This window comes from Nitrospirota bacterium (assembly GCA_037386965.1).
GTDB lineage: Bacteria > Nitrospirota > Thermodesulfovibrionia > Thermodesulfovibrionales > JdFR-86 > JARRLN01.
Map to the genome: position 1 here is coordinate 56,877 of JARRLN010000002.1, position 56,519 is coordinate 113,395.

The window sequence follows — 56,519 nt, forward strand, 5'->3', positions numbered from 1 at the left end:
GAAAGTCCCGAGAGCCCTCCGCCGGCAATCACGAGGTCGAAGGCCTCGCCGGTGTCCACCAGGTCGGCGGAGGAGGAAGGGGCCGCACCCTTGGTGATGGCCTCCAGCACCTGCATCACCTGCCGCGTGTTGCCGTGAGAGGTGGCATAATCCCCGAGGCCCCCACACCCCGTCCGGGGAAGCACGGCCGCCAGGAGCCTCCCCGGGGCCGGCAGGCGCAGAAGCGAGGCCCCCGTGCCCAGGAGGACCGCGTTCAGGAAATCCCGCCGGGTGATGCCCGCTTTCGCCTTGCGCGTCCGCTTCATCGCTCCTCCCATGATAGTACAAGGTTCGCTCTTTGTGAAGAGCCGAGGCGGGACGGGTTCGGGTGTCCGAGCGGCGGGTGTGAGAGGCCGGTCCGCGCAGTGCCCGAGGGGCCTCAATTGTCGGGCGAGTCCAGCCTTATGATGCCCTTCTGGATGGCGAACTTGATGAGCTCGGCGCGCGAGTGGGTGTTCAACTTCTCGGCGATGTGCGTGTGATGGGTGACCACGGTCTTCACGCTGATGTCCAGGAAGCTCGCTATCTCCTTGTAGCTCTTCCCCTCGGCGATGAGCTTGATGATCTCCCGCTCCCTCAGGGTTATCTTCTCCAGGGGGTCTTCCACCTTCGGAGGCCCCTTGCCCAGGTAGCCGTCCACCACCGCGGAGGCGATGGAAGGCGAAAGATAGAACCCGCCGTCCCTGACCCCGCGGATGGCGTTGATGAGCTCCCCGCCCACGGCCTTCTTCAGGATGTACCCCGAAACGCCGGCCTTGAGGAACCGCGAGACGTACTCCTTGTCGTCGTACTGGCTCAGGACCAGCACCCGCACCCCGGGGTGCTTCTTGAGTATCTCGGCCGTGGCCTCCAGGCCCCCGATGCCGGGCATGGCGATGTCCATGACCACCACGTCGGGGAAAAGCTCGTTGACCTTCTCGATGGCCTCCTTGCCGTCGGCGGCCTCGCCCACGACCTCCACGTCCTCGTACATGCTCAGGATGAGGGCGATGCCCTCCCGCACCATGGCATGGTCGTCAACGATGACTATCCGGGTCCGTCTGTCCATTGCCTCCCCGCAGAAACTCCAGCGGAATGTTCACCCGTATGCGCGTGCCCCGCCCTCCCTCGAGGTACCGGGAGCGCAGGCACATCCTGCCTCCCAGAAGCAGCACCCGCTCCTTCATGCCCAGAAGGCCGTAGCCCTCCGAACCGCCGGACCTGTAGACGAGCTCCTCGTCAAAGCCCACCCCGTCGTCCTCGACGTTGATGACCAGGTCGGCGTCCTCCCTGAAAAGGTCGACCTCCACCCGGGTGGCCCCGGCGTGCCTGTCTATGTTGATGATGGCCTCCTGCACGATGCGGAAGACCATGAGCTGGCTCCTCTCGTCCATGTCGAAGGCCCCGCTTTCGGCAAAGTCGCCGGAGGAGCGCAAGGTATAGGGAATGCCCTTTGTCCCGAGGCTCCTGTCCAGCATCCAGCGGATGGCGGACTCAAGCCCCAGGTCGTCCAGCACCGGCGGCCTCAGGTCCTTTATCACGCGCTTGATGCCGTCCAGGAGCTGCTCCACCCGGGTAATCTGGTGGCGGAGCATATCCGGGGTGAGCTTGCCTTCCTCCAGGGACAGCAGGGCCATCTCCAGAGACATCCCCAGGGCGGTGACCGTCTGGCTGGTCTCGTCGTGCAGCTCCCGGGCGATGCGCTTCCTCTCCTCCTCCTGTGTCACCATGGACTGCCTGAGGAGGCTGGCGAGCTGCTTCCTCCTCTTCATGAGCTCCCGGGTGCGCTCCTCCACGCGCCTTTCCAGCTCGTCGCTGTGTTGCCGGAGCCTGTCCAGGGAGTCCTTCAGCCGGAGCCGCATGCGCTCCACGCTGCCGGCCAGGGCGCCTATCTCGTCATCGCTTCTCACCTCAACCGGCTCATCCAGGTTGCCCCGTCCTATCCTGCGGGCCGCCCCGGTCAGCGCCTGGACCGGCCGCACGATGCTCCGGCTCAGGCCCACCGCCAGGAGCACGCCCGTAAACAGATAGACCACGCTCAGGATTCCCAGTATCCTGTGAAGCCTGCTCAGGTTGGCGTAGACCACCGACTGGGGCTCCCTGACCGATATGCCCCAGGGGGCCAGCCCCAGCGAGGCGAAGGCAAGGACGTCCTCGGTGCGCCCCTCGCTTTGGCCCTGGGCTCCCTCGTGGCAGCGGTGGCAGCGGGTCACCGTGGAGGCGCCTTTCTCGATGAGGTTTCTCAGGTAGAGGTTATGGTCCACGCCGGTCAGTATGCGCGTGGGGTCGTTGCTCGAGATGATCATGCCGTGGCTGTCTATGAGCTCGATGCAGGTGCCCTCGGTGGAGGGCGTGGAGCCGATGATACGGGTAAACATGTAGCTTGCGGGGTTTATCTCCCCGCCGGCCAGCCCGATGAGACTGCCGGAGTGGTCCTTGAGGGGGACCAGGCCGAAAATGACCTTCTTGCCCGTGGTCTGGAGGGTGTAGACGTCGGATATGAGCGGCCTCTGCTCCGCCATGGCCCTGTTGACGTACGGGATGCTCAGAAGGTTGGTGCCGGAAGCGAACCTGTGGGGGTAGGACAGGACGATGTTTCCCTGCAGGTCCAGGAGGAACACGCCGTCGGTGAAGATGGAGTACTCGTAGGCGCGCCTGAGGGCCCTTCTCTCGGGCGCCCAGTCGCCGTCGTCCAGGTCGACGCTCCCGCTCAGGGAAATGTCCTGAAGCCTCGTGAGGTTGCGCTCCAGGACGTACTCCACGTCCTTGCCCAGGATGGTGGTCAGCATGAGGCGGCTTTGCATGAAGGAGTGGATGATATTGTTCGCTATGAGGTGGCTTATGACCCCGAGGCTCACCTGTATGACGGCCAAGCTGACAAGGATGAAAAAAAGTATCCTCTTCTGCATCCCATGGCCGCCGGCCCTGATCGGCCGCCGGCCTGCACCTCCTGGATACTTTTATTATAAACCTATGTGTTTATAAAATCTATAAATTCCCGCTTGAGAGGATTATACGAACCCCTCCCCTTCCCCGGCCGGGACGTCCTCCTCCCGCCCTTGAAGGGCGTCGAGCTCCAGGGGATGCTCCCGCCGCATGCGCTCCCTTGAAATGTAGCCCGTAAAGATGCTCTTGTCCAGGGGGAAGACGTCGGGGCTGAAAATGGAGTTGTATCCGTGCCAGACCGCAACGAGGATGAAAATGAGCATGGCCGCGTTGCTGTGCAGGGCCTTGGCCACGGGTATGCCCTCTCCGGGCAGATAGTGGGTTGCCTGGATGGGGAACCAGAGCACAAATCCCGTCGCTATCATGACCACCGCCATGGTGACGATACCCCAGTACTCCAGCTTCTGCTGGTAGGTGTAGCGCCCGCAGCGGGCGGGCCTGTCCTCGGCGCCCACATAATATTTTATGTTCTGCACCGCGTCGCGGAAGTCCTTCCTGCTGATGAGCATGGTGGGCTCCCACCTGAAGAGCGAAAGCCCCAGGGCTGCCGCCAGCACATGCACCGCCATCAGGGCGGCGTAGGAGGCCCCCACGTACCTGTGGATGAGCCTCACGTAATCTATGCCTCCCAGGGATTCGACGACCCACCGCGAGGCCTCCACGTAGTAAAACCTCTGCGCAAGCCCTGTCACCACGAGCACGATGATGGCCACCATGTGCACCCAGTGCTCGCCCACCCGGTAGGGGCTGAACCTCCGCACCTTGTCTCCCCTGGTCTGCATGGGCACCTCCTTATCGGTTCGAGACCACCCGCCACAGGTGAAGCAGTATCTGCAAGACAAGGCCGACCACCAGGACGGGAAGGAATATCTTGAAGGCCAGGTTCACGAGATAGACCCCGGGCGCATGGGAGAGGCTCGGCACGTAATGCGAGAGCCAGGCATCGGGGAAATCGCTGGTCGCTCCGGAGTGGCACTGCCGGCAGCTTTTCACCAGCCGCTCCTTCAGGACATTGGCGTCCGGCCCCGTGGTGCTGGTTATGTCGTGGTAGCCATGGCAGTCGGTGCAGACGGCCACCGGCCGCGAGGGCCCCTTCTGCTCCCTGTAAAAGGACAGCGTGACCCCGTGGAAGTCCGAGAGATAGGTCTTCAGGACCTCCGTGGAAAGGCCGTATTTCTTCACCACCGCGGGGTCGGCGTGGCAGTTGCTGCACATGTCGGGGACCTTCTCGTGCTCGGGCTTGTTGACGCTGTGTATCTGGTGGCAGTCCATGCAGACCGGCACGTCGGTGTTCTGCTCGTTGAAAAGCGCCGCGCCGTGCACGCTCCGGGCATAGGTCTTAAAGGTCTTCGGGTGGCAGCCCCGGCATTTCCAGGCGCTGGACACCCTGTCCCGTGCCGCATGCCGCACCGCGTGGGAGCCGTGGCAGTCCACGCACACCGGGGACCCCAGCTTCCCTTCGCAGAGAGTGACGTAATGTATGCTCTTCAGGGTCTTCGCGTATTTGTCGAAGTGGCACCTCCGGCAGGTCTCGGAGTTCGCTATGGTGAAATCCCTCCCGGAGGTGAAGCTTCGCTCCGGGTGGCTTTCGGCCGAGAAGCCGAAATGGCAGTCCGAGCACGAGAGGTTGCCGTGCACGGAGCCGTGGATGTCCTCAAGGCTCACCTCGAGGGAGACCGTCTGGGCGCCCACGGCCAGGGACATGTCCTTGTCGTGGCAGCCCATGCAGTACTGCTCCTCGCTTTCGAATTTCCTCCCCTGGGCCACCACCGTGATGCCATGGGCCCCGTGGCAGTCGGAGCAGAGGACCGGCTCGCCCGCCTCCTTTTCCCGGGCGATGAGGAGAGCGTGGGCGGGACTCTTCCGCAGCTCTTCTGCGGGATGGCACCGCCGGCAGACGCGGAGCGTCCGCGTCCTGAAGAGCCGCTCGCTCCTGAAGCTCCTGCGAGGGTGCACGCCCGGCCCGAAACCCTCGTGGCAGCCGCTGCAGCCCAGCTCGCGGTGCACCGATTTCCGGAAATCCTCGGCGCTGACGTGGGCCTCGCGCCTCCCGCCGTCGCCGAAGGTCATGACTATGCCCCGTTTCCCGTGGCACTGGAGGCAGCCCGTGACTTCCCTGGAGAGGTCGGCTGCCCGGGCCTCCGGGGCGAGAAACCCCAGAAGGGCCCCCTCTAAGAAAAGAAAAAACCCTATCCATGCGAATGGCCCCATGGTCACCTTCCCCGGAATAACCCCCGGGGCCTCGGCGAGGCCCCGGGGGGCTTTCTCGTGGAGCCAGCAGGCCTCCCCCGGAGAAGCTTCGCGTGTCCTATCCTCCGGAGGAGCGGCATTCAGTGGGCCTCCTTGTACTCCGGCTCTTCCCGGACGACGGGCATCCGGTTGACTATCCAGCGGAATATCAGTATGTGCAGCGTCAGCAGCGCACCCACGATGGCGACCTCCGTCCAGGGGGGCACGATGTGCTCGATATGGTGGGGCAGGTTCCAGTTGAAGGCAACGATGGAGACATTCAGCCGGTTGACGAGGATGCCCATGACGGCCCAGAAGGCCCCGAACCGCACCGCCAGGGCGCTTGCGGCCTTTACGCCGTAGGTCAGCACCAGGGCCGGTGCGAGGACGAACCCCAGTATCTCCAGGAGATACCAGTAGCCGTACGGCGTCAAAAGCGCGCCCCAGAGGTCCGCATGGGCCACGGCCACCAGCTTCATGGCGAAGTAGACATACATGGCCGCGACGGCGCCCTTGCCGAGCCCCAGGGTCAGCCTGTCCAGGTTGCCCCGGTAGGTCTCGTCCGTCGCACCCCTCAGATACCTGGCCACCAGGGTGCTGACCGCGATGACCATCGCGAGGGCGGCGTAGACACTGGATATCAGGAACAGTTGCGGGATGTAGGAGCTGTACCACAGCGGGTGCAGCTTGCCCGGCGCAAGCAGGAACATCGCCCCCAGAGCCGACTGGTGCAGCGTGGAGAGGATGATGCCCGCGATGGTCATGGCTATGGTAATCCTGACCGCCCAGAGGCGGACCCTCCTGGCCCTGAGCCACTCAAGGATGGTGGTGCTGAACTCAAGGAACTGCACGGTCAGGTAGGTGGCGACATGCCAGGCCACCAGGAAAAGGACCGAGGCGGTGCCGAACTGCACCACCATGGGATAGTAGATGCGCCACGGCCTTCCCAGGTCCACCAGGAGGTACAGGACGGCGAACAGGTATCCCATGAACCCCGTCAGCACCCCCAGCCGCACCAGAGGCTTGTAGGCCTTGAACCCGAAAATGTAATACATGGTGGCCATGACGAAGCCCGTGGCCGAGAGGGGCACCCCTCCGAAGAGGCCCCATCCCAGCAGCAGCCCCCACGGGTACTCGTACGATGCGTGGGTCACGCTCTCCAGGCCGAAGAGGAACCGCACGGCGATGACCGGGAGGCCCACGGCCAGGACAGCGCCGGCCACGACGTTGAACGGCGTCACCAGGGAGCGCATGTACTCCGGCCAGGACATCCCCATGAGGAGCTTGCCCATGAACCAGGAGCGAAAGTCAGTCTTCTTCAGGGCGTATTCGGCCTCACCGTTCATTTTCTCACCTCCTCGCTGCCGGCCCCTTCCTTCTCCGTCTCGTGGTTCTCACGGTGGCGGACGGCGGCATACAGCATCCCGAAGAAGGCCGGCCATATCACGAAGACCGAGGGCACGGCCGCGAGGAACCCCTTGGCGTAGGAAATGGGAGGTTGCATCGGGACGTCCTTCGGAAATCCGACCTGTTCGAAGGGAACGGGGGACAGGTACAGCCAGTTCAGGCCGCCGGCCTCTTTTTCTCCGTATATGTGGTCGACGTACGTATCCGGGCTCCGGAGAATTCTCTGCCGGGCCAGCTTCAGAAGGTCGTCGCGCCTGCCGAAGGTCACCGCCCCCATGGGGCAGGCCGCCGCGCAGGCGGGCTTGAGCCCGTCCCTTATCCGGCCCAGGCACATTATGCACTTTTCCACCTTCGGCTCTAGGGCGCTCTCGTAATCATATGTGGGCACGTAGAAGGGGCAGGCGATCATGCAGTAGCGGCAGCCGAAGCAGAGGTCCTCGTTGTAGTGGACCGGACCCTCCGGGGTTTTGGTGTACGCATGAATGGGGCAGGCCGAGGCGCAGGCCGGCTCCATGCAGTGGTTGCACTGTATCTTTCTGTAAACAACCTTTCCCCCGGGCGTCTCGTAGCGGTTGACCACGGTATAGACCCCGGGGGTGGTCCTCCTCTCCTCGTCGAACACCGACGAGTCGGTGAAGGGCGTCTCGGGCTCCGGCAGGTCGTTGGCCTCGTTGCAGGCCTTCTCGCAGCTCCGGCAGCCCACGCAGAGGCTCAGGTCGGTGAGCATGCCGTAGCTTCCGGGGTAGCCGGTGAAGTTCTCCGAGCCCCCGGCCTTCTTCGGGTGTCCCAGAACGGCCGTTCCTCCGGCCAGGGCCATGGAGCCCAGGAAGGCCCGCCTGCTGAGGCCCCGGGAGCGGCCCTTTCCCTTGTCTTTCTTCATCCTTTTCTTTTCATCTGGTGTTTTTCCCATGAAACACCTCCGGCCTCCTCTACCGATGGGTACGGTTGTGGCACGTAAGGGCGCAGTTCTCGGGGGCTCCCAGCACGCCCATGTCCCGGTGACACGAGAAGCAAGCCCGGTGGTAGGCCACCTTCAGGGAAGGGACCTCCACCGACGCGCCCCCGGCCTTCCCGTGGCAGCTTCCACAGGGGAGGAAGGCCGCCTTGGCCGTCTGCCTGAACTGCTCCGGGGCAACGTCATGGCAGCCGTTGCAGGTGGATGCGGCCGTGGGGTGCGTGTGGTGGCACTTTGCGCACTCGCCGGCCAACATGACGTGCATGGGGTGGTCGAACCGCACCGCCTGATACCTGTCCACCAGGCTGTCCAGCACGATGGCCCCGGGGGGAGGTCCCCCCTGCCCGGCCCGGGCGAGCCAGGCGGGCAGGAGAACAACAGCCGCCAGAAACACTGTAGCCGTCATCTTCGCCATGGGACCCTCCTTAGCTCTCCCGTCCGCCCTTGCCCTCGCGGGCATTCTTCTTGCGGCCGGTGAAGTACGCCTCCACGGGGCTCCACCCGTAGGACGAGCCCGCGCCCAGGAGCCTGCCCAGGCCGTTGACGACCGCGATGGCGATGGCGGCGACGAAGGTCAGGGGCAGAAGGGTCACGTACAAAAGACCGATGAAGGGTGCGGACACCATCCGTCCGACGCTCCTCATGGTCTCCCGGTACCCGGTGGACCTGATGTACTGCGCATCCTCCCGGGTGGCCTGGGCCAGGCCCTGGAACGGACGCGGCTTGAGGAGTTCCCAGAGGAGAATAAACCCGGCTATTGCGCTGATGGCCAGGATATACTCCACCGCCTTGACGTGGGTGAGGAAATCAAACAGGGTGTTCATCGCTTCCTCCTTTCCCTTTGCTGGGGGACAGGACCTCCGGTAAGCACTCCCGCCTCGGCCGGAGCCCTGTCCCGGGTTTTTTCCCGCTGTTTATTCATCCTTCTTCGACTCCTTCTTCCTTTTCTTTTTCTTCCTGCCCGAAAGGTACGCCTCCGAGGTCCTCCAGTCGAAAGAGAAGCTCCTTCCCGCGAGGCCGGCCAAGCCCTTGACCGCATGCGCAGCGGCCAGGGATGCCACCGTTGCGATGGCCAGGAAGGGAAGGACAATCACGTACGCAAGCCCCACAATCGGCCCCACCAGAAGCAGCAGGACCGTGGGGACCCTGTAGTACGTGGTATCCTCGCCGCCGGGAAGCATGCCGTCCTCACGCAGGTCCTGCCAGCGGCCGTTGGAGAAATCCCAGTACGTGCCTTTCTTCACCTTATGGCCTCCTTTGTACCGGAGCATCGTCATCACCTCCTTTCCCTGATTCCATTTTCACCAATGCGGAGGGGCGATGTATATCGGAAGAAGTTCGTACAACGGAGGGAAAAAAATCCGAGAGAACAAGGAAAAAATCAGTAAATTCGAGGCAATGGAAGGAAAGGGCTCAGTCCACCATGCTCGAGGCCATCCGGATGAGCTCGAAGGGGGGTCCGGCCATGACCAGCCGAAAGGTGTAGCCCCCCTCCTTCCAGGAAAGGCTGCTGCAGGTGCCGCCGGAGGCGCAATCGCCCACCCTGAGCGTGGCCCTCCGGCCCTTGAGGTCGTAGGGGACCTCCTCGCGCACCCTCTGGAGCCTGATGGCCTCGACATCCAGGGGATGCCCGCCCTCGGCCACCTGGGTGAGGAGCAGGCCTATCTTGCCGGTGTCCGCCTCGGCGAACTCCATGGCCACCGCCACGAAGGGCTCGCCCTGGGCCAGGATGCGGGCGGGCGGCCAGCGGAAGCTCTCCGGGAAGTAGGAAGGCACGTGAAGGTCCTCCAGGTGAAGCGAGGTGCGCACGGCCTCCAGGCTCTCGTACCGCCGCAGGCTCTCCTCGTGCAGGAGCACGGGCAGCCAGTTCATGAGCCTCAGGAGCGCAACGACCAGGGCGACCAGCACGAGGAAGGCGAAAAACCCTGTCACGGCCTTTTTCATCGACCCTCCGCTTAAACGATAAAGTAGCACACGGCGCCCGCCGCCGCCAGCGTGAGCACCACCTGCGCCCAACTCCCTTCCCCGCGAGGATTGCCGGCCGCCTCCTCCCCCCGCAGGCGGGCAATCCGTTCCCTGAGGACCGCAGCGTGCGTCATGTGGCTCACGTTGGCCCCGATTGTGCCATCCTCGGACAGGGGCGTTTCCTCCTCCCGGAGGAACGCCTCCAGCGTGGAGGCCAGGGCGCCGGGGTTCCCGGTCATCCGGACGGCCTCGTCGTCGCAGACCTTCTCCTCGTCCTCCACCATTTTCCGGAACTCCAGGAGCACAACGGGATTGAAGAACATGAGGACCCGGAAAACGAAGGCCACAAGAAGCAGGGGCCGCCTGCTCCTTGCTATGTGGGCCGTCTCATGGGCGACGGCGGCCTGCAGCTCCTCCCTGGAGAGGCTCTCCACGAGGCCGGTGGATACAAAGACGGCGGGCTTTCTCCCCGTGGACGAGAAAAGCACGAGGTCCTCGTCATCGATGACTTCCATCTCCGGGGCCGGGAAGGGAAGACCCGCCAGGGCCGCCTCCAGGCCGGCGTCGTCCCCGGCCTCCTCGCCCGCCTCCCCTTCCCCGCCGCCCCGGCCCGTCTTGAGGGCGCCCCTCAGGACGGGCACAAGCTCCTGGAAGGCGAAGAGGGCGACGGTGCCCAAAAGAAGGAGGACGAAGAGGACGCCGAGGGGAAAAAGCCCCCAGGGCTCAAGGTCCAGCCACCGCCGGGTGTCCAGGAGCGCCCCCAGCCTGAACGAAAGGGAGCCCCGCGCCGGGTTCAGGAGCTGGTAAAGCGGGTAGGAGAAGACCGGAAACAGGATGGCCACCAGGCGCAGCCTCAGCTGCCAGGCCGGGCTCCTCGTCCCCCACGCCCCGATGGAGCTTTCCACCAGAAGCGCGGCCACAAGCGAGTGCACGAAAGCCTGCACAATGTAGGAGCCTATGGCGGTATCGAAAAAATAGGAAATATCCATTCCACGGGTCTCAACTGCGAGGGACGGGACCGCGCACCCCCCGGCCGGGACCGTTTAATAATAGCAGATAACCGGCGCGGGGAAGAAGAAAGGACGGCCGCGGGAAAGCGCAAAGCCCGATGCCGGCGTTATGGAGAAGCCCCCGGAACACCCCGGCCCGGGATGATACAATAAGACAAAGGGGGCCTTGAGAGTACCCGATGGCATATCGAGTGGCGAGGGAGAGGTTCGAAGCCCTGGTGGAGGAGGCCCTCCGGAGCCTCCCCGAAGAGTTCAAGCGGCATTTCGAAAACATCATCGTGGAGGTCAGCGATTACCCCACCCGGGAAGAAGCGCGGCGTGCGGGTGTCCCGCGGGAGGGGCTTCTGGGGCTTTTCGAGGGCGTTCCCCATCCCCACCGGGGAGGCTTCTTCGACCTGCCTCCCGTCCTCCCCGCCAGAGTGGTCCTCTATCAGAAGAACATCGAGGCGTTCTCCCAGAGCGAGGAGGAGCTTGTGCAGGAGGTCCGCTGGACCCTCATGCACGAGGTGGGACATTACTTCGGTCTCACCGAGGAGGAGGCTCATTGCGCGGTGCGCTTCTCGCTCGGCGTGGACAACGACGAGGGCAGGGGCTCGAGAGGGGGCACGCGGTGACCGCGTTCGTGCGGAATCCGGCCAGGCTCCGAATCGCGCACGACAACCTCTCCGTGGTCCAGGGAGATGTCCTCCATCCCGCCGAGGTCGAGGCGGCGGTGAAGGGCCGGGACGCGGTCCTCTCGGCACTGGGTTTAAGCAAGGGCTCTCCCAAGACCATCTGTGCCGACGGGACCGGGAACATAATCTCCGCCATGAAGAGGCACGGCGTGAAACGTCTCGTCGTTCAGTCCGCGTTCGGCGCCGGAGAGACGAGAAAGCGGGGGCTTTATGCGCGGCTCCTGTGGATTTTAATCGCCCCGAGGATGAAGGACAAGGAGGCGATGGAAGCAGCGGTAAGGGAGAGCGGACTGCAGTGGGTAATCGTTCGCCCGGTCAGGCTGACGGACGGTCCCGAAACGGGGTCGTACAGGACGGGAACGCGCCTGAAACCCGGCCCGTTTCCGAAGGTCTCCCGGGCCGATGTCGCCGATTTCATGCTGCGGCAGATGCAAAGCGACGAGTTTCTGCGCCAGGCGCCCACCATAACTGGTTAAACGCATCGTGCGGAACGGGGGCCACAATACAGACGAGCCTCGGACGCATGAGGCGGGGCGGGCGCCTGGCCCTGTTTGGAGAGTCGCGGGTTTCCCGCTCAGGGGCGCCGCTCCTGAGAGAGGGACAGGATGTAGTTGACGAGGTCCCAGAGGTCCCTCTCGTTTCCCTCGAAGAAGGCTTCATACGAAGGCATCGGGGAGCCGTTCATGCCCGTCACCAGGGTCCTGTAGATATCCTCCGGGCGGTCGCCGTTTTTGAACGAAGCCGGCCTGGTCAGGTCCGCCGGGGCTATGAGGAATCCCCAGTCGTCCCTGAGCGTGGGCGCCGAACCGCCGTCTCCCCGCCCCCCGCCGCCGTGGCACGCGAAGCACTGCAATTTCTGGTAGACCTGGTATCCCCTCTGGGCGCTGGCGGGCGTCATGGGCTTGGGATATCCCACAATCGGGACAGGTTGTGGATTCGCGTTTTCAAAGCCCGGGAAGAAACCTTTGACAAAGTAAATGATTTTCCAGCGGTCGGCCACGCCGAGCCCCGTGAAGGGAGGCATGAATCCCCGCACGCCAGCCGTCACCGTCCGAAACAGGTCTTCGTCCGTCGGGAGCTCTCCGCTCGGCGTGGACCGGAACTTGAACACCCCGTCGGCAAAGACGCGCGGGCGAGGGGCGAAATCCCGCGCGAGGTAGACCGCAGCCGGGCCGTCGCCCTCTCCCTTGACCCCGTGGCACAGGGCGCAGGACCTGTCATACATGGCCTTGCCTTGGGCGCGCGTGGTTTCGTTTACGGGCGGCCTCTTCGAATACTGCGCCACCGGAATCGGCAGCTCCTGGGCTGCCTCCGTGCGGCCCGGAACCGCCAACAGGACGGAAAGCCCCGCCAAGGCTGCCGTAAGAATGGAAATGAGCTTTGTCCGTATCATGGCCTGTCCTCCGTTAAAACGCCATGTCGACGCCGACGGACGCGATGTATTGGAGGTTCCTCGCCGGGCTCTCCGCACTCCCGAGCCCGGGCGGCAGCTTCTTGGAGCCCGCAAGGTTGAAATGAGACCGCGCGTAAAGTCCGATGTTGGGCACCGGGTAGAACTTGGCCAGCACGCCCAGGAACGAGGCGTCTTGGTTCACCTTCGGCCCCCCCTGCTGAAGCGCGGGCGGCAGCTCCGCGAGGCCGCCGGGGTCCATGAAATCGTACCGGGCGCCCAGGAGCCACTGGCGGTTCACCAGCCAGTCGGCCTCCACGCTGAGGCCGAAGGCGTCCTCGTCCCATTTGGAAAGGCTGCCCGGCGCGCCTGCAAACCGGACGTCGCCTATCCAGTCCCAGATGCCGGTGCCGTAGATGTCCAGGTACTTGTAGTGCCATCTTGCCGCGACGCCGAAGCGGTCCCAGTCCACGGGCTCCGCATAGACGAAAGGCCCCGTCGCACTACCCGATGGATTAAGGGTGGGCCGGGCCGCGTCCTGGGCGTGGTAGTAGAACCCGGAGACCTGCACGTCGGAGAAAGGGCCCACGATGTCGTACCGGAGCATGCCGTAGATATCCCACCGGGTGTCCTGCGAGTCCTCGGCGGTGTCCCCCTGCGCCACGCCCACCTGGTAGAGGAAGGACGGGCCGAAGGGCCTCCCGTAGACCGTCGCCCCTTTGCTTGCGGGCACGTCGAACAGGAAGGGCTCGAAGGGGAGTATGGCGAACCCCTCGACCCCCTCCCTTGCCGGTCCGGTGGTCAGCCCGTACATCTTGCTTGAAAACGCGAAGGGAAGCATGGGGATGCGCTTTATTTCCGGGGGAAAAACATCGGTCTCCGCATCGGGCGGTATGGGGTCCAGCTGCTGGCGGTGCGTGGGGAACGAGTAAAACGCCGACGGGTCGAAGTTTCCTATCTTGAAATTCGCAAGCTGGTAGCCGCCCAGGTTGTCGAATACGAGGAATACCCGCTCGAAGCCCAGGCCGCTTCCTTCCTCCTCGGCGTTGAACTCCCCCTCGATGAAGAAGCTGATGTTCCTGGCCGCCGTGCCGGCAAAGAAGAGGTTTATAATCTTGGGAAACACGACGTCGAAGTCCTCCTGCTTGTCGTCCTCGGTCTCCCTGAACCCGGCCTTTCTGACCTCGGCGCGCAGCCTCACGGCGGTAAAGTTGGTGACCTGGCCGAGGGTGGCGCCGCCCACGGGGCCGCCCAAAAGCTCCTTGAGCGTTCTGCCGCCCTCCTCGGTAGCGGGCATCTGGTAGCCGTTTTCCTGGAACCTCTGGCCGAAGGGGTTCAACCTGGGCTCCCGCGTATGGCAGGCGTTGCACGTCAGGTTGTACTTCCGGCCAAAGGCCGGTATGGCGTCGGCATCCCTCACGTCCAGCAGGCACAGGGACAACGAAAAGGCAGCCAGCAGAGAGGCAAACGCCACCCACCCGCAAACCCCGGTGCGTGTCTTTTCCATCGGCAAAACCTCCCGTTATCGGCGGACCAGAGTCCGTTTTCCGTGAAACCCGGGAAAATTCAAGCACAGTCCGGCTGCATTTCATTTACCTATCAAAGAACATGCAGGCTGTCAATAGAAAATTCCTTAACCCCGCATTGTTAAGCCCTGATTATCACACCCTTGGAAGCCCGACCGGAAGGCGGGGCGGCACGGCCGCCGGTCCCGGCTTGCCGGAAACCTACTCGATTTTTCTGAACGACCTCTTCCGCGAGCCGCACACCGGACACTTCCCGGGCGGGTCGCCCTCCACGGTTAATCCGCACACCTTGCAGATATGGTAGTCCGCTTCTTCGAGGGCCCCGATGTTCTCACGCGCCCTTTCAAGGAGGCGGGCAAAGACCTTTCCCGCCTCAAACGCGTAACAGAAGGATTTCGTGGCCCAGGTGTCAGCCGCCGCTATGGCGTCGTCCATCATGGGGAGATACATCTTCTGAAACTCCTCAATTTCAGCGAGTGCGGTCTTGAGGTTTTCCTCCGTGTCCCTTACGGCACCCCGTGCCCGCAGATGGTTCCTGGCGTGGATGGCCTGGCTCTCTGCGGCGGCCCTGAAGAGCCTGGCCGCCTGCCTCCGGCCCTCCTTTTCCGCTTTCCATGCAAAGGCGAGGTATTTCCCGTTTGCCAGCGACTCTGCGGCAAGGGCATTATCGATGTCTTTTTCGAGCGCGGTCATTATTCCTCCTCCGGCTTCTCCGTCCTATTCACGGCATCGCGCACCGCCCACACGTGGAAATGAGCGCCCCGTTTCTGGCCCACGCCCACGGCCCCCTTTGTAAGGTACAGGGCCCAGGCCCAGTCCGGCTCGAACATGCTCGTCGTGGACGACCAGTATGCCTCCCGCACGTCTTGGAAGGGATGTCCGGCAGGCAGGGCCGGGCTGTGGGTGCTGGCGTCCACAAGGGATTCCAGCTCGTTTATGTTGGGCAGCCGCCAGCCCGTCCCTTCTTTTCCGCTCCGGTTGAGCTCCTCCACGGCCCCGAGGGCCTCTTTCCAGGTGGCCTTGCCCCCCGAAAGGTCCGCCTCCTTGCGCCAGAAGAGGTGTGTGAGACGGTCATGCACCACGCCGCCCGAGACGGCAAACCGGGGCTCCGGCCATGCATGCCCCGTACGGAACTCTCCGTCCTGCCCGGAGCCCGCGCAGGCAATGACATCTCCACCCGCGTCATGGCATTCCCTCTGCCCGGTGGCGGGCAGGACGCCCCGGCCTTCGCCGCGCACCGGCCAGAGCAGAAAGAACTGCTCCTTTTGCCCGTAGAACATGCGGGCGCCCTCCATGTGTACGTACCACGCATAGGCAGTATTGATGGCAGCCGTCGTGGACGTCCAGTACCAGCCCAGGAAGACGTTTTCAAAAGGATGGCCCTCGGGAAGCGCGGGGTTCTTCGTCTTGTGGCTCATCAGGCTTCTCAGCTCGCGCCGGTTGGGGAGCCTCCAGTCGCCGCATCCGAAGGCCTTCTCGCGGTTCATCCTTGCGACGAAATCAAGCGCCTCCCTCCACGTGAGGGGGAACTCCGCAAGGTTGGCGTCCCGGGTCCAGACGAGGCCCGTCAGGCGGTCAAAGACCGCCTCCTCCCCGGGCTCGAACCTGGGCACGGGCCACGAAACGCCCCTTCTGAGCTCCGCATCCTGCCCGCTTCCCCGGCAGGGGACCTCCTGGCCCTGCGTATCGTGACACGTCTCCTGGCCCGTCCACAGGTAGCATCGGCCCTTCATTACCCATCACCCCGACTAATTAACCGCCCCCTTGCGCCGATGGCTCCGGTCGCCGGCGTACCGCGTCAAGAAAGTCCACGGTGCGGCGAGAATGCCTTTCTGAGCTCAAGCCAGCCGATGGCCGCAAGCGCTATCGCGAAAATGATGCCGAACTGGCTTACCGAAAGCGCGGCAAGCTTGAAATATGAGGCAAGCACCGGAACACTGGTCCCGGCAAACAGGAATATGAAGGCGGAAACGGCCCATGCGCCCATTACCCTGTTGGAAAGCAGGCCCAGTCTCCAGAGCGGCTCCTTTTCCGAACGGGAAACAAAAGCAAGAAGGACGTGGCCGATGATCCATCCGGAAAAGGCAAAAGTCTGCGTTTGGGCGAAGCTGAGATGCCGGGACAGCGCGTAGAGATAACAGACCGATACCGCGGCAAAAAGCCCCAGCCCGGAGAGGCCGATTTTCTTGAGCAGCGCAGAGTCGAGGAACCTTTCCCGGGGGTTTCGCGGAGGACGGCTGTAAATCGTCCCTTCGGCCAGCTCGGCGACAAAGGCCGCCGAAGCCCCCAGGTCCATGAACAGCTCGAGCACGATAATCTGAATGGGGGCAAAGGGAAAAGGGACACCCATGAGAACCGGCAGGAGGAAGGAAAGGACGAGAGCGAGCTTCGCCGAGAGATAGTAGGCCGTCCCCTTGCGCACGTTGTCGAAGAATTTGCGGCCCTCGAAAATGCCCCGCGCGATGGTGGTAAAGTTGTCGTCCGCCAAAACCGCGTCGGCCGCTTCCCTGGCGGCGTCCGTCCCCCGCTCTCCCATCGCGATGCCCACGTCCGCAGCCTTGAGCGCGAGGGTGTCGTTGACACCGTCTCCCGTGACCTCGACGATTTCGCCGTTTCTCTGGAGGGCTTGCGCCAAGCGGTATTTGTGCTGCGGGCTGGTCCTTGCGAAAACGGAGGTTTCCTTCACCGCCTCGGACAATGCTTCATCCGAGAGCGCGTCCAGTTCGGCCCCGGTAAGGGCTTTCTCCCCGGGAATCCCCACGCTTCTAGCGATGAAGGAAGCGGTCGCGGGGTGGTCGCCCGTTACCATGACGATCCGTATGCCCGCCCGTTTTGCCGCCGCCACCGCCTCCCGTACGCCCGGCCGCGGCGGGTCTTCCAGGGAAACCAGGCCGACGAAGTCCATGTCGTGCTCCAATTGCAGGAGCGGCTCTCCGGATTCCGCCGGGGAGATAATTTTTCGAGCGACGGCGATTACTCTTCTTCCCTTCGCCGTTTCTTCCTTGAGCGCGGCCTCCGCCTTGCCATCAGGCACTTCTGTAAAGCGCAGGACCTCCTCCGGCGCGCCGCTCATGAACAGAATATGCTCTCCGTCCACTTCGCGGACAACCGCCCGCGTTTTCCTGCCGTCACCGAAGGCGCGCTCGCGGACTATGGCGCCTTCGGGCTGCGCTATCGCCAGCGCGGCGGCCCTCTTGCCCACCGCCCTATCGGTCGGCGAGAGGGAAAACTCGGTGAGGGCGAGCAGTGCCGCTTTCACGACGTCCTGCTCTCGGTCGCCCGGGGATACCGAGGCAACCTGCATTTCGTTTTCGGTAATCGTTCCCGTCTTGTCGGTGAGGATGACCGTGGCGTTTCCCAGCACCTCCGCCGCCCGTATCTTTTTGACCAGGAACCCTCTTTGAGAGAGCTCATAGCTCCCCAGCCCCAGCACCATCGTAATGATGATGGGCAACTCCTCGGGAATGGTCGCGAAGGCGAGCGCAAGGCCGGTCAAAACGCTCTGTCGAAAATCCGCGCCGCGCAAGAATCCCAGCACGGCTATCGCGACGCTTATAAAAAGAGCGATGACGAGCAGCCGTTTCGACAAAGCCTTCATCGCTACCTGAAGAGGCGTTTTGGGCTCCTTGATTTCTTCGGCAAGCACCGCGATGTTGCCGAATCTGCTACGGGCCCCCGTGGCAAAGACTTCCGCCTTTCCTTCCCCGGAGACGACGAGCGTCCCGGCGTATACCTCGTCGCCCGCGTTCTTCTCACGGGAGAACGATTCGCCGGTGAGCACCGACTCGTCAACCTGAAGGCTGACCGCCGCGAAGAGCTTGCTGTCGGCTGCGATGCGCGCGCCGGGCGTCAAGACCAGAATATCGCCCGGCACTATGGCTTCAGTTTTTACCTCCGTGACGCTTCCGTCCCGGAATACCTTCGTCCGGGGTGCGGCGAGCTTCGCGAGCGATTCTATCGCCTTTTTCGCCCGGTACTCGTTCCAGACCTCGACGAAAACCAGCGCGACGATGATAATGAAGATGGTGAGCGCGTCCCCCAGGCTCCCCCAGATTGCGTAAAAAAAGCCAACGACCAGCAGGAGCAGGATGAGCGGCTCGGTTATTTCTTCTGCGGCAATGGAGAAAAAACTCAACCGCGCCGGCTTGCTTAACCGGTTCGGGCCGAACTCCTTGACTCTTCTCTGTGCTTCTGCAAAGGAAAGGCCGGTTTTTTCTTTCATATCAAGAGATGGCGTCCGGTAAGAAATCGATACAGCATCAATAATATACTAAAAACCGTTCCTTGAACAGGCCGGACGAAATCAGGGCATCCTTCCCGTCGATGAAAGCTGTTCCACGCTCGTCGTCCCCTTATGAAATACCCGATACAGGTTTGTGTCAAAGCCCTTCATTCGGTTATCTCCTCGTGAACCCTCCTTGACGGCCTTCGTTCTTTGGTGGAAGCGGTCTTCGTCCCGGTCGACCTTCCCCCTCTTCCTGAGGAGGGAAACTCCGGCTGCAGCGCCTTCCCGCCGGTGCTATAATCTACTTGCTTGAGAGAAGATGACGGGAAAGCGCAAACAAAAAGCCCTTCTGCTGATTGCCTTTTCACTTTTGTGCGGGTGCGCGACTTTTAAGAGCAAGCCCCTGCAACCCGCCAAAACGGCCTCGAGCTTCGAGGCCCGCACGCTGCGGAGCGCGGGGCTCGAGGGGTTCATCGTGAAGAACCTGAAAGGGAAAAAGGAGGCCCTGCCGGAGCTCACGTGGCCGCCCGGGACATGGGACCTCAAGCTGCTTTCGCTTGCCGCCCTTTATTACCATCCGGACATGGACGTCGCCCGCGCCCGCTGGGGGGTCAGGGAGGCGGCGGTCATAACGGCGGGGGCACGCCCGAACCCCGGTGCCGCACTGACGCCGCAGTATCACGCCAACGCCGGCGGGCTTGCGCCCTGGACCCTCATGCTTTCCCTGGACATCCCCGTGGAGACGGCGGGCAGGCGGGGATACCGCATAGCCCGGGCCAGGCACCTGTCCGCCTCGGCCCGCATGGAAATCGCCGAGACGGCATGGAAGGTGAGAAGCAGGCTGCGGAAGAGCCTGCTCCGGCTTTTCGGGTTTACTCGAAAGGAGCTGCTTCTGAAAGAGCAGTATTCCGCGCAGGACGGCATTGTGCAGATATACGAGCAGCGGCTGGCCGCGGGGCAGGTTTCGGGCTTTGCCCTCGCAAGCGAGAGAATCGCCCGCGACAAGACCGCACTGGCGCTCTCCCGCGCCGCGGGGGGCACGGCACAGGCACGGGCGGGCCTCGCGGAATCGTTGGGGATACCGTCAAGCGCCCTGAAAGGTATCGATATATCGTTTGAAGGTTTGGAGCGGGTCAGCGCAAGCCTGTATTCGGCGGACGTGCGCCGTGAAGCCCTCACGGGCAGGGCGGACGTCTTGGCAAAGCTGGAGGAATACGAGGCTGCGCAGTCCGCCCTCCAACTGCAAATCGCGCGGCAGTATCCGGATGTCCGCCTTGGCCCCGGCTACTCCTGGGACCAGGGGGACAACGAATGGTCGCTCGGACTGGTGCTCGAACTGCCCGTCCTGAACCGCAACGAGGGACCCATCGCCGAAGCCAGGGCCGGAAGGAAACAGGCCGCGGCGGAATTCACGGCTCTTCAGGCCCGGGTGATAGGGGAAATAGACCGGGCATTCGTGGGCTACAACGCTTCGCTCCAAAACCTCAAGGCCGCGGACTCTCTGGTGTCGGCCCAGAGGGAAAACCTCGAAGTGACGGCCCTGCGGGTCAAGGCCGGGCAGGAAGACAGGCTCGCGCTTCTTCTGGCGACACAGGGGCTTATCTCGGCCGAGCTTTCCCGCCTCGATGCGCTTCTCTCTGCCCAGGAGTCCGTGGGCCGGCTGGAGGACGCCGTCCGGAGGCCTCTTAACGACCCCGCTGCGTTTCCCCGCGGAGCAACGCCCGACGGAGCGAACTGATGAACACGGGACGGAAAGACAGAAAGACTGTCGCGGCCCTTGCCGTCCTTGCAGCACTTGTCCTTGTGGGGCTTTTCCTGCTTCTTTTCTCCTCCCCCGAAGAGGGGGAAAAGGAGGGGAAAGAGCAGGCGCCGCCGGCCGGCGAAGCGGCGGCACAGGCTGGCGGCGCAGCGGTGAGCATCGGCGAAGAGGCCCGGAAGGCTGCGGGCATCGTCACCGAGGCGCTGCGGCCTATCAGGCACGAAGAGCAGATAGAGGCGTACGGGATGGTTTTACAGCCGGACGGCCTGATAGAGGCCCGCCGCGCATACATATCCGCAAAGGCGGCGCTGGTCGAGGCGGAGGCCGCACTTGCGGCCTCAAAAAAGGAATACGCGCGCCTCAAGGAGCTGAACCAGAAAAACAAGAACGTCTCCGACCGGGCGCTCCAGAGGGCCGAGGCCCTGCTCAAGACGGACGGCGCGGCCTCCCTGCAGGCGCAGGAGGACATGCAGTCGGCCAGGGACGCCAGAGAGCTCCGATGGGGCGGCACGCTCTCCGGTTGGATAACCGGCTATTCCTCCGGATACCGGAGGCTCGTCAGCGTAAAGGACGTCCTGGTACGGGTGACGCTTCCCCCGGGAATTTCGGTACGCTCGGCCCCGGAGAAAACAGGCATCGAGGCCCCCGGGGGTCCGCCGGTGCCCGCACGGCTCATCATGCGCGCGCCGGGCACCGACCCGCGCATCCAGGGGATGAGCTTCTTGTACCTCGCTCCCTCTTCCGAAACCCGGCTTATCCCGGGGATGAACGTAACGGCGTATCTGCCTTCGGGCAGGATGGAAAAAGGGTTCGTCATCCCGCTTTCGGCCGTGGTGTGGCTTCGGGGCCGGGCGTGGGCATACGTCCAGAGGACGGAAGAGGGCCTTTTTGACAGGGTGGAAGTGCCGACCTCCCAGCCGGTGCGCGAAGGCTACTTCGTCACCGACGGCGTGTTCCGCCCCGGCATGCGGGTGGTCGTCCGCGGGGCGCAGGCCCTTTTGTCCAAGGAGAGCCTCCCGCCGCCGGGCGGCGGAGGCGAAGAAGAGGACTAGGAGTGCAGACCGGGCGTTACGGCATCCTGGGCTCCGTCGTCCGGTTTTCCCTCCGCCAGAGGGGCGTTGTCATAGCGCTTGCGGCAGTCTTTCTCGGATATGCAGTCTACTCGCTCGGCAGCGCACGGTACGACGTGTTTCCCGAGTTCGCGCCCCCTCACGTCACCGTCCATTCGGAGGCACCGGGGTTTTCGCCCGAGCAGGTGGAAGCTCTGGTAACCCGCCCCGTGGAAAACGCCTTGAGCGGCGTTGGCGGCATATCCTCCCTGGCGTCAAAGTCGATACAGGGGTTGTCGGTCGTACGGGTCGTCTTCAAGACAGGCGGGGACATTTACCTCGCGAGGCAGAAGGTGGCCGAGCGGCTTTCCACGCTTGCCGGGCAGCTCCCCGGAGGTGTAACGCCCGTCATGACGCCCCTTACCTCCTCCACCGGCACCGTGCTGATAATCGGGCTTGCCTCCGAGACGCTCTCCCGGATGGAACTGCGCACAGCCGCGGACTGGACGGTGAGGCCGCGCCTCCTTGCCGTGCCGGGCGTATCGAAGGTCGCCGTCTTCGGCGGCGGGGTCAAGCAGCGCCAGGTGCAGGCGGTGCCGGAGCGCCTGATTAAGTACAACGTCTCCCTGGGGGACGTAACAGCCGCGGCGGCCAGGGCCACCGGCATGAGGGGCGGCGGCTTCATCGAGGGGACGAACCAGCGCATTACACTCCGGAGCGAGGGACAGTCGCTCACCCCGGAGGAGCTTGCACATGCCGTCCTTGCGTACAGGGACGGCGCCAGCGTGACCATCGGGGACGTGGCCGACGTGGTGGATGCCCCGGCCCCTGCCATAGGGGGAGGCCGGATAAACGGCAGGCCGGGCGTCCTGATGATAGTCTCGGCGCAGTACGGCGCGAACACGCTGGAGGTAACGGGGCGTCTCCATAAGGCGGTGGCGGAGCTGCGCCCGGCCCTTCTGAAACAGGGCATAACCCTGTATCCGGACCTGTTCCGGCCGGCCGATTTCATAGGGACGGCGCTCCACAACGTACGGTGGTCCCTGCTCGTGGGGGCTTTGCTTGTCGTCGTCGTGCTCTTCCTTTACCTGTTCAACCTGCGTACGGCAGCCATCTCCTGCACGGCCATACCCCTTTCGCTGCTTGCGGCGGTCACGGTCATGGAGCGCCTGGGCCTGAGCCTCAATACGATGACCATAGGCGGGCTGGCCATCGCCATAGGCGAGGTGGTGGACGACGCCGTGATAGACGTGGAGAACATTTTCAGGCGGCTCAGGGAAAACCGCGCCCTCCAAGAGCCTCGCCCCGTGCTCGATGTCGTCTTCGACGCCTCCATGGAAGTCAGGAGCGCCGTGGTCTACGCCACCTTTGCCGTCGTCCTGGTCTTCGTCCCCGTGCTGACGATGACCGGCGTGGCGGGCAGGCTGTTTGCGCCGCTCGGGCTTGCCTATGTCCTTGCCATCTTGGCCTCCCTGCTCGTGGCCCTCACGGTAACCCCGGCCCTGTCCCTCGTGATGCTGGGCGCAAGGAAGCCGCCGGAAGGGGAGCCTCCCCTGATGCGCTGGACAAAGGCCCGGTACGAAAGAATCCTCCACGGGGTCGAAAGGCGTCCCCGCGCGGTTATTGCCGCGGCGGCCGCCCTCGTTATCGCGACACTCGTCGTCATGCCGTTTCTGCGCGGAAGTTTTCTGCCGGAGCTTGTGGAGGGGAACTTCATCGTCCACGTGGCGGCGGCGCCGGGGACTTCCCTCGAGGAGACCTTGCGCATGGGCGGACGCATATCGGACGAACTTCTCCGTTTGCCGCGCGCCGGGAGGGCCGAGGAGGGCGAAGAGGCCAGGGGGTCGAACGCCAGCGAGTTCGGCGTCGTGCTGAAGCCGCTTGACAGAAGACACTTCCTGCGCGCAAAGAGAGAAATCAGGGACACGCTCGGGAAGTTCCCCGGCGTAGGCGTCTCGATAGAGACCTTTCTTACCGAGAGGATAAACGAGACCATATCGGGCTACACCGCGCCCGTGGCCGTCAACATCTTCGGCAGCGACCTGAACGTCCTGGACGAAAAAGCCAGGGAGGTCGCGGCGGTTTTGAGAGGGATGCGCGGGGCCGCGGACGTCCGCCTGCAAGCGCCCCCCAGCGCCCCGCAGCTCATGGCCTCCCTGAAGAAACCGGCCCTCGCCGCCCGGGGGTTTCAGCCCCTTTCCGTGCTGGAGGCCATCCACACGGCGTTCCACGGGAAAACGGCGGGACAGATTTATGACGGCAACCGGGTCTTCGACGTCTCGGTGGTGCTCGCCCCGGAGCGCAGGAAGAGCATCACGGACGTCGGCATGCTGCCGCTTCGCAACCCCGGGGGCACGTACGTGCGGCTGAACCGGCTGGCCGACTTGCACGAGATGCCCGCGCGCTCCATCGTCCTGCACCGGGGGGCAAGGCGCGTGCAGACGGTAACCTGCGGCGTCACGGGCCGGAGCGTCAGCTCTTTCGTGGCCCGGGCGGAAAAGGCGCTGTCGGAGAAAATATCCCTGCCCCCCGGCACGTACGTGGAGTTCGCCGGGGCGGCCCGGGAGCAGGCCCGCACGAGAAGGGACTTGCTCGTGCACGCCGCGCTGGCCGGCATCGGCATACTGATACTCGTTTTCATCGTTGCCGGAAATTACAGAAACGCAGCCCTTATTCTTCTGAACCTGCCGTTCGCCCTTGCCGGGGGCGTTTTCGTCGCCCTCCTTGAAGGCGGGTATTTGTCCATAGGCTCCATGGTGGGCTTCGTTACGCTCTTCGGCATTACCCTGAGAAATTCGGTCATGCTGATTTCTCATTTCGAGCACCTCGTATGGGCCGAGGGGGCGGAGTGGGGACTCCGGAGCGCCGTGCGGGGCGCCTCGGAGCGGCTCGCGCCCATATTGATGACCGCCTCCGTGACGGCCCTGGGCCTGCTGCCGCTTGCCCTGGGCAGCGGCGCGCCGGGCCGGGAGATAGAGGGTCCCATGGCCCGCATAATTCTGGGCGGCCTGGTTACCTCCACGGTGCTGAACCTGCTCGTCATGCCCACGCTCGCCCTGAGGTTCGGGCGCTTCCAGAGGAAAGGCGGCTGAACCATCCTCCCCGGCGGGGCGCTTTTGTCTTGATAAAGTCGCGCCGCACATGATAAATTTTGAAATGGGGAGCCAAATGGGGAGCAAGGACCTGTGGACCTTTCTGTTCTTGCTCGGGGTGGTGCTTTTCAACTGGCCCCTTCTGAGCATCTTTGAGCATTCCGCGCCGTACTACCTCTTCGGCCTCTGGGCCGTCTTCATCCTGGTTACCGTCGTCCTGCTGAACCTGACGAGGAAGAACAAGGCGCTCTGATGTTCCAGACATGGGCCGTACTGCTCATCACGGGAGGCTACCTGAGCCTCCTGTTCCTCATCGCCTACTACGCGGAGCGCAGGGAGCGCAGGGGCAGGAGCCTGGTCGCCAACCCCTATGTCTATGCCCTCTCCATGGCCGTGTACTGCACGTCGTGGACCTTCTACGGAAGCGTGGGGAAGGCGGCCACCTCGGGGCTTTCCTTCCTCACCATATACATCGGCCCCACGCTCATGGCGGCCCTCTGGTGGGTGGTGCTCCGCCGCATCATCAAGATAGCCAAGGAAAATCGCATCACCACCATCGCCGATTTCATCGGCTCCCGCTACGGAAACTCGCTGCTCCTCTCCGCCCTGGTAACCGTGGTGGCCGCCGTGGGGATAATCCCCTATCTGGGCCTTCAGATAAAGGCCATCATCAGCACCTTCACCATCATCGCCGGGCAGACGAAGGGCTCCGCCGCCGCGGGCTGGATCATCACGGCCATCATCGGGCTTTTTGCCAGCGTCTTCGGCGTGCGGCGGTTCGAGTACTCCGAGAAGCACGAGGGGCTGGTCTTCGCCATCGCCTTCGAGAGCATGGTGAAGCTGGCCGCCTTCCTGCTGGTGGGCTTCTACGTCACCTTCGTCCTGTTCGGCGGGCACGTGGACATCTTCGAGCGCATCCGCACCTCGGACTTCAGCTATCTGCTCACTGTGGGCGGGGGCTCCCCGGTGGGCTACAGCGAGTGGGCCTCCCTGCTTTTCCTCTCCATGATGGCCATCATGTTCCTGCCCCGGCAGTTCCACATGGCGGTGGTGGAAAACCACGACGTCAACCACGTCTCCCGGGCCATGTGGCTCTTCCCCCTGTACCTCTTCCTCATCAACATTTTCGTCCTCCCGGTGGCCTTCGGGGGGCTCCTCCTGGGGGGGAGCCAGCAGGGGGCGGACAACTTCGTCCTCACCATCCCCCTGGGGCAGGGGAAGGCCTATCTCGCCCTCTTCGTCTTCATCGGAGGGTTCTCGGCCGCAAGCAGCATGCTCATCGTGGAGTCCCTGGCCATCAGCAACATGGTCATGAACAACCTGGTCAGCCCCCTCATCTTCCGCTTCAAGCGGGTCAAGGGGTTCACCTTCATCCTGGCCAACATCAAGAGGCTGGTCATCCTGGGGCTGGTCTTCATCGGCTACGTCTTCGCCGTCTCCATCGGGGAGTTCTACACCCTGGTGGACATGGGGCTGAAGTCCTTCGAGGCGGTCAGCATCTTCGCCCCGGCCATCTTCTTCGGCATCTACTGGAAAAGGGGAAACCGCAACGGCGCGGCCGCGGGGGTGCTGGCGGGCTTCGTCATATGGTTCTACACGCTCCTCATGCCCGCCCTGGTGAAGTCGGGCCTCCTTGAGGAGGCCGGCTTTCTGTCCTACCTGCTGAACTCTCCCGTCCTGGACCCCCACGCCCTGTTCGGCCTCAAGGGGCTGGACAGGTGGAGCCACTCCCTTTTCTGGGGCCTTCTTTTCAACGTGGGCCTTTATGTCTCGCTCTCCCTCTTCACGCGCCAGTCCGAGGAGGAAGAGAGGCAGGCCCTGATGTTCGTGGAGAGCTACTCGCCCAGGATCCTGCCGGCCAAGCTCACCATCGCGGAGATAGAGGACATCCTGGTGGAGTTCATCGGCAGGCGGGAGGCGGCCGAGGTGGTCAGCGGGTTCCTCAGGCGGCAGGGCGCCCAGCGGGACTCCCTCTCCCAGAGCGACCTCTTCGCCCTCAAGGGAGAGGCCCAGAGGATCCTCTCCGGCGCCCTGGGCTCTCCGATGGCCGGCATCATCTTTACCGACAGGCTCACCTACACCGAGCCCGAGAAGGGCGAGCTGCTCACCTCCATCCGGCAGATGGGCAAGACCCTGAGGCTCTCCCGCCAGGAGCTGGCGGAGGCAAACCGGCAGCTGGGCCTCCTGAAGGAATTCAGCGAGAACATCGTCGAGAGCATCCCCCTGGGGGTGGTAACACTGGACGGCAACCTCCGCGTCACCTACTGGAACTCCACCATGACCAGGATGACCGGCGTCCGGGAGGCCGACGCCGTGGGCGAGGAGGCCCACCTCGTGCTGGGGTGCCTGAGCCCCCGGATATTCGGCCCCGAGCCCCGGGAGGGCGATATCTCCTGCAGCATCGGGGACATGGAGCTGAAGGGCTACATCAACCGCCTCACGGGAGCCCAGAGGGGCTACGTCATCGTCCTGGAGGACGTCACCGAGAAAAAGAAGATCCAGGAGGACCTCTTCCGGGCCACCAAGCACGCCAGCATCGGGCGGCTGGCCGCCGGGGTGGCCCACGAGATAGGCAATCCCCTGGCCTCCATCTCCTCCCTGGTGCAGGAGATGCTGCTGGAGGACGGCTCCCCCTTCGTGAAGGACTCCCTCAACACCATAAACCGGCACCTGGAGCGCATCGCCCGCATCGTGCGCAACCTGGGGGACTTCGCCCGTCTCTATCCCCGGCAGAGGACGCCCACCGGCCTGGACAGCGCCCTGGCGGCCACCCTCGACCTGGTGCGCTACGACAAGAATTTCCGCAAGATACAGATCCACACGGACGTCGAGCCCACCCCGGCGCTGACCATAGACCCGGACCAGATCCAGCAGGTCTTCCTCAACCTGATGCTCAACGCCCGGGACGCCATGCCCGAGGGCGGCGATCTCTACATCTCCATCGCCCAGGTGGACGGCTCCGTGCGGATGGTCTTTACCGATACCGGCCCGGGCATAGCCAGGGAGCACCGGGACAAGGTCTTCGACCCCTTCTTCAGCACCAAGGGGCCGGCCCAGGGGACGGGGCTCGGCCTGAGCATCTGCTACAGCATCATAAAGGACCACGGGGGGACCATGGAAATCGCGCCGGGAAAAGGGAAAGGCACAAGTTTTATAATAAAACTTCCGGTCAATGGATAGGCCGAAGCAATGGGAAAGACACTGCTCATAGTAGAGGACGAAGAGACCCTGAGGGAGTCCCTCCAGAGGCTTTTCACCCGCGAGGGCCTCGCCGTGGATACCGCGGCCTCGGGGGAGGAGGCCATGGAGGCCTATGCCGAAAAGTCCTTCGACGTCGTCCTCTCCGACATCATCCTCCCGGGGATGGACGGCATAGAGATGATGGAGGCGATGCGTCGGCAGAGCTCCGGGCAGATATTCATCGTCATGACCGCCTATGCCTCCCTGGAGACGGCCGTGCGGGCCCTCCGCCTGGGCGCCTACGACTATATCACCAAGCCGGTCATGCACGAGGAGATAAAGCAGGTCGTCCGGCACGCCCTGACCCAGCAGAGGCTCTACCGGGAAAACACCCTTCTCAGGCGGCAGATAAAGGACTACGATTTCTCCGACGTCATCGGAGAAAACCCGGCCCTTCTGGCGATTGTCCGGGAGGTCCGCAAGGTGGCCGACACCCGAAGCACGGTGCTGCTTCTGGGGGAGACGGGCACCGGAAAGGAGCTTTTCGCCCGGGTCATCCACCGCAACAGCTCCCGCCGGGAGAGGCCCTTCGTCCCCATCAACTGCTCCACCATCCCGGAGGCCCTGCTGGAGAGCGAGCTTTTCGGGCACGCGCGGGGGGCCTTTACCGGGGCGGTGGCCTCCAAGTCGGGGCTCCTGGAGGAGGCCGAAGGAGGGACGATTTTCCTCGACGAGATAGGCGACATGCCCCCGGCGCTTCAGGCGAAGCTCCTCAGGGTCCTGGAGGACCAGGAGATCCGCCCGGTGGGCAGCACCAAGACCAAGAAGATAGACATCCGGCTCATCACCGCCACGAACAAGGACCTCTGGGAGGAGGTGCAGCACGGCGAGTTCCGCGAAGACCTTTTCTACCGGGTCAACGTCATCTCCCTTCACCTGCCGCCCCTGAGGGAGCGGAAGGAGGACATTGCGGCGCTTGCGGCCCACTACCTCTCGCGCTACGTCCGGGAGCTGGGCCGCGAGCCCAAGGAGCTCTCGCCCGAGGCCCTCTCGGCCCTGGCCGCCTATGACTGGCCCGGCAACGTCCGGGAGCTTCAGAACGTCCTGGAGAGGGCCGTCCTCATCGCCGAGGGCCCGGCCATCAGCAAGGAGCACCTGCCGGAGAACGTGACCGGCAGGGGCTCCTTCTTCGACGACTCCGTCACCCGGGAGCTCTCCATCGAGGGCTACACCAGGGCCTTCATCCAGAACTACCAGCACCTGTACAGCGAGCAGGAGCTGGCCGAGAAGCTGGGCATCACCCGGAAGACCCTCTGGGAGAAAAGGAAGAAATGGGCCCTCAAGCGGCCCTCTCCCCCCGAGGGCGGAGGCCGGCCTCCGGGAGGGGACGGCCCCGGAGACGGTTACTAAAAGTAACCGCCCTCCCCGTAACATAACGTAACGCGCCCGCCTTTCTCTTATCTCCGGGCGCCGTGCGTCGTCGCCGTGAATCCTCTTACATCGCTGTAATTCTTGAAGATACCGGCGGCTCCCTCCGTGCGGGCCTGCCGGGCAGGCCCCTTGGCACTTAATTTGCTCATTTCCGAGTACGCCATCATGCTCAAAGAGGAAACCATAGAGTTCATCAGGAGGATTCCGCCCTTCGACAGGCTTACCGAGGAGGAGCTGGCCGGCGTGGCCGAGGACGTCTCCATGGAGTACTACCCCAAAGGGGTAAAGATACTGACCCAGGACGGCCCCCCCAGCGAATACCTCCGGCTCATCAAGAAAGGCGGGGTCAAGGTCTACATAACCTCGAAGGAGGACAAGGACATCGTCATCGACTACCGCACCGAGGGCGAGCAGTTCGGCCTCCTGTCGCTCATCGGCGGGGACCGCTCCCGGGCCAACGTGCTGGCCGTCGAGGACACCATCTGCTATCTCATCGGCAAGGAGAAGGTGCTGGCCATCCAGCAGGGAAACCCTGCGGTCAACGAGTTCTTTCTCAAGTCCTTCTTCATCAATTTCGTCGACAGGGCCTATGAGGAGACCCGCCGCAGGTACACCGGCCTGGCCGAGACCGAGCGCCTCCTGTTCACCACCACGGTGGGGGAGATAGTCAAGCGCGAGCCGGTCACCGGCGGCGAGGACATGTCCATACGGGAGGCGGCCCGGCGCATGGCCGAGAACAAGGTAAGCTCCCTGGTCATCGTGGGCCCGGCGGGCATCCCCCTGGGCATCGTCACGGACCGGGACCTCCGGGAAAAGGTGGTTGCCCGGGGCAGGGACCTCTCCGGCCCGGTCTCCTCCATCATGAGCTCCCCCCTCATACGGGTGGACGCCGACGAGTACTGCTTCGAGGCCGTCCTGAAGATGATGCGCTACAAGATCCACCATATCCTCGTCGTACAGAGGGGCGCCTTCAGAGGGGTCGTCACCAACCACGACCTCATGGTCCTTCAGGGCACCGCCCCCACCGTCCTGGTCAAGGAGATGGAGGGCATCCACAGCCTGGACTCCCTGGGGGAAACCACGGTGAAGATACACAAGTCCGTGGCCACGCTCCTGAGGGAGGGGGCCCGGGCGCAGAACATCACCGGCCTCATCACCGAGCTGGTCGAGAAGCTCCTGAACCGGGTGGTGGACATCCTGGAGAAGAAGACCGGCCCCTCCCCCCTGCCCTACGCCCTCTTCATGCTGGGAGAGGGGGCCCGCCGCGAGCTTACTCTGGACCTGCCCATACGGATGGGCGTGGTCTTGGCCGACACCAACAACCTCAACGTCGTCAAGGCCGCCGAGGAGCACTTCGCCGCCCTCGTGGAGCGGCTCAACGCGGTCCTTCCGGCCTGCGGCTACCGGGGCGGCCGGGAGTGCATCGATGTTGAGAACGTGCAGAGCCTCGGAGACTGGAAGCACTTCTTCGACCGATGGGCCAGGGAGCCAGAGAGCTTCCCTCCCCAGGGCCCGTTCTTCGACATGCGGAGCATCAGGGGGGAGGACGCCTTCGTCCAGGAGCTGAGGGACCATCTGCTCAGCATCGCCCGCCAGAGCGAGGAGGTCATGGACCTCCTGGCCGCCGAGACCGTGGAGAACCGCCCTCCCCTGGGGTTTTTCAGGCGCTTTGTCGTGGAGAAGTCCGGGGAGCACAGAAACGAGCTGGACCTCTGCCAGAAGGGCATCCGGCCCCTGGTGGACGCCGTCAGGGTCTTCGCCCTCCAGAAGGGCATCGAGGACGTCTCCACCTTCCGGCGCCTGCTTGAGTTGAAGGACCGGCACGGGTTCGAGCTGGCCGGGGACGTCGAACAGGTGCTTGACTACCTGCTGGCGCTGCTCCTCCATGTGCAGCTCGGCCAGGCGGAGCGGGGGCTGGAGCCCGACGGCTTCGTCAATCCCGACAACCTCTCCCTGCTGGAGAAAAAGACCCTCAAGGAGTCCTTCCAGCTGACGGCCTCGCTCTTCGAGGTCATCGAGAAGAGCTACAAGACCGAGAGGGTATTGTCGTGACGACCCTTCTGGAGCGGATATTCGGACAGAGCACCAGGGAGCTCCCGGAAGCCGTGCAGTCGCACGCCCGGCTGAAAAAGGAGCTTTCCCTGGACACCCCCCTGGAGGAGGCGCACTTCGTGGCCTTCGACACGGAGCTGACGGGCCTGGACTTTAAGCGCGACTCCGTCATCGCCCTGGGGGCCGTCGCGCTCGAAGGGACGCGCATACTGCCGGGGAAGACCTTCTTCAGCCTGGTGAGGCCCGCAAGCTCCCTGAACTCCGAAAGCGTGGTGGTGCACGGGATAACACATTCGGACCTCCGGGGGGCCCCGCCCCCGGAGGAGGCCCTCGAGGAGTTCGTCACCTTCATCGGCAACGCCGTGCTCATCGGCCACTTCGTGCACATAGACCTGCATTTCCTGGACAGGGAGATGAAGAAGCTCTGGGGCCTGCCCCTCAAAAACCCCGCGGTGGACACGAAGGTCATCCATGACTGGCTCTACGAGAACGACTCCCGGTTTGCCCGCCACTGGCGGGGGATGACCCTGAAGGGCGACCTTTTCACCATGGCCCGGAAGTACGGCATCGACGTCCAGAGGCCCCACGACGCCCTGTACGACGCCTTCCTGGCCGCGCAGCTTTTCCAGCGCTTCGCCGCCTTCCTGCCGGAAAGCGGCGTTGGCACCCTGAAGGACCTGATAGCCATAGGGAAACCGTAAGCCACGGGGAGGGGGTGAGCAGACACAAGAGGGAGGGCCGAAGAGACGCTTCATCGTAGAAACGTCGAATCACGTGGATATCCGTAAAAGGAGGGAGTTTTGACAACCTCAACCATCTGGCTCTTTATTTTCGTTGCCGCGTACTGGGCCTACTGCATCTTCTGGGGCATAAAGGGCGCCAGGCGGGCAAAGACCGCGTCGGACTACTTCATCGCGGGCCGGACCATCCCCATCTGGGTGTTCGTGCTCGCGGCCACGGCGACGAGCTTCTCGGGCTGGACCTTCATGGGCCATCCGGGGCTGGTCTACCGCGACGGCTTCCAGTACGCCTATGCCTCCTTCTATGCCATTACGATCCCGTTCACGGGCGTTCTGTTTCTGAAGAGGCAGTGGATGCTGGGGAAGCGCTACGGGTACGTCACCCCGGGCGAGATGTTCCACGACTACTTCCGAAGCGACGCCATGCGCATCCTGACCGTGGTGGTGGCCCTGTTCTTCTCCATCCCATACCTGGGCGTGCAGCTCAGGGCCTCGGGCTTCCTGTTCAACGTCCTTACCGACGGGCTCCTGGGCGTTGAGGTGGGCATGTGGATGCTCTCGGCGGTGGTCGTCATTTACGTGGCCTCCGGCGGCCTGCGCTCGGTGGCCTACGTCGACACCCTGCAGGCCATTCTGCTGGCTTTTGGCATCCTGGCCATCGGGCTCATCACCTTGCACTTCGCGGGAGGGTTCGGCGCCCTGAACGACGGCATCGCCCGGATGGCCGAGCTCGACCAGAAGAGGACCCCGAACGGCTACAGCCACTACATCGCCATCCCCGGGGTCATCCAATGGGTGAAGTCCGGCCCCACCGCCGTCGGCGGAGCCTGGACGGGCATGATGGTGCTTTCGTACATGTTCGCCCTCATGGGCATCCAGTCGGCCCCGGCCTTCTCCATGTGGAGCTTCTCGAACAAGAACCCCCGGCCCTTCGCCCCGCAGCAGGTCTGGGCCTCCTCGGCCGGCATCGGGTTCATCCTCATCGTGTTCACGGCCATCCAGGGCATGGGCGCCCACCTCATCGGCGCGGACACCTCCCTGCTTCAGGCCGGCGTAGCCCTGGACAAGCTGCACCTGGGCGAGGACCTGATGCAGATGCCCGGCAAGCAGGGGATGGTGGTCCCGGCCCTCATCCACCTCATGTCCAACAGCGCTCCCTGGTTCGTGGGCCTTCTGGCCGTCTGCGCCCTGGCCGCCATGCAGTCCACGGGCGCGGCCTACATGTCCACGGCGGGCGGCATGCTCACCCGGGACCTGTACAAGCGCTACCTGAACCCCGGGGCCTCCCACGCCACCCAGAAGCTCTTCGGGCGCATAGGCGTTCTCATCATCACGGGCGCCGCCCTGGCCGTGGCCACCACCTCGCATGACGCCCTGGTTCTTCTGGGCGGACTGGCCGTCGCCTACGGCTTCCAGATGTGGCCGGCCCTCATCGGCATCTGCTTCTGGCCCTTCCTGACCCGGAGGGGCGTCACCTGGGGGCTCATCGCGGGCATCATCGCCGTCACCCTGACCGAGTCCATCGGGCAGGCGTGGTTCGGCATCACGGCATGGGGGCGCTGGCCCCTGACCATGCACTCGGCGGCCTGGGGCATCTTCTTCAACCTGGGCATAGCCATCATCGTCTCCCTCTTCAGTCAGGACAAGGAGGAACGGGAGCACAAGATGAAGTACCACGGGTTCCTGAAGGAGCACGCCTCCTTGCCGGTGGACAAGAAGAAGTTCGCCCCGCTGGCCTGGGGCATCACCCTGGTGTGGTTCTTCTTCGGCATCGGACCGGGCGCCGTGGTGGGCAACACCATCTTCGGCGGCCCCAACGACTCCTCCACGTGGCTCTTCGGGATGCCCTCCATCTGGGCCTGGCACATCCTGTGGTGGGCCCTGGGCGTCGGCATGATGTGGTTCCTGGCGTACTTCATGCGGATGTCCACGATGCCGGAGCGAGACATCACCGCCCTGGTGGAAGACATCGGCGACGTCAAGGTTGCCCGTCTGGACCTGGAGAAACCCGGGGTGTAGCCGGCTCCCCCCAGCCGACCGTGCGCCGGGCGCCCCCCGGGGCGCCTGGCGCACGGCTTCCTCGTTTATCTATAATAAAAAATGCTCGTTTACTGGTACGGCATCACCTCTTTTCTCCTGGGTGCGCTTCTTTTCTTCCCTACGCGGAAGTTCATCCTGGCCATGAGCATCAACCGCCACCAGCGCAAGACCGGCAGGGAGGCCACCAAGGAGGAGATAGCGGCCATCAGGCGCAAGGTCACCGTCCTGGCCGCCCTCCTCGCCGTCACCTTCGCCTTCGTGTACAACCGGGTCATCATGACCAAATACTTCGGGGGCTTGGCCCAATAGGATGACAAGAAACCAGCAGGCCGTCATCGCCCTCATCGTCCTTGCGGCCATAGGCGCGGTGGTTTACTACTGGCGGGTGATAGTGCAGCAGACGCCGGGGGACTACGAGGTGCGCAAGGGGAATTACCGCCTGGAGGACGGCCGCTTCGAGCAGGCCGTAGAGGAGTTTTCGAAGGCCCTGGAGGAAAACCCCGACCACGAGAGGGCCCATCTGGGGCTGGCCATCGCCTATATGCAGATGGGAAAGCTCGACAAGGCCCTGGCCGCCTTCGACCGCACGATAGAGCTTGCGCCGGAGATGGCCGTCGCCTACGCCGACAGGGGCATCGTCAGGGACCGGATGGGCCGGTACGAGGAGGCCGTGGCGGACTACCGCAAGGCCCTCGAGCTCAACCCCGACCTGGGGAAGGGCCCGGGATGGCTCTGGCGCTTCCTGAGGAACGTCTCGGAGAAGCCCCCCACCATCAGGGACCGCCTGGAGTACCTGGAGGCGGAGCTCAGAAACCCCCCCGGGGAGCGCCTCCTCCGCGTTCCCGAGGTCGACTCGAAGCAGCGCATGTACAAGAAATAGCCGCCCGCCTCCGCCCGCTGGCCCTTGCGTGATTCCCCCTCCCCGGCTCCAAGGTGGCCCCATGCCTCCCGGCGGGCGCTCACCCCTTCATGCCCGGCCGCAAAAGGGCTATAATCAGGCTGACGGCATCCGTTATAATGGCTGGAGAGCCTGATTGCCGCCCCGCGGAGGGGCCGGGCGCGCAAGGCCGAACCCTCCGCAAAGCAGTCCCTGGCCAACGAGGTTTTCGCCAACACATAGAGACCGACATAGCGCGGAGGAAGAGATGAAGAAAACACTGGCTGTAGTGACGATTCTCGGCTTTCTTGTCACCATGGGGTGCGAGTCCATGACCCGGGAGCAGAAAGGGGCCGTGATAGGCGCCGGAGGGGGGGCTGTGCTGGGGGGCCTCATCGGACATGCCGCCGACGAGACCGCCCTGGGCCTGCTCCTCGGGACGGCCATCGGGGGGCTGGCGGGAGCCTATATCGGCGACTACATGGACGAACAGGCCCAGCAGATGAAGACCGACCTTCAGAACATGCCGGGGACCCGGGTCAGGCGCGTGGGAGACGGGATTCTGGTCACCTTCGACTCCGACGCCACCTTCGCCTCGGAAAGTTCCACCCTCACCCCCGAGGCCCAGACGACCTTGAGAGAGATAGCCGGGACCCTCAAGGAGTATAAGGACACGAAGATCCTCATACAGGGGTTCACGGATTCCCGCGGCTCGGAGGATTACAACAGGACGCTCTCGCTGAACAGGGCCCAGGCCGTGGCCTCCTACCTGGCCGAGCAGGGCGTCAACCCCCTGCGTTTCACGACCATCGGAATGGGCGAGTCCCATCCGGTCGCCTCCAACACGACGCCCGAGGGGCGCGCGAGGAACCGCCGGGTGGAAATCGGCATCTTCGCCAACCAGAAACTGCAGGAAAGGGCCAGGGAGAGGTCCTGAGCCTCCCCGTCCGCACGCGCACGCCATCCTGGGGTGCGCGCGCGAGGGCTCTCCAGATTTCGGCTGACGGGGACGTGATGAGCCACGGATCCCCCGCCTCCCTGAGAGGGGCGGTTAGAACCAGGCCAGCACGGCCTCGCAGATAATCCAGGCCAGGACGAAGCAGCACGGGAGCGTAAAGACCCAGGCCATCAGGATCTTGCCCGCTATGCCCCAGCGCACCGCCGTCAGCCTCCGGGTGGCTCCCACCCCCATGATGGAGGTGGAAATGACATGGGTCGTGCTGACCGGCATGCCCATCGCGCTGGCCCCGAGGATGACGGCGGCCGATGCGGTCTCGGCGGAGAACCCATGGATGGGCTCCAGTTTGAGCATGTGAAAGCCCAGCGTCTTGATGACCCTCCAGCCCCCCAGCGCGGTGCCCAGGCCCATGGCGACGGCGCACATGAGGATGACCCAGAGCGGCACGGCCACCACCTTCAGGAAGCCCCCGCTCACCAGGGCCAGCGTGATGATGCCCATGACCTTCTGGGCGTCGTTTGAGCCGTGGCTGAAGGCCATCAACGCCGAAGAGGCTATCTGGAGCCTTCCAAACACCCTGTTGACCGTCCCGGGCCCGTACCGCCCGAAAAAGAGCAGGATGAGCTTCATGAAGTAGTATCCGAAGAACATGCCGAAGATGGGCGAGGTCAGGAGGGCCAGGAATATCTTCTTCAGGCCCCCGAGGTTCAGGATGTCGAACCCGCCGAAGGCCACCGCGGCGCCCATCACGCTGCCGATGAGGGCGTGAGACGCGCTGACCGGCAGGCCCCTTTTCGTCATGAGGGCGTTCCAGAGGAACCCGGCCACCAGGGCGGCGACCACCACCTGCTGGGTCACGGCTTCGGGATGGACGATGCCCTTTCCGATGGTCCTGGCCACTGCCGTGGAGAACAGGGCTCCCAGGATGTTCATCGTCGCCGCCAGCAGCACGGCCTGAAGCGGGCCCAGCACCCGGGTGGACACGACCGTGGCAATGGCGTTGGCCGAGTCGTTCCAGCCGTTGCTTATCTCGAAAAGGACGGAGAGGACGACGACGAGGAGGATGATCTCAGGCATGTTTCAAAACGATTCCCTCAAGGATGTTGGCCACGTCCTCGCACTTGTCCGAGGCCTCCTCCAGGTGTTCGTAGATGGTCTTCCACTTGATGATCATCGCCGCGTCGTTCCGGTACTCCTCGAACAGGTCCCCCAGGGCCGTCCGGAAGATGCGGTCGATGCGGTTCTCCATCCGGTTGATCTCGATGCAGTACTCCTTGACGTGCTCGTAGTCCTTGGCCTCCAGCTCCTGGAAGGCCCGGTGGATGAACTTGGTGGTCTCGTGCAGCTCCCGGGCCAGTTGGACGGCGTCCCTGGTGGGGCGGGTTATCCTGAACACCAGCATCTTGTCCACGCACGCCCAGGCCAGGTCGATGATGTCGTCGATGCGGGTGGCCAGCTCGTGGATGTCCTCGCGGTCTATGGGGGTGATGAAGGTCTGGTTGAGCTTGCGCATGACGTCGTGGGTGACCAGGTCGGCCTGGTGCTCTATCTCGTGAATCTGCTTGGCCTTGCCCTCGGCGTTCTCGAAATTCTCCATCAGGGAGAGCAGGGCCTCCGTGGCGGCCATGGCGTGGGCGATGCTCTGGTCGAAGAGGACGAAAAAGTCTATCCGGCGGGGAAATATTTTTTTCATGCCTCACATGATACTGCCCGGTGCCGGTGAAGTCAATTCAGAGGGGCGCGCCGGAAACGGCGGTCTCCGGGCCTCAGAGCACCAGCTCGCCGAACTCGGCGGCCACCAGATCCTGAAGGGAGGCCACCGCCTTGAAGGCGTGGCGGAGCACCTCCCGGTCCCGGGGAGAAAGGGTGCCGGGGTTGATGAAGGTGTCTATTTTCCTGCCGCCCAGGTACTTGTCCACCTGGGCCGAGAGGGCGAAATGAAGCAGGAACCTGTACGCGGCCTCGAAGTACTCCCCGTCGTCCGGGTGCAGAAAGCCCTGGTCCACCAGGGCGGCGATGCGCTTCAGGGTGGAGGTCTCCCGCACGCCGTGCAGGAGGGCCAGGAGGCGGACCCCCTCCACCACGAAGATGAGCCCGCTCCGCTTGATGTCCATCTCGCCCCGGTGCTCCCCGCTTTTTTCGGTGATGAACCGGCCCATGAACCCCGTGGGCGCCTTGTGGGCGCTTTCCTCCTCCCTGAGGACCCTCAGGGCCTCATGGTGGCGCTCAAGCAGGTCGAAGGCGAACTCGCTCAATCCCTCAAAGAGGGAGAAATCCCCGTAGGCCGGTGCGGCGTCGTAAAAAACGGTCAGGTACCGCACCAGGGCGGGGACCTGCCGCTCGAACCAGTACTGAAGCTGGAGCTTCCATTCGAAGGAGCTCTTCCGCCAGGTGGGATTCATCGACATGACGTAGCCCGGGCACCAGGCGAACCCCAGGGCGAGGAGGCTCTCGGAGAACTGCCGGGTGAGCTCCATGAAGTACTGGTCGTAGGCCCTGTCCCATTGCCTGCTGTCGGCGATGATGAGGCCATGGTCCTGGTCGGTCCTGAGAAGGTTCTCCATCCTGCCGTGGCTGCCCGTCAGGAAGAGGCAGAAGGGCAGGGGCGGCTCCCCCATCTTCTGCATGACGAGCTCCAGGGCCCTCCGGTGCACGTCCTGGTTGACCAGCGAGACCATGACCACGACGTCGCAGGCCCGTACGCCCGCGCCCATCTTCGAGGCGGCCGTCTCCGGCAGCTTCCGGCGGATGGCCCCCAGGTCCTCGAGGCTCTGCGCGCTCGCGATGCCCTCTATGAGAGTCATGGGCTCGGGGTACCGGAGCTTCAGGAGCTGCCGGAGGGTCACCATGCCCGCGACCTTTCCACGGGCCAGGAGAGGGAGGTGCTTGATGCGCCGGGACGAGAAGACCGAGAGGGCGCGCCAGACGTTGTCGCCGGGGCTCAGGGCCACCGGGGAAGGCGTCATGACCTTGCTTACGGGGGTCTTCTCCAGGTCCAGCCCGTCGGCGGCCGCCAGCCTCCGTATGACGTCCTTCTCGGTGAGGATGCCCTCCGGCCGGCCGTCCCTGTCCACCACGACCACGCTGGAGACCCCGCGGCGGGCCATCTCCTTGACGGCCGCCTTCACGCTCTCGCCCGGCAGGCAGGTGTACACCGAGGCCTCCATGACCGAGGCGAGGTCCTCGCTGTAAGGGAACGCGTGCATCCCCCTCAGGCTCTCGCGCCGGGCCTGGAGCTTCCTGAGCGAGGCAGGGTCGATGACGGGACGTTTCGCCATGGCAACCATATTATTCTAACAGAATTCCAAGCGGCCCCCGGCTCCGCCGGCCGCGTGGATGGTCCGTCCCTCCCAGGGGTGGCAGGCCCCTGCACAGGGCCTGCTTTTCCGCCTATAATAAGGGATGGCCGTTACTTTTTGTATTTCTGCGAAGGAGGCTGCCGTAACGATTCGTAACAGACGGGAAGGGCGAGGGGCGGGCTTCGGGCCGGACCTGCCCGGAGGGGAGGCGTGGCGGATGCCGTAATCCCGCCGTCTTTCGGCGGCACCCGCCTCCCCGGGGCCGAAGAAACCTTAAACCGGCATTCAATTTGCTTATTTCCAGCATACAAGTATGCCCACCCGGGGGAGGGTGGCTCGAATTTAGAAAAAAAGCGTAACCCATTCTCAAAAAAGGAGGCAGGCATGGCTGAAAAGGGCATTGAAGTCTTCATGGCGGAGCAGAGGCTGTTTGCGCCGCCGGACTGGTTTTCCCAAAAGGCCCACGTCTCGAGCATGCAGCAGTACGAGGACCTCTACAGGCGCTCCGTCGAGGACCCCGAAGGGTTCTGGGCCGAGATGGCCGACAGATACATCACCTGGTACAGGAAGTGGGACAAGGTTCTTGAATACGACTTCGAGAAGCCCGAGATGAAGTGGTTTCGGGGCGGCACGCTCAACGCCTGCTACAACTGCATCGACCGCCACCTGGATAGCGACCGCAGAAACAAGGCGGCCCTCATCTGGGAGGCCGACGACGGCACGTACAAGACCTATACCTACCAGCAGCTCTGGTACGAGGTCAACAGGTTCGCGGGCGTACTCAAAAAGCACGGGGTCAGGAAGGGCGACCGCGTGACCATCTACCTGCCCATGATTCCGGAGCTTGCCATCGCCATGCTGGCCTGCGCCCGGATAGGGGCCATTCACAGCATCGTCTTCGGCGGCTTCTCCTCCACCTCCCTGAGGGACCGCATCAACGACTGCCAGGCCTCCATGGTCATCACGGCGGACTGGGGCATCCGCGGCGGCCGCAGGGTTCCTCTGAAGACCAACGCCGACGCCGCCCTGGAGGAAAGCCCCACGGTGCAGAAGGTCATCGTGGTCAGGCGAAGCAGCGGGGACGTGCCCATGGAAAATGGCAGGGACCTGTGGTGGCACGAGGAGATGGCGGCCAAGGACCTGCCCCTGCGCGTGGAGCCGGAGCAGATGGAGGCGGAGGACCCCCTGTTCATCCTCTATACGTCGGGCTCCACGGGCAAGCCCAAGGGCGTGCTGCACACCACCGGTGGATACACTCTCTTTACCAACCTCACCTTCCGGTGGATATTCGACTACCACGACGAGGACATATTCTTCTGCACCGCCGACATCGGGTGGATTACGGGCCACAGCTACATCGTCTACGGCCCCCTGTCGGCGGGGGCCACGAGCCTCATGTTCGAGGGCGTGCCCACCTACCCGGACCCCGGAAGGTTCTGGGACATCTGCGACAAGCACCAGGTCAACACCATCTACACGGCCCCCACGGTCATCCGGGCCCTGATGCGCGAAGGCCCGCAGTGGGCGGAGAAGTACGACCTGTCCTCCCTCAGGCTCCTGGGGACGGTGGGCGAGCCCATCAACCCCGAGGCCTGGATGTGGTACCACACCCACGTGGGCAAGGGGAAACTGCCCATCGTGGACACGTGGTGGCAGACGGAGACCGGGGGCATCCTGATAACCCCCCTGCCGGGGGCCATGACGCTGAAGCCCGGCTCGGCCAACCGGCCTTTCCCCGGCGTGGTGCCCAAGGTTCTCAAGGAGGACGGCTCGGAGGCTTCCGCCAACGAGGGCGGCTACCTGGTCATAGAGAAGCCCTGGCCGGGAATGATCCGGGGGACCTACGGCGACCCCGAGAACAAGCGGGTCAAGGAGGTCTACTTCAGCCGCTTCCCGGGCACGTACTTCACCGGCGACGGCGCCCGCGTCGACGATGACGGCGATTACTGGCTCATGGGCCGCATCGACGACGTCATCAACGTCTCGGGCCACCGCATCGGCACCGCCGAGGTGGAAAGCGCCCTGGTGAGCCACGAGGCCGTGGCCGAGGCCGCCGTGGTGGGCTACCCCCACGAGATAAAGGGCGAGGGCATCTACGTCTACGTCACCCTGAAGGAGGGCGTGGAGCCCACCGACGAGCTGGTCAAGACCCTCAGGGGCCACGTCCGCTCGGTCATCGGCCCCATCGCCACCCCCGACAAGATGCAGTTCGCCCCGGGACTGCCCAAGACCCGGAGCGGCAAGATCATGCGCCGCATCCTCCGCAAGATTGCCCGCGGGGATGAGGACCTGGGGGACACCTCCACCCTGGCCGACCCCTCCGTGGTGAAGAGCCTGCTTCACGGGCGGCTCTAGGGGCGCGTGGGGCTCCAGCGGTTCTTCATCCACCGGGACGAGGCCGTCCTCGTCCTGGTGGACGTCCAGGAGAAGCTGGCCTCGGCCATGCCGGTGCGCGCGGAGGTCACGCGCAACTGCCTCCGCCTGCTTCAGGCGGCCGGGGTACTGGGCATCCCGGTGCTGGTGACCGAGCAGTACCCCGGGGGCCTGGGCCCCACCGTGCCGGAGCTCAGGGAGGCCGTCCCCGGATACTCCCCCATAGAGAAGCTCTGCTTCGGCTGCGCCGAGGAGCCGGCCTTCAGGGAGGCCCTCACCCGGACGGGCAGGGAGAAGGTCGTCCTCACCGGCATGGAGACCCACGTCTGCGTGTGGCAGACCGGCCTCGGCCTTCTCAGGGACGGCTACGGCGTGCACCTCGTAAGCGATGCCGTCTGCTCCCGCACCAAGGAGAACTGGCGGTTGGGCCTGGCCCTGGCCCGGGACGCCGGGGCCGTGGTCTCCTCCACCGAAACGGTGCTCTTTCAGCTCATGGAGCGCGCCGGGACCGAGGAGTTCAAAGCCATCTCAAAGCTCATCAAGTAGACTCCCGGACACACGCGGCGCACGCTGACTCGAAAACGCGGGGGAGTCCCTCAAGAAATCCTTCCTGAGGAGGCTGCAAGGAGCGGGCTCGCCGCCCCGGGAAAGCGCCGGGGAGGTGAGCGAAAACACAGCGCTCCTTCTCCCCCCGTGATAGAATCCCGCATGAGGGCAATCGTCTTTCTTCTTCTGGCCGCGCTCTGGGCCCTGCCTTTCGTGGGTTGCGAGGCCAACCCGGTTCACGAGTACGGCACGGGCCTCCTCAAGTCCCGGGAAAAGGCCGCCACGACAGCCGATGCCGCAAGCCTCCGGGCACTCCGCCAATCCATCCAGGCCTTCAGGGCGGCGGAGGGACGGTATCCGGAGAGCGTGGATGAACTGGCCGCCTTCTCCGGGCTGGAGCTGTCTCCCCAGACCTACGCCTACGACCCCGAGACGGGCGCCATCACTCCGAGGTAGCCAGCCCCCCGCCCGCGGGGCGGGGCTTCCGCACTACCCAGAGGACGTCCATGTCCCTCAGGTAGTACAGCGCGAAGCACGCGGCCAGCATGGGCCAGGCCGCGAAAAAAAGCAGGTTTGGAAGCTCCCAGGGGTTGAGGTACTGCTTCCAGGCCGCCAGGGTGGAGGCAAGGTGCATCAGAAGGACGAGCCCGTAGCTCAGCCTCTTCCAAAGGCCCAGGGCGAAGGCCACGATGAGAAGCATTTCCAGCGCCCCCACCGCGTAGAAGAAGCCCTCCCCCAGCTCGACGCCGTAGAAGCTCCGGAAGACCCCCGCCGAATGGGAGGCATTGACGAACTTATCCAGCGTCCACATGAACATGACGACAAAGACCCCCGCCCTGAGCGTCACCAGGGCCAGGGCGACCCGCTTTCCGTTCTGCATGGCTTCCGTCCTCCTCGCTGCGCATGGTTTCCCCCACATAGGTATACCAGACGGGGCCCGCTGTCAAGTTTCCGAAAAATCCTCCTTTTTCTCCGGGCCTTGCTCCCCGAGCCCTTTCCCTTCAAAGCTTGATGATTTCCGGCGGGAAAGGTATAATATATAGTTGAAATCATCTCGGAGGACGACACAGTGAAGGAAGGCATTCATCCGAATTACAAGGAAGCACAGGTGGTCTGCGCGTGCGGGGAGACCTTCGCCACGCGGTCCACGAAGGAGAAAATCCACGTCGATATATGCTCCAACTGCCACCCCTTCTTCACGGGGAGGCAGAAGATAGTGGACACCGAAGGCCGGGTCGAGAAGTTCAAGAAGAAGTACGCCCGGAAGAAGAAGCAGCAGGAAAGTTAGCAAGCCAGAAGAGGACGGCCGTCGGCATTGCCTCCGGGGTGCTGACGGCTTTTTTGCGGATGAAACACATCGGCGGCCAGGCGGTCATAGAAGGGGTCATGATGAAGGCCCGGCGGGGCTGGACGGTGGCCGTCAGAGACCCTTCGGGCGGAATCCAACTGAAACGGGAGCCCCTGAAGGAGCTCCCCCGCCACTTGCGGCTCCCCCTCGTAAGGGGGGTGGTCACCCTGTATCACACCCTTTCCATAGGCATACGGGCGCTGGAGTACTCGGCCAGCGCGGCCTTCCCCGAAGAGGAGCAGGCGGGGCGGGGCTCCATCGCCTTCTCCATCGTCCTGGCCGTGGCCCTGGCCGTGGTGCTTTTCATCCTGGTGCCGCTTTACGCGGCCAAGCTCCTGGGGATGGCCCTGCCCTCGGTGGCCGAAAGCTCGCTCCTGTTCAACCTCGCCGACGGCGTCGTCCGCGTGGCGGTCTTCCTCGTGTACGTCGTGGGCATCGGGTTCTGGAGTGAGATGCGGCGCATCTTCGAGTACCACGGGGCGGAGCACAAGGTCATCCATGCCTTCGAGGCGGGGCTCGGCCCGAGCCCCGGGGAGGCCAAGTCGCAGAGCCCGCTTCATCCGCGCTGCGGGACGAGCTTCCTGATGATCGTCATGGTGGTGAGCATCCTGGTTTTTTCCTTCATCCCCAAGGCCTGGCCCTTCCTCGGGAAGTTCCTGGCCCGGGTGGTGCTCATTCCCCTTATCGCGGGGGTGTCCTACGAGGTCCTGAAGCTCTCGGACCGGAGGAAGGACAACCCCCTGGTCCGGCTCCTCGTGCTGCCGGGGCTCATGCTTCAGCGCCTGACCACCCGGGAGCCGGACGAGGCCCAGCTCGAGGTGGCCGCCAGGGCCCTCACCGAGGTGCTGGCCATGGAAGAGGAATGAAAGAGACATGCTTGAGAAACTTGACGCCATAGAGAAAAGATACGAGGAGCTGAACCTCCTGCTTACCGATCCGGAGGTCATCCGCAACCAGCGCCTTCTGCAGACGTACTCCAAGGAGCAGTCCGACCTGGCCCCCGTGGTGCGGATGATCGAGGAGTACAAGAAGGCCCTTCTGGAGAGGCAGGAGACCCGCGAGCTCTTGAAAAGCCCGGACAAGGAGATGCGGGAGCTGGCCCGGGAGGAGCTGCATTCCCTGGAGGAGCGCGCCGCCGCCCTGGAGGAGAAGCTCAAGCTGGCCCTCATCCCCAAGGACCCCCGGGACGAGAAGAACGTCATCCTGGAAATCCGCGCCGGCACGGGCGGCGAGGAGGCGGGGCTCTTCGCCGCCGACCTTTTCAGGATGTACTCCAAATACGCCGAATCCAGGGGGTGGAAGGTGGAGGTCATGGAATCCAGCCCCACCGGAGTCGGGGGCATAAAGGAGATCATCGCCACCATCACGGGAGCGCGGGCGTACAGCCGCCTCAAGTACGAAAGCGGCGTGCACCGGGTGCAGCGCGTCCCGCAGACCGAGGCCCAGGGGCGCATCCACACCTCCGCGGCCACCGTGGCGGTCCTGCCGGAGGCCGAGGACGTGGACGTCAAGCTGGAGGAGAAGGACCTCCGGACGGACACCTTCTGCGCCTCCGGTCCCGGCGGACAGGGGGTCAACACCACCTACTCCGCCGTCCGCATCGTGCATATCCCCACGGGGCTCACCGTGCAGTGCCAGGACGGGCGCTCCCAGATAAAGAACAAGGAGAAGGCCCTCAAGGTGCTCCGCGCACGCCTGTACGAGATGGAGCAGGAGGCCAAGGAGCGGGAACGCGCGGAACACCGGAAGGCCCAGGTGGGCACCGGGGACCGGAGCGAGCGCATCCGGACCTACAACTTCCCCCAGAACCGCGTGACCGATCACCGGGTGGGCCTCACCCTGCACAGGCTGGAGGAGGTCCTGGGCGGCAACCTGGACGAGCTTATCGACCAGCTGGACCTGCACTTCCAGGCGGAAAAGCTCAAGACCGTCTGAGGGAGGGCCCGCGTGAGTCCCCGCCCGGAGCCGCCCACCGCCCTCTTCCTTCTCAGGGAGGCCGCCCGGACCCTGGCCGGGGCCGGCATCCCGGAGGCCGGCAAGGAGGCCGAGATACTCCTCACCCACGTCCTCTCCATCGACCGCGTCACCCTCTACCGCGACGACCCGCGCGTCGCGCCGGAGAGCCAAAAGAGGCTCCACGTCCTCCTTGAGAGGCGCGGCAGGCGGGAGCCCCTTCAGTACGTCATGGGGTATGTGGACTTCCTCGGGCTCGCCATAGCGGTGGGCCCCGGCGTACTCATCCCCCGTCCGGAGACGGAGCTTCTGGTGCACGAGTTCCTCACGCACGCCGGGAAGGGCCGCGTCCTCAGGGTCCTGGACCTCTGCACCGGAAGCGGGGCGGTGGCCCTGGCCCTGGGCCGGGAGCTTCCCGGCGCCCGGCTCTACGGCACCGACATTTCCGCCGAGGCCCTGCGCTACGCGCGGCGGAGTGCCAAGGCAAACGGCATCGGAAACGTCCAGTTCCGCCGGGGTCATCTCTTCGAGCCCGTCGGCGGCCTTCTCTTCGACGGCATCGTGGGCAACCCCCCTTACGTGGAAAGCGGCGTCATCGCCGCCCTGGAGCCCGAGGTGCGGGACTGGGAGCCCCGGGAGGCCCTGGACGGGGGCCCCGACGGCCTCCGCTTCTACAGGGAAATCCTGGGCGCCGCCCCCCTTCACATGAGCCCCGGGGGGATTCTGGCCCTGGAGGTGGGCCTGCACCAGGCCCCCCGCGTGCAGAACATGGCCGAGGGGGCGGGACTCAGGCTTGTCCACACCGTGGTCGACTGCACCGGGGTCAAGCGCGTCGTGCTCTTCCGCCTGCCGAAGCATCCTTGACATCCGGCCCGAATCAAGAGAATATGTAGCACACACGGGAAAGCGGCGAGCGCTTTCCGGAGACCGCGCGTGAGGGGGTACGCATGAACATCGAGCAGTATGTGCAAGAGGTCGGTCATTGGTTCCTTACCAGCGGCCTTCGGATAGTCCTCATCCTCATCCTGGCCCTGGTGGTCCTGAAGGCCGTGAAGCTCCTGTCGCGGCGCCTGGCCGCCCTGCTGAGCAGGCAGAAGGAAGAGGACGTGGAGTTTCAGAAGCGGGCCGAAACCCTGAGCCACGTCGTCCAGTACGCCCTCACCGTGGTCGTCCTGGTCGTGGCGGCCATGATGCTTCTGAAGCAGTTCGGGGTGGACATCGGCCCCTTGCTGGCGGCCGCCGGCGTGGTAGGCCTGGCCGTGGGCTTCGGCGCCCAGACCCTGGTGCACGACGTCATCAGCGGGTTTTTCATCCTCATCGAGGACCAGATACGGGTGGGCGACGTCGTGCAGATAGCGGACAAGGGCGGCCTGGTGGAGCAGGTCAACCTCCGCATGACCATCCTCCGGGACCTGGCGGGCAACGTGCATTACGTGAGGAACGGGCAGATCGCCGTGGTGACCAACATGACCAAGGAGTACTCCCGCTACGTCTTCGACGTGGGGGTGGCGTACCGGGAGGACGTGGACGAGGTCGTCGAGGTCATCAAGGAGGTGGATGCCGGGCTTCGCCGGGACCCCGGGTTCAAGGACGACATCCTGGAGCCCATCGAGATACTGGGCCTGGACCAGTTCGGAGACAGCGCCATAGTCATCAAGGCCCGCACCAAGACCATGCCCATCCAGCAGTGGCGGGTGGGGCGCGAGTTCAACCGCCGCCTCAAGAAGGCCTTCGACGAGCGCGGCATAGAGATACCCTTCCCCCACATCACCCTGTACATGGGCGAGGACAAGCAGGGCCAGGCCCCGCCCTTGAGGGTGGCCCTCCGGGAGAAGGGGGGCGGCGCGCCCCCGAAGCCCTGAAAGGGGTCCCGGGAGCGTACGGGTCTGCGAGAGCCCCAGGCACTCCTTTTTCGACCCCCGGGCGTCTACCCAAATACACGGATAAGATATTATTATGGCCTCATTTCTTGACCTTTGCCCGGGCGGTTCTGTAGTATAGGTGCACTCTAATCCCCCGCTGGAGGAAACACCATGCACGAAGAGTTCATGTTTATGGACTGGATTGTGGACTCCCATGTGGTGCCCCACTTTGTCTCCTACGGCTTTCTTGCCTCCATCGTCGTCATCATCATAGCCTTGATAGTGCGGGGGGCGATGGCCCTGGTGCCGCGGGGAACCCAGAACGTGGTGGAAGTGGTGGCCGGAGCCATGCTGCAGCTCGCCGAGGACTCCATCGGGGAGCACTGGGGAAGGCCCTTCTTCCCTCTGATAGCCACCATCTTCATCTACATCATGGTCTGCAACTTCTTCGGCCTCATCCCGGGTTTCGTCTCGCCCACGGCCAACCTCAACATGACGGCCAGCATGGCGGTGCCCGTGTTCCTGGCCACGCACTACTACGGCTTCAGGGTGCACAAGTTCAGCTACATGAGACATTTCTTCGGGCCCATCCAGACCCTTTTGGCCCTGCCCCTGATGCTTCTGATGTTCGTCATCGAGGTCATCTCTCATCTGGCCCGTCCGCTCACCCTTTCGGTGCGGCTCTTCGGCAACATGACGGCCAAGCACCAGCTCCTTCTGGTCCTGGCCGTGCTGGTTCCCCTGTTCGCGCCCGTGCCCATCCTGGTCCTGGGCGTGCTGGTCAGCGTTGTACAGGCTTTCGTGTTTGCTCTTCTGACGACGCTCTATCTTGCGGGCGCCGTGGAGGAAGCACATTAATATCTCTACACGTTTCTATGGAGGAGGAAGAATGAAAAAGACCGTCGCCGTACTGCTGCTTACGTTCATCGCGGTGCTGGGCTTCTCCGCCCTGGCCTTCGCGGCCGAAGAGGGGGGGATGCCCATCGCCAAGCTGAGCTATTACGCCACCGCCGTGCTGGGCTGCGGACTGGCCATCGGGCTGGCCGCCCTGGGGACCGGCATCGGCATGGGCACTGGCCTGAGCCGGGCCTGCGAGGGCACGGCCAGGAACCCGGGCGTCTCGGGCAAAATCATGACCACCCTCATCGTGGGTCTGGCCATGATCGAGTCCCTGTGTATTTATGCCCTGGTCGTGGTCCTCATCGTCCTTTACGCCAACCCCTTCGGGGTCTGAGGCCGTTTTCTCCCGGGAGGCCCCGCCGGGGCCTCCCGCCTCGTTTTTCATTCCCGCACCATAGGTGGTAGAATATGCCCATGGAAGAAAAGCCCTGGTACGACGACCTCGTCCCGGAAGAAGAAAAGAAGTACAAGGAGTCGGTCGACAGGATAAAGAACGCCGTGCTCGAGAAGAGCATGTCCTTCGAGCAGGCGGCCAAGCTCATCGAGGTCAGGGACGAGAACCTGCGGGCGGCCCTGCTGGACGACGCCCTGAAAGTGCTCCTGGCCGAGCTTCATTTCCAGAAGGGCAAGAGCCTCGCAGAGGTCTCGCGGATGCTCAAGCTCTCCGAGAAGCGCCTGGAGAGGGCCAGGAAGGAGATGCTCAAGGACGTGGAGCAGGCCGCCATCGAGAAATACATGCTCGAGAGGGGCACGTCCGGAGAGGCCTGATGAAACTTCATCTGGAGAGGCTCGCCAAAAACGGCGTCTTCATGAGGCACCTGAGGCTGGACGTCACGCCCGAGGTGCTCTTTCGCCCCCGGTTCGTAACCGGCGCGGACAAGCGCCGGCTCGTGGAGGAGACCCAGGGGTTCATGTTCTACATCGACTACGAGGAAGGCAACCCCGAGCAGCCGAGCCTCATGGTCATGAAGACGTACAACCTGACGAGCCGGACCGTGGGGGAGGTACAGGACGTTCCCCGCGAGATGCTCCTTGCCGCCGTGAAAAGGGAAGGCGTGCGGGATTACTGCGGGATGTACCCCATCGACCAGCCGACGGAGGACTGGATTACGGAGCGCCTGGGCCTTTCTTCTCCTCCTGCTTCTCCGCAGAAGAAACTGCACCCTCGCGCAGGCTGAGGGTCTTTTCCATCATCAGCAGGTATTTCAGGTACCTGAAGGCGAATTTCATCAAGGCCACGTCGTCCGTCCGCATCTTTTCGGCCTCTTCCGGGGAGACCTCGAAGACCTTGAGGAACCTGCTCTCGAAGACGTAGCGCCTGAACCTGTCCAGGTCGTAGCTGGCCATGAAGAACTGGGTCTGCTTCCGGGGGTCCAGGCCCTTCCCTCCGGGGAGGTTCCTCCGCATGAGGAGGTCCTTCCACTCCCTGTTCATGGCGTCGTAGTGCTCGGCCTCCTGGTCCTCCCTCCAGCTCTGGACGGTCCACTCCGTCGGCTCACGGAAGCCCTGGCAGTGCTTCTCCTTCACGAAGAAATAAAACTCCTCGTGCACCAGGCCGCCGGCGTCGTCGCGCTTCTTCATGGTGGCCTGTCCCACCGGATAGTAGCGGCAGCTCGCCGGGCGGTCGGTGTAGATGGTGCAGCCCTCGGGCGTGACGAAGGGGCAGAGCCTGTCGTCGTCGTCCTTGAGCTTCAGGTACGCGTAGGGGTGGGAGGATTTCTCGTCTATGCGCATGGTGGTATAGGTGTCCAGGAACTCCTCGCTCGAGATGCCCAGCCGCCGGGTCATCCGCAGGACGTCGTAAGGGGTCAGCATGATGTCTATGTTGCTGCAGCACCTGGTAAAACAGCCGATGCCGGGATAGCACCGGAACTTGAACCTGGTCTCCGGGTCCAGGCGGGTGGGCTGAACGGCGCGCATGTTAAACATCGAAAGGCTCCCCCTTCTATCCAAATAAGAGATTTTCTATTTTACCACACGGCTTCCGGGAGAACAAAGGGCAAGCAGGGACCCCCCACCCGTCACGGCCGGCCCCGGGGCGGCCGCGGCTTGCCGTGGGAAAGCAAATAAGCCAGGAAGGCCCGGTACTGGGCCGGGAGGGAGCGGCTCCTGTGGGTGATGACGAAGAAGCTCCGGGGCATCCTGAGCCCCTTTATCCGGATGCGCTCTACCTTCCCCTCCCTGAGGTCGTCCTCTATGGCCAAGCGGGAGAGCACCGAGGCACCGAGGCCCGCCCGCACCGCCTGGGTGACGGCGTTGGTCGAGCCCAGCACCGCCGAGACCGTGAGGTCCTTGAGGGCGAGGCCCTTGGCCGCCAGATGCTCCTCCGTGCTCTTGCGGGTCCCGGAGCCCTCCTCCCTCAGAAGAAGGGGGACGCCGGGAAGCTCCGCCGGGGTAATTTCCTTCTTCGGGAGAAGCCCGGGGGCGGCCGCCAGGACAAGCTCGTCCTCCAGGAAGGCCCTGTACTCGATGCTCGTCCTGCTCATCCTGGCCCCCACCACGCCGATGAGAAGCTCGCCCCGGAGGACCATCTCCGTTATCTTCCGGGAGTCCTCGATGAGCACCCGGAAAAAGACCCCCGGATGCTTCCTCCCGAAGCCGGCCATCAGGGCGGGGAGGATGTAGCCCCCCGGGATGGTGCTGGCCCCCACCGAGAGGGTCCCGGCTACCTCGCCCCGGAAACGGCCCAGTTCGGCTCTTATGTCACGGACCTTCTCGATTATCTCCAGGGCCCTCTCATAAAGGAGCTCCGCTTCCGCCGTGGGGACGACCTGTCTTCCCATCCGGTCGAAGAGCCGGGTCTCGAGCTCCTCTTCCAGGCGCCTGACGTGCTCGCTCACGGTGGGCTGGGTGAGGTTGAGCTCCAGGGACGCCCTGGTGAAGCTCCGGTTCTTGAAGACCGAGACGAACACCCTGAGACAGTGTACATCCACGGCCTATCCCTTCCCGTTTGCTTTCTCGACGGCCTCCCGCACCTCGGCCAGGGAGACGTTGTGCCGCCGGGCGGCCCGCCTCATGTCCTCGTGCTCGGGCACGCCCCTGAGGAGCCGCCCGCCCCACCTAGCCTCCTTGACCCGGACCGTCCCCAGGGGTGTTTTCACCTTCCGCACCGACCGCGCGAGAACCGCCCGCTCCGCCCTGTAGCGCCTGACGCCCAGGGTCGTGGTCTCCCGGAAAAGGACCTCCGTGAGCACCGGCACGCTCTGGGGCCTGGAGAGGACCGTGAAGAGGATTCCGGGCCTCCCCTTTTTCATGATGGCCTGGGTGATGGTCACGTCGAGCGCCCCCTCCTCGAAGGGCGGAAGCGGCCCGAAGCCCGAGGCCAGCTCCCGGGCCAGGACCGCGCCGGTGGGGGTTGTAAGCTCGGGGCCCTCCGTGCCGTAGACGGGAAGCCCCCGGGTCAGCTCCGCCGTCACGGGGGCGGGCACCGGCATGGTGCCGTGGGCCGTTGGGGTTTCGCCGCCGCCCACGTTGAGGGGCGAGAACCGGACGTCACGCGCCCCCAGCGCCTCAAGGCCGATGAGGGTGCCCATGACGTCCACGATGCAGTCCACCGCCCCCAGCTCATGCAGGTGCACGGCGTCCCACGGCATCCCGTGGACCCTGCCCTCCGCCTCGAAAAGTGCGGCGAAGATGTCGAGGCCTTTCTTTTTCAGGGCGGACGGAAGCCGTGCGCCGGCGATGATACCCTCCACGTCCTTCCACCGCCTCCGGCCCTTGTCGGTGACGACCACGTCCACCTTGGTGGCCACGAGGCCGCCGCGGCGGACCTTCCGCTGCCCCAGGGCATACCCCTTGAGGGGGAGCTTCCCGAGCCCTTCGCGGACCCTGGCAAGGGGAACTCCGGCGCTCACCAGCGCGCCCAGGCACATGTCGCCGCTGATGCCGGAGAAGCAGTCAAACCAGGCCGTCCTGGGGGGTGGCTTTCTCATGGCGCGCCCCCTCCGGCCGGAGACAGGCCCCCCAGAGGAGGGACGGGCATCTCAGCGATTGCCCTTTTCCACGGGCTTCAGGCCCTCCAGGGAGAGCTCGAAGTTGGGCTCCGCGTCCCTGACCTCGGGTAAGCGGCCGAACTCCTCGAGGGCGTCCTTGACGCTCTGGCCTTTCCGGAGCTTGATGCGGTAGATGCCCAGGTCTTCCATGGCCTTCAGGACCTCGGCCTCGTGCTTGTGGATAACGGCGAGGGCCTCCTCGGGGCTCGTGCCCTGCACGAACTTCACGATAAGCTCGCCCGGCGCGTACATGCCCTCCCGCTCCACGAAGGCCCTTCGCTTGTTGTGGGTTATTTCCCGGAGGTCTTCGGCGTCCTTGACCACGTGCGGGGTGAGGAAGACCAGGAGGTTGGTCTTGGCATGGCTGGTGGTCTTGAACTTGAAGAGCCATCCCAGCAGGGGAATCCTGTGCAGCAGGGGCACCCGGGTCTCGGTCACCTCTTCCCTTTGCTGCATGAGCCCGCCGATGACCACGGTCTGCTTGTCCTTGACGCTGACGACGGTGTTCGTGGAGCGTTTCCGGGTGGTGGGCCCCACGGTGGTGAAGACCTGCTCCGAGGTCTGCAGGACGTTGGATATCTCCTGGTAGACTTCCAGCTTCACGAAGTCCCCCTCGGTTATCTGGGGGGTAATCCTGAGAATGATGCCCACGTCCTGCCGTTCGATGGAGGCAAAGGGGACCTCGTCGCCGGTGGTCAGACCCCGCTGTATCTTGGAGATGAACGGCACGTTCTCGGCAACGACGATCTCGGCCTCGGCGTTATCGGAGGTCAGGATCTGCGGGGTGGAAAGCACATTCACCGCGTCCCTGAACTCGTCGAGCTGGAAAAGCGCCGCGTACTGCGGAACGCTCAGGTCCACCGTCTCGCCGCTGGGGTCGGTCACCTGAAGGTTGAAAAACTGGGCGAGCCCGCCGGCCGTCAGGCCCGAAAGGCCCTGGACGATGGAGGCCATCGTGGAGCTGTCGATGGTGCCCACCCCCGTGATGAAGACGGGTTCCCCGTTGTGGCGGGTAATGGCGCGCCACTGGGAGCCAAGGTCCCGCAGCTTGTCCAGGGAGGCCTCCACTATCATGGCCTCCACATAGACCTGCCGGCGCTTTATGTCCAGCTTCTTTATGACGGCCTCCAGGCTCTTGTAGTCCGCGGGGGAGGCCACGATGACCAGGGAGTTCGTAGCCTTGTCCGGCGTGATGCTTATGTCCAGGGAACGGAAAACCCCGCCGCGGGCGGCGGCGGGAGGCGCCCCCGGCTGGCCGGGCTTGGCCGTTCCGGCCTCCACCAGCTTCGTCAGGACGTCGGCCATCTCCTCGGCGTCCGCGTTTTCCAGGAAGTAGACGTTTATGGTGCCCTGGGTCTCCTTCGGAGGCAGGTCCAGGTGCTTGATGAGCCTCTTCATGGCCTCCCGTTCGCTCTTGCTCCCGAAGATGACCACGGCGTTGAGCCTCCGCTCGGCGATGGCCTTGCTCGCGGCGGGCTGCCGCGCCGCCCGGGCCTGCTTCTGGATGCCCTCGTTCAGAATCTTGGCCACGTCCTCGGCACTGGAATGCTCAAGGAAGACCACCTCCGGCTCCTCGCCGATAGTGGGGCGGTCGATGACGCTCAGGATGCCCAGTATCTTCTGCACGTTCAGGCCGGTGTCCAGGACCAGGAGAAAGTTCCCCGGACCGAAAGACGCGATATAGCCCGTGCGGGAGACCACCGGCTGCAAGAACCGGAGGGCATCGTCGGAGGAGATGTTCTTCAGCTCGATGAGGCGCGCGATGTAGTTATCGTTGACCGGCGGGCGCTGCCTCGTCACTTGCACGCCGGACTGCCGGGCCTCGGAAGCGGGGGCTATCTTGTAGGCGTCCACCCCGGATGGCAGCAGGGCGAAACCCTTCAGGTCCAGCACCGAGCTGAACAGGTTGAAGGCGTCCTCGGGGCTGAGCTTGGTCGGGGCGATGATGGTAATCTTGCCCCTTACCCGCTCGTCGAATATGAAATTCTTGCCCGTGACCTCGCTGACGAACTTGGCCACCGCGGGAATGTCCACGTCGACGAAATTGAAGGTGACCCCGCCCGCGGGCGGGTCCGTGCGCTCGGCACGGGCGTGCCCGGCAAGAAAAAGGGCAAACGCAACGAGAAGAAAACACAAGACCGCTCTGGAAGGCCGTCTTTTCGTCATGACCTCTAATTTTGATTTACCGAATCGTGTATGTCAAGGTCATTTTTTCTCCGCCGCGCACGACGTCCAGTTCCACCTTGTCCAGTCCCCGCAGGGCCGTGAAGGCCTGAAGGGCCACTTCGGGGTCCGAGAGCTTCAGGTTGTTGACCGCGCTCAGGACGTCTCCGTTGCGGAGCCCGAGGTTATCGTAGATGCCCCCGGAGCGCACCTCGCTGATGATGAACCCGTCCTGAACGCCGTCCACCACATGCGGAAGAAGGCGCGCGTCCGTCAGGACGTGCTTGGGATTGGCCAAGGAGGCATCTATGGCCTCTTTGTCCACGACGTAGGTGTTCTCCCCGGTCTGCCGGGCGAAGTCCTGGCGGGGTGGAGCCGCCGTGTGCCGCGACGGAGGGGGCTGCGCGGGCATCTTACCGGGCATCTTAAGTGTCTTTGCCGCCGCCATGGGTGAGACCTCGGCCAGGGGGACCCGCGTTTCGGCTCCGCCGCCCTCGTCGATGACGATCTCGTTGGTGCCCACCCTGAGCAAGCGGCCCGCCCCGGGGACATGCTGTCCCGTCCTGAAAACCTCCTGCGTGCCGGACTGCCCGCTCACGATGGCGTACCCGAAGCCCCCGGGCCAGGCCACCGTTCCCAGGAGCTTCAGGTTGGAGGCGGCTTTGGGGCGGGCCTTCTCGGCGGCGACCTTCGCCCGGCTGGCCGAAAGTGGGCTGAGCTTCCCCGCGGGGAAGCCGAAGACATTGTTTGAGAGGATGGGGGCGTAGCTCATCAGCGGCTCCGCCCCGGGACGCCCCTGCACGCGGGCCTCGCCTTTCGGCGCGGCGTCCTCCGCACCGGGGGCCGAAAGGAAAAACTTCACCGCATCCCGCGCCAGGAGAAGAAGCGCCAGGACCAGGGCGGAGACCAGAAGGACATGCAAAGCCGTGACCGCCCTCCGGGGCGGAATGGCAGGTATTCTTATAACGCCCCTTCTCAGATCATAGCAACGATAGCAAAAGGGAAAAGACGTGTCAAAAAAGCAGCCTTCCCCTCTTCTATATTACCATTTGCCGGGCCTTGGGAGGCACAGTGCAGACCGACCTCCCCGGCCTGCCGGGAGGAGAGGTTTGACTTTGTTTTTCCCCGCGGGGTAATTTTAAGAATGGACACGAATACGAAGATGGCCCTGGTGGCGGGCGTTTTTGCCCTTTCCCTGCTTCTGAACCTCCCCATGGGATACCTGAGGAAAAAGACGAGGAAATTCTCCCTGGCATGGTTTCTCTGCATCCACGCGCCCATCCCCTTCATCTACGCCGGACGGGTCCTTTCGGGGCTGGACATGATTTTCATCCCCCTGTTCGTCGTGGCCGCCGTCCTGGGTCAGGTCCTGGGCGGGAGGCTTAATCTCTAGCTGTAGGGCTTCGATGCTCCAGAGCCGCCTCCTCGCCCCCGGGGACGTCAGGTTGGCCGAGGTCCCCGTCCCCGAGCCTTCCGCCGGCGAGCTTCTCATCGCGGTAAAGGCCGCCCTCACCTGCGGCACCGACCTCAAGGCCTTCCGGAGGGGGCACTCCCTCATCCCCATGCCCGGCCCCTTCGGCCACGAGTTCTCCGGGGTGGTGGCGCGCAGGGGCAAGGGCGTGCGGGGCTTCAGGGAGGGCCAGGCCGTCATGGCCGTGCACAGTGCCCCCTGCCTGACGTGCCGGTATTGCAAGAGAAAGCTCTTCAACCTCTGCGAGAGCATCATGGAGACGAAGGTCCTCGGCGCCTTCGCAGAGTACGTCCTCCTGCCCGCCCACGTCGTCCGCCAGAACGTCTTTCCCAAGCCCCGCCGGCTTGACTTCGCCGAGGCGGCCCTCCTGGAGCCCCTCTCCTGCGTGGTCCATGCCGTGGAGCCCCTGGGCGTAAAGGCGGGCCAAACGGCTTTCGTCATCGGCGCGGGACCCATCGGGCTTCTGCACCTCCTTCTGCTCAAGAGCCGGAGGGCCCGCGTGGCGGTGGCCGAGCCCGTTCCCCCCCGCCTGAGACAGGCCAAGAAGATGGGCGCCGACGCCGCCCTGGACACTCCGGAGAAGGCAAGGAAGCTTCTCTCCCGCCTTACGCCGGGCGGGATGGGGTTTGACTACGTTTTCGAATGCACGGGGAGGCCCGAGGTCTGGGAGAAGGCCGTGGGCTACCTCAGGCGAGGCGGGACGCTGGTTCTTTTCGGCGGCTGCCCCCCGGGAAGAAGGGTTGCCTATGACGCCCACCGCCTCCATTATGACGAAATAACCCTCAAGGGCGACTTCCATTACACCCCCGCGGACGTCCGGACGGCCTACGGGATGCTGGCAGGGGGGAAGCTTCGCGGTGCGGGGGAGCTTATCTCGGACTCCTTCCCCCTTGCCAAGCTCCCCCGGGCCTTTGACCTCCTCTCCCGGGGCAAGGGGATAAAGTACGCCATCCTCCCCGAGACCCCGGGGGCCTCCGGGGCCGGAGAGGCGCGGTGAAGGCAGCGCGGCTTTACGGCTTCTGCGACATACGGGTGGAGGAGGTCCCCGTCCCCCGTGTGGGCCCCGGGGAAGCCCTCATGGCCACCCGG

General features: G+C 64.2%; 55 protein-coding genes (2 of these 55 cut by a window edge). 29 read left to right on the forward strand and 26 right to left on the reverse strand.

Features of this window, described 5'->3' with window-relative positions; translation table 11 throughout:
• From P8Y39_00655 to P8Y39_00710, 12 genes are all read right to left on the reverse strand, one after another.
• Positions 1 to 305, reverse strand: the 5' end (the start) of a protein-coding gene (locus P8Y39_00655; GenBank protein MEJ2190842.1) for an NAD(P)-binding protein. 1,576 nt of this gene lie to the left of the window's left edge; the window shows 305 of its 1,881 coding nt (coding positions 1-305); the start codon lies at positions 303 to 305; its stop codon lies off the left edge, out of view.
• 113 nt (positions 306 to 418) lie between these two features.
• The gene (locus tag P8Y39_00660; protein ID MEJ2190843.1) at positions 419 to 1,087 is read right to left on the reverse strand and encodes a response regulator transcription factor; all 669 of its coding nucleotides are present in this window, start codon (positions 1,085 to 1,087) and stop codon (positions 419 to 421) included.
• On the reverse strand, positions 1,056 to 2,927 hold the full coding sequence (locus P8Y39_00665) for a HAMP domain-containing protein (protein ID MEJ2190844.1): 1,872 nt from the start codon (positions 2,925 to 2,927) through the stop codon (positions 1,056 to 1,058). Before P8Y39_00665 ends, P8Y39_00660 begins: the two co-directional genes overlap by 32 nt.
• Positions 2,928 to 3,029: 102 nt before the next feature.
• A complete protein-coding gene (locus tag P8Y39_00670; protein ID MEJ2190845.1) occupies positions 3,030 to 3,746 on the reverse strand; it encodes a cytochrome b/b6 domain-containing protein in 717 nt (238 codons plus the stop codon).
• Positions 3,747 to 3,756: 10 nt separating this feature from the next.
• Positions 3,757 to 5,175: a cytochrome c3 family protein gene (locus tag P8Y39_00675; protein MEJ2190846.1), complete on the reverse strand. Its 1,419-nt coding sequence runs from the start codon at positions 5,173 to 5,175 to the stop codon at positions 3,757 to 3,759.
• 119 nt (positions 5,176 to 5,294) lie between these two features.
• Positions 5,295 to 6,539 (reverse strand): polysulfide reductase NrfD, encoded by a 1,245-nt coding sequence (nrfD, locus tag P8Y39_00680; protein MEJ2190847.1) that lies wholly within the window; start codon positions 6,537 to 6,539, stop codon positions 5,295 to 5,297.
• The gene (locus P8Y39_00685) at positions 6,536 to 7,480 is read right to left on the reverse strand and encodes a 4Fe-4S dicluster domain-containing protein (protein ID MEJ2190848.1); all 945 of its coding nucleotides are present in this window, start codon (positions 7,478 to 7,480) and stop codon (positions 6,536 to 6,538) included. The genes nrfD and P8Y39_00685 overlap by 4 nt, the downstream gene beginning before the upstream one ends.
• Positions 7,481 to 7,529: 49 nt before the next feature.
• Positions 7,530 to 7,970 (reverse strand): cytochrome c3 family protein, encoded by a 441-nt coding sequence (locus tag P8Y39_00690; GenBank protein MEJ2190849.1) that lies wholly within the window; start codon positions 7,968 to 7,970, stop codon positions 7,530 to 7,532.
• A gap of 10 nt (positions 7,971 to 7,980) precedes the next feature.
• Entirely contained in the window at positions 7,981 to 8,379 is a 399-nt protein-coding gene (locus tag P8Y39_00695; GenBank protein ID MEJ2190850.1) for a hypothetical protein, read from the reverse strand.
• A gap of 90 nt (positions 8,380 to 8,469) precedes the next feature.
• A complete protein-coding gene (locus P8Y39_00700; GenBank protein ID MEJ2190851.1) occupies positions 8,470 to 8,826 on the reverse strand; it encodes a hypothetical protein in 357 nt (118 codons plus the stop codon).
• Positions 8,827 to 8,968: 142 nt separating this feature from the next.
• Positions 8,969 to 9,499 carry a hypothetical protein gene (locus tag P8Y39_00705; protein ID MEJ2190852.1) on the reverse strand — a complete coding sequence of 177 codons (531 nt, stop codon included), beginning with the start codon at positions 9,497 to 9,499 and terminating at the stop codon, positions 8,969 to 8,971.
• Positions 9,500 to 9,510: 11 nt separating this feature from the next.
• Positions 9,511 to 10,509, reverse strand: a complete 999-nt coding sequence (locus P8Y39_00710; protein MEJ2190853.1) for a M56 family metallopeptidase — start codon at positions 10,507 to 10,509, stop codon at positions 9,511 to 9,513.
• A gap of 200 nt (positions 10,510 to 10,709) precedes the next feature.
• On the opposite strand from P8Y39_00710, the gene P8Y39_00715 reads away from it, so the two are divergent.
• Positions 10,710 to 11,144 (forward strand): metallopeptidase family protein, encoded by a 435-nt coding sequence (locus tag P8Y39_00715; GenBank protein MEJ2190854.1) that lies wholly within the window; start codon positions 10,710 to 10,712, stop codon positions 11,142 to 11,144.
• Complete coding sequence (locus tag P8Y39_00720; protein MEJ2190855.1) at positions 11,141 to 11,680, forward strand: NAD(P)H-binding protein; 540 nt, start codon at positions 11,141 to 11,143, stop codon at positions 11,678 to 11,680. The genes P8Y39_00715 and P8Y39_00720 overlap by 4 nt, the downstream gene beginning before the upstream one ends.
• 98 nt (positions 11,681 to 11,778) lie before the next feature.
• Here P8Y39_00720 and P8Y39_00725 read toward each other — a convergent pair whose 3' ends face one another.
• The 5 genes from P8Y39_00725 to P8Y39_00745 form a co-directional block, all read right to left on the reverse strand.
• A complete protein-coding gene (locus tag P8Y39_00725; GenBank protein MEJ2190856.1) occupies positions 11,779 to 12,597 on the reverse strand; it encodes a cytochrome c in 819 nt (272 codons plus the stop codon).
• A gap of 13 nt (positions 12,598 to 12,610) precedes the next feature.
• On the reverse strand, positions 12,611 to 14,101 hold the full coding sequence (locus tag P8Y39_00730; GenBank protein ID MEJ2190857.1) for a hypothetical protein: 1,491 nt from the start codon (positions 14,099 to 14,101) through the stop codon (positions 12,611 to 12,613).
• Positions 14,102 to 14,321: 220 nt separating this feature from the next.
• Complete coding sequence (locus P8Y39_00735) at positions 14,322 to 14,813, reverse strand: rubrerythrin family protein (GenBank protein MEJ2190858.1); 492 nt, start codon at positions 14,811 to 14,813, stop codon at positions 14,322 to 14,324.
• Entirely contained in the window at positions 14,813 to 15,853 is a 1,041-nt protein-coding gene (locus tag P8Y39_00740) for a DUF1566 domain-containing protein (protein ID MEJ2190859.1), read from the reverse strand. Before P8Y39_00740 ends, P8Y39_00735 begins: the two co-directional genes overlap by 1 nt.
• A gap of 65 nt (positions 15,854 to 15,918) precedes the next feature.
• Positions 15,919 to 18,342: a cation-transporting P-type ATPase gene (locus P8Y39_00745; GenBank protein ID MEJ2190860.1), complete on the reverse strand. Its 2,424-nt coding sequence runs from the start codon at positions 18,340 to 18,342 to the stop codon at positions 15,919 to 15,921.
• A 322-nt stretch (positions 18,343 to 18,664) separates the two neighbouring features.
• Between P8Y39_00745 and P8Y39_00750 the strand changes: the two genes are divergently transcribed.
• From P8Y39_00750 to P8Y39_00805, 12 genes are all read left to right on the forward strand, one after another.
• Entirely contained in the window at positions 18,665 to 20,083 is a 1,419-nt protein-coding gene (locus tag P8Y39_00750; GenBank protein ID MEJ2190861.1) for a TolC family protein, read from the forward strand.
• Positions 20,083 to 21,156 (forward strand): efflux RND transporter periplasmic adaptor subunit, encoded by a 1,074-nt coding sequence (locus P8Y39_00755; GenBank protein MEJ2190862.1) that lies wholly within the window; start codon positions 20,083 to 20,085, stop codon positions 21,154 to 21,156. The genes P8Y39_00750 and P8Y39_00755 overlap by 1 nt, the downstream gene beginning before the upstream one ends.
• A 2-nt stretch (positions 21,157 to 21,158) precedes the next feature.
• Entirely contained in the window at positions 21,159 to 24,245 is a 3,087-nt protein-coding gene (locus P8Y39_00760) for an efflux RND transporter permease subunit (GenBank protein MEJ2190863.1), read from the forward strand.
• A gap of 76 nt (positions 24,246 to 24,321) precedes the next feature.
• Positions 24,322 to 24,498, forward strand: coding sequence for a hypothetical protein (locus P8Y39_00765; protein ID MEJ2190864.1), 177 nt, complete (start codon positions 24,322 to 24,324; stop codon positions 24,496 to 24,498).
• On the forward strand, positions 24,498 to 27,425 hold the full coding sequence (locus P8Y39_00770; GenBank protein MEJ2190865.1) for an ATP-binding protein: 2,928 nt from the start codon (positions 24,498 to 24,500) through the stop codon (positions 27,423 to 27,425). The genes P8Y39_00765 and P8Y39_00770 overlap by 1 nt, the downstream gene beginning before the upstream one ends.
• A 9-nt stretch (positions 27,426 to 27,434) precedes the next feature.
• Complete coding sequence (locus tag P8Y39_00775; GenBank protein ID MEJ2190866.1) at positions 27,435 to 28,835, forward strand: sigma-54 dependent transcriptional regulator; 1,401 nt, start codon at positions 27,435 to 27,437, stop codon at positions 28,833 to 28,835.
• A gap of 150 nt (positions 28,836 to 28,985) precedes the next feature.
• Complete coding sequence (locus P8Y39_00780; protein MEJ2190867.1) at positions 28,986 to 30,908, forward strand: putative nucleotidyltransferase substrate binding domain-containing protein; 1,923 nt, start codon at positions 28,986 to 28,988, stop codon at positions 30,906 to 30,908.
• Positions 30,905 to 31,609, forward strand: a complete 705-nt coding sequence (locus tag P8Y39_00785) for a 3'-5' exonuclease (GenBank protein ID MEJ2190868.1) — start codon at positions 30,905 to 30,907, stop codon at positions 31,607 to 31,609. Before P8Y39_00780 ends, P8Y39_00785 begins: the two co-directional genes overlap by 4 nt.
• 99 nt (positions 31,610 to 31,708) lie before the next feature.
• Complete coding sequence (locus tag P8Y39_00790; protein MEJ2190869.1) at positions 31,709 to 33,667, forward strand: sodium:solute symporter; 1,959 nt, start codon at positions 31,709 to 31,711, stop codon at positions 33,665 to 33,667.
• Between the two features lie 81 nt (positions 33,668 to 33,748).
• Positions 33,749 to 33,997: a hypothetical protein gene (locus P8Y39_00795; protein MEJ2190870.1), complete on the forward strand. Its 249-nt coding sequence runs from the start codon at positions 33,749 to 33,751 to the stop codon at positions 33,995 to 33,997.
• A gap of 1 nt (position 33,998) precedes the next feature.
• A complete protein-coding gene (locus P8Y39_00800) occupies positions 33,999 to 34,568 on the forward strand; it encodes a tetratricopeptide repeat protein (GenBank protein MEJ2190871.1) in 570 nt (189 codons plus the stop codon).
• Positions 34,569 to 34,833: 265 nt separating this feature from the next.
• Positions 34,834 to 35,502 (forward strand): OmpA family protein, encoded by a 669-nt coding sequence (locus P8Y39_00805; protein MEJ2190872.1) that lies wholly within the window; start codon positions 34,834 to 34,836, stop codon positions 35,500 to 35,502.
• A 114-nt stretch (positions 35,503 to 35,616) separates the two neighbouring features.
• Here the strand turns inward: P8Y39_00805 and P8Y39_00810 are convergent, their stop codons facing one another.
• From P8Y39_00810 to P8Y39_00820, 3 genes are all read right to left on the reverse strand, one after another.
• The gene (locus P8Y39_00810; GenBank protein ID MEJ2190873.1) at positions 35,617 to 36,600 is read right to left on the reverse strand and encodes an inorganic phosphate transporter; all 984 of its coding nucleotides are present in this window, start codon (positions 36,598 to 36,600) and stop codon (positions 35,617 to 35,619) included.
• Positions 36,593 to 37,216, reverse strand: a complete 624-nt coding sequence (locus P8Y39_00815; protein MEJ2190874.1) for a DUF47 family protein — start codon at positions 37,214 to 37,216, stop codon at positions 36,593 to 36,595. Before P8Y39_00815 ends, P8Y39_00810 begins: the two co-directional genes overlap by 8 nt.
• Before the next feature lie 73 nt (positions 37,217 to 37,289).
• Entirely contained in the window at positions 37,290 to 38,801 is a 1,512-nt protein-coding gene (locus P8Y39_00820) for a putative nucleotidyltransferase substrate binding domain-containing protein (protein MEJ2190875.1), read from the reverse strand.
• 405 nt (positions 38,802 to 39,206) lie between these two features.
• Between P8Y39_00820 and acs the strand changes: the two genes are divergently transcribed.
• The 3 genes from acs (at position 39,207) to P8Y39_00835 (ending at position 42,197) form a co-directional block, all read left to right on the forward strand.
• Positions 39,207 to 41,177, forward strand: a complete 1,971-nt coding sequence (gene acs / locus P8Y39_00825; protein ID MEJ2190876.1) for an acetate--CoA ligase — start codon at positions 39,207 to 39,209, stop codon at positions 41,175 to 41,177.
• Between the two features lie 6 nt (positions 41,178 to 41,183).
• A complete protein-coding gene (locus P8Y39_00830; GenBank protein MEJ2190877.1) occupies positions 41,184 to 41,741 on the forward strand; it encodes a hydrolase in 558 nt (185 codons plus the stop codon).
• Positions 41,742 to 41,903: 162 nt separating this feature from the next.
• Positions 41,904 to 42,197 carry a hypothetical protein gene (locus tag P8Y39_00835; GenBank protein ID MEJ2190878.1) on the forward strand — a complete coding sequence of 98 codons (294 nt, stop codon included), beginning with the start codon at positions 41,904 to 41,906 and terminating at the stop codon, positions 42,195 to 42,197.
• Here P8Y39_00835 and P8Y39_00840 read toward each other — a convergent pair.
• Entirely contained in the window at positions 42,184 to 42,621 is a 438-nt protein-coding gene (locus tag P8Y39_00840) for a hypothetical protein (protein ID MEJ2190879.1), read from the reverse strand. The two genes, P8Y39_00835 and P8Y39_00840, sit on opposite strands and share 14 nt — an antisense overlap.
• A 189-nt stretch (positions 42,622 to 42,810) precedes the next feature.
• Here P8Y39_00840 and rpmE point away from each other — a divergent pair, with 189 nt between their 5' ends.
• The 9 genes from rpmE to P8Y39_00885 all read left to right on the forward strand — a co-directional run bounded on the left by rpmE (position 42,811) and on the right by P8Y39_00885 (position 48,982).
• On the forward strand, positions 42,811 to 43,029 hold the full coding sequence (rpmE, locus tag P8Y39_00845; protein MEJ2190880.1) for a 50S ribosomal protein L31: 219 nt from the start codon (positions 42,811 to 42,813) through the stop codon (positions 43,027 to 43,029).
• Positions 43,030 to 43,082: 53 nt separating this feature from the next.
• Complete coding sequence (locus tag P8Y39_00850) at positions 43,083 to 43,955, forward strand: DUF1385 domain-containing protein (protein MEJ2190881.1); 873 nt, start codon at positions 43,083 to 43,085, stop codon at positions 43,953 to 43,955.
• Between the two features lie 7 nt (positions 43,956 to 43,962).
• Positions 43,963 to 45,024 (forward strand): peptide chain release factor 1, encoded by a 1,062-nt coding sequence (prfA, locus tag P8Y39_00855; protein MEJ2190882.1) that lies wholly within the window; start codon positions 43,963 to 43,965, stop codon positions 45,022 to 45,024.
• A gap of 12 nt (positions 45,025 to 45,036) precedes the next feature.
• Positions 45,037 to 45,906 carry a peptide chain release factor N(5)-glutamine methyltransferase gene (gene prmC / locus P8Y39_00860; protein MEJ2190883.1) on the forward strand — a complete coding sequence of 290 codons (870 nt, stop codon included), beginning with the start codon at positions 45,037 to 45,039 and terminating at the stop codon, positions 45,904 to 45,906.
• 83 nt (positions 45,907 to 45,989) lie between these two features.
• On the forward strand, positions 45,990 to 46,904 hold the full coding sequence (locus tag P8Y39_00865; protein MEJ2190884.1) for a mechanosensitive ion channel family protein: 915 nt from the start codon (positions 45,990 to 45,992) through the stop codon (positions 46,902 to 46,904).
• A gap of 171 nt (positions 46,905 to 47,075) precedes the next feature.
• Entirely contained in the window at positions 47,076 to 47,762 is a 687-nt protein-coding gene (gene atpB / locus P8Y39_00870; GenBank protein ID MEJ2190885.1) for a F0F1 ATP synthase subunit A, read from the forward strand.
• Between the two features lie 31 nt (positions 47,763 to 47,793).
• Complete coding sequence (gene atpE, locus P8Y39_00875) at positions 47,794 to 48,138, forward strand: ATP synthase F0 subunit C (GenBank protein MEJ2190886.1); 345 nt, start codon at positions 47,794 to 47,796, stop codon at positions 48,136 to 48,138.
• 80 nt (positions 48,139 to 48,218) lie between these two features.
• Positions 48,219 to 48,572, forward strand: a complete 354-nt coding sequence (locus tag P8Y39_00880; GenBank protein MEJ2190887.1) for a hypothetical protein — start codon at positions 48,219 to 48,221, stop codon at positions 48,570 to 48,572.
• Positions 48,572 to 48,982: a hypothetical protein gene (locus P8Y39_00885; GenBank protein ID MEJ2190888.1), complete on the forward strand. Its 411-nt coding sequence runs from the start codon at positions 48,572 to 48,574 to the stop codon at positions 48,980 to 48,982. The genes P8Y39_00880 and P8Y39_00885 overlap by 1 nt, the downstream gene beginning before the upstream one ends.
• Here P8Y39_00885 and P8Y39_00890 read toward each other — a convergent pair.
• The 5 genes from P8Y39_00890 to gspC form a co-directional block, all read right to left on the reverse strand.
• Positions 48,912 to 49,733 carry a YkgJ family cysteine cluster protein gene (locus P8Y39_00890; protein ID MEJ2190889.1) on the reverse strand — a complete coding sequence of 274 codons (822 nt, stop codon included), beginning with the start codon at positions 49,731 to 49,733 and terminating at the stop codon, positions 48,912 to 48,914. The genes P8Y39_00885 and P8Y39_00890 overlap by 71 nt on opposite strands.
• Before the next feature lie 92 nt (positions 49,734 to 49,825).
• The gene (locus P8Y39_00895) at positions 49,826 to 50,737 is read right to left on the reverse strand and encodes a selenium metabolism-associated LysR family transcriptional regulator (protein MEJ2190890.1); all 912 of its coding nucleotides are present in this window, start codon (positions 50,735 to 50,737) and stop codon (positions 49,826 to 49,828) included.
• A 3-nt stretch (positions 50,738 to 50,740) separates the two neighbouring features.
• Positions 50,741 to 51,736, reverse strand: coding sequence for a LarC family nickel insertion protein (locus P8Y39_00900; GenBank protein ID MEJ2190891.1), 996 nt, complete (start codon positions 51,734 to 51,736; stop codon positions 50,741 to 50,743).
• Between the two features lie 51 nt (positions 51,737 to 51,787).
• Positions 51,788 to 53,962, reverse strand: a complete 2,175-nt coding sequence (gene gspD, locus P8Y39_00905) for a type II secretion system secretin GspD (GenBank protein ID MEJ2190892.1) — start codon at positions 53,960 to 53,962, stop codon at positions 51,788 to 51,790.
• Positions 53,963 to 53,978: 16 nt separating this feature from the next.
• Positions 53,979 to 54,881, reverse strand: coding sequence for a type II secretion system protein GspC (gene gspC / locus P8Y39_00910; protein MEJ2190893.1), 903 nt, complete (start codon positions 54,879 to 54,881; stop codon positions 53,979 to 53,981).
• A gap of 222 nt (positions 54,882 to 55,103) precedes the next feature.
• Between gspC and P8Y39_00915 the strand changes: the two genes are divergently transcribed.
• The 3 genes from P8Y39_00915 to P8Y39_00925 all read left to right on the forward strand — a co-directional run.
• Positions 55,104 to 55,352, forward strand: coding sequence for a hypothetical protein (locus tag P8Y39_00915; GenBank protein MEJ2190894.1), 249 nt, complete (start codon positions 55,104 to 55,106; stop codon positions 55,350 to 55,352).
• A 13-nt stretch (positions 55,353 to 55,365) separates the two neighbouring features.
• Entirely contained in the window at positions 55,366 to 56,427 is a 1,062-nt protein-coding gene (locus P8Y39_00920; GenBank protein MEJ2190895.1) for a zinc-binding dehydrogenase, read from the forward strand.
• On the forward strand, positions 56,424 to 56,519 hold part of the coding region annotated (locus P8Y39_00925) for an alcohol dehydrogenase catalytic domain-containing protein (protein MEJ2190896.1) (this coding region is incomplete at its 3' end). Its footprint extends 875 nt past the window's final position; 96 of 971 annotated nt are visible. The genes P8Y39_00920 and P8Y39_00925, both read left to right, overlap by 4 nt.

Bases quoted from the DNA above. Each gene is read 5' to 3' on its own strand.
- P8Y39_00660 (MEJ2190843.1), bottom strand. From the start codon at position 1,087: ATGGACAGACGGACCCGGATAGTCATCGTTGACGACCATGCCATGGTG.
- P8Y39_00665 (MEJ2190844.1), bottom strand. From the start codon at position 2,927: ATGCAGAAGAGGATACTTTTTTTCATCCTTGTCAGCTTGGCCGTCATA.
- P8Y39_00670 (MEJ2190845.1), bottom strand. From the start codon at position 3,746: ATGCAGACCAGGGGAGACAAGGTGCGGAGGTTCAGCCCCTACCGGGTG.
- P8Y39_00675 (MEJ2190846.1), bottom strand. From the start codon at position 5,175: ATGGGGCCATTCGCATGGATAGGGTTTTTTCTTTTCTTAGAGGGGGCC.
- nrfD (MEJ2190847.1), bottom strand. From the start codon at position 6,539: ATGAACGGTGAGGCCGAATACGCCCTGAAGAAGACTGACTTTCGCTCC.
- P8Y39_00685 (MEJ2190848.1), bottom strand. From the start codon at position 7,480: ATGAAGAAAGACAAGGGAAAGGGCCGCTCCCGGGGCCTCAGCAGGCGG.
- P8Y39_00690 (MEJ2190849.1), bottom strand. From the start codon at position 7,970: ATGGCGAAGATGACGGCTACAGTGTTTCTGGCGGCTGTTGTTCTCCTG.
- P8Y39_00695 (MEJ2190850.1), bottom strand. From the start codon at position 8,379: ATGAACACCCTGTTTGATTTCCTCACCCACGTCAAGGCGGTGGAGTAT.
- P8Y39_00700 (MEJ2190851.1), bottom strand. From the start codon at position 8,826: ATGCTCCGGTACAAAGGAGGCCATAAGGTGAAGAAAGGCACGTACTGG.
- P8Y39_00705 (MEJ2190852.1), bottom strand. From the start codon at position 9,499: ATGAAAAAGGCCGTGACAGGGTTTTTCGCCTTCCTCGTGCTGGTCGCC.
- P8Y39_00710 (MEJ2190853.1), bottom strand. From the start codon at position 10,509: ATGGATATTTCCTATTTTTTCGATACCGCCATAGGCTCCTACATTGTG.
- P8Y39_00715 (MEJ2190854.1), top strand. From the start codon at position 10,710: ATGGCATATCGAGTGGCGAGGGAGAGGTTCGAAGCCCTGGTGGAGGAG.
- P8Y39_00725 (MEJ2190856.1), bottom strand. From the start codon at position 12,597: ATGATACGGACAAAGCTCATTTCCATTCTTACGGCAGCCTTGGCGGGG.
- P8Y39_00730 (MEJ2190857.1), bottom strand. From the start codon at position 14,101: ATGGAAAAGACACGCACCGGGGTTTGCGGGTGGGTGGCGTTTGCCTCT.
- P8Y39_00735 (MEJ2190858.1), bottom strand. From the start codon at position 14,813: ATGACCGCGCTCGAAAAAGACATCGATAATGCCCTTGCCGCAGAGTCG.
- P8Y39_00740 (MEJ2190859.1), bottom strand. From the start codon at position 15,853: ATGAAGGGCCGATGCTACCTGTGGACGGGCCAGGAGACGTGTCACGAT.
- P8Y39_00745 (MEJ2190860.1), bottom strand. From the start codon at position 18,342: ATGAAAGAAAAAACCGGCCTTTCCTTTGCAGAAGCACAGAGAAGAGTC.
- P8Y39_00750 (MEJ2190861.1), top strand. From the start codon at position 18,665: ATGACGGGAAAGCGCAAACAAAAAGCCCTTCTGCTGATTGCCTTTTCA.
- P8Y39_00755 (MEJ2190862.1), top strand. From the start codon at position 20,083: ATGAACACGGGACGGAAAGACAGAAAGACTGTCGCGGCCCTTGCCGTC.
- P8Y39_00765 (MEJ2190864.1), top strand. From the start codon at position 24,322: ATGGGGAGCAAGGACCTGTGGACCTTTCTGTTCTTGCTCGGGGTGGTG.
- P8Y39_00770 (MEJ2190865.1), top strand. From the start codon at position 24,498: ATGTTCCAGACATGGGCCGTACTGCTCATCACGGGAGGCTACCTGAGC.
- P8Y39_00775 (MEJ2190866.1), top strand. From the start codon at position 27,435: ATGGGAAAGACACTGCTCATAGTAGAGGACGAAGAGACCCTGAGGGAG.
- P8Y39_00795 (MEJ2190870.1), top strand. From the start codon at position 33,749: ATGCTCGTTTACTGGTACGGCATCACCTCTTTTCTCCTGGGTGCGCTT.
- P8Y39_00800 (MEJ2190871.1), top strand. From the start codon at position 33,999: ATGACAAGAAACCAGCAGGCCGTCATCGCCCTCATCGTCCTTGCGGCC.
- P8Y39_00805 (MEJ2190872.1), top strand. From the start codon at position 34,834: ATGAAGAAAACACTGGCTGTAGTGACGATTCTCGGCTTTCTTGTCACC.
- P8Y39_00810 (MEJ2190873.1), bottom strand. From the start codon at position 36,600: ATGCCTGAGATCATCCTCCTCGTCGTCGTCCTCTCCGTCCTTTTCGAG.
- P8Y39_00815 (MEJ2190874.1), bottom strand. From the start codon at position 37,216: ATGAAAAAAATATTTCCCCGCCGGATAGACTTTTTCGTCCTCTTCGAC.
- P8Y39_00820 (MEJ2190875.1), bottom strand. From the start codon at position 38,801: ATGGCGAAACGTCCCGTCATCGACCCTGCCTCGCTCAGGAAGCTCCAG.
- acs (MEJ2190876.1), top strand. From the start codon at position 39,207: ATGGCTGAAAAGGGCATTGAAGTCTTCATGGCGGAGCAGAGGCTGTTT.
- P8Y39_00835 (MEJ2190878.1), top strand. From the start codon at position 41,904: ATGAGGGCAATCGTCTTTCTTCTTCTGGCCGCGCTCTGGGCCCTGCCT.
- P8Y39_00840 (MEJ2190879.1), bottom strand. From the start codon at position 42,621: ATGCAGAACGGAAAGCGGGTCGCCCTGGCCCTGGTGACGCTCAGGGCG.
- prfA (MEJ2190882.1), top strand. From the start codon at position 43,963: ATGCTTGAGAAACTTGACGCCATAGAGAAAAGATACGAGGAGCTGAAC.
- P8Y39_00865 (MEJ2190884.1), top strand. From the start codon at position 45,990: ATGAACATCGAGCAGTATGTGCAAGAGGTCGGTCATTGGTTCCTTACC.
- atpB (MEJ2190885.1), top strand. From the start codon at position 47,076: ATGCACGAAGAGTTCATGTTTATGGACTGGATTGTGGACTCCCATGTG.
- atpE (MEJ2190886.1), top strand. From the start codon at position 47,794: ATGAAAAAGACCGTCGCCGTACTGCTGCTTACGTTCATCGCGGTGCTG.
- P8Y39_00880 (MEJ2190887.1), top strand. From the start codon at position 48,219: ATGGAAGAAAAGCCCTGGTACGACGACCTCGTCCCGGAAGAAGAAAAG.
- P8Y39_00885 (MEJ2190888.1), top strand. From the start codon at position 48,572: ATGAAACTTCATCTGGAGAGGCTCGCCAAAAACGGCGTCTTCATGAGG.
- P8Y39_00890 (MEJ2190889.1), bottom strand. From the start codon at position 49,733: ATGTTTAACATGCGCGCCGTTCAGCCCACCCGCCTGGACCCGGAGACC.
- P8Y39_00900 (MEJ2190891.1), bottom strand. From the start codon at position 51,736: ATGAGAAAGCCACCCCCCAGGACGGCCTGGTTTGACTGCTTCTCCGGC.
- gspD (MEJ2190892.1), bottom strand. From the start codon at position 53,962: ATGACGAAAAGACGGCCTTCCAGAGCGGTCTTGTGTTTTCTTCTCGTT.
- P8Y39_00915 (MEJ2190894.1), top strand. From the start codon at position 55,104: ATGGACACGAATACGAAGATGGCCCTGGTGGCGGGCGTTTTTGCCCTT.
- P8Y39_00920 (MEJ2190895.1), top strand. From the start codon at position 55,366: ATGCTCCAGAGCCGCCTCCTCGCCCCCGGGGACGTCAGGTTGGCCGAG.